The 51,329-nt window shown below is 60.7% G+C and carries 48 protein-coding genes and 2 tRNA genes; 25 read left to right on the top strand and 25 right to left on the bottom strand.

Features of this window, described 5'->3' with window-relative positions; all coding sequences use genetic code 11:
* Positions 1-555: 555 nt before the first annotated feature.
* Positions 556-1,329 carry a glycerophosphodiester phosphodiesterase gene (gene ugpQ / locus ABIE32_RS19620; protein ID WP_429018635.1) on the bottom strand — a complete coding sequence of 258 codons (774 nt, stop codon included), beginning with the start codon at positions 1,327-1,329 and terminating at the stop codon, positions 556-558.
* Here ugpQ and ABIE32_RS19615 point away from each other — a divergent pair.
* Complete coding sequence (locus ABIE32_RS19615) at positions 1,328-1,525, top strand: hypothetical protein (RefSeq protein WP_429018634.1); 198 nt, start codon at positions 1,328-1,330, stop codon at positions 1,523-1,525. The genes ugpQ and ABIE32_RS19615 overlap by 2 nt on opposite strands.
* A 27-nt stretch (positions 1,526-1,552) precedes the next feature.
* On the opposite strand, the gene ugpC is transcribed toward ABIE32_RS19615, so the two are convergent.
* The 5 genes from ugpC to ABIE32_RS19590 form a co-directional block, all read right to left on the bottom strand.
* Positions 1,553-2,560 carry a sn-glycerol-3-phosphate ABC transporter ATP-binding protein UgpC gene (gene ugpC / locus ABIE32_RS19610; RefSeq protein ID WP_429018631.1) on the bottom strand — a complete coding sequence of 336 codons (1,008 nt, stop codon included), beginning with the start codon at positions 2,558-2,560 and terminating at the stop codon, positions 1,553-1,555.
* 52 nt (positions 2,561-2,612) lie between these two features.
* A complete protein-coding gene (ugpE, locus tag ABIE32_RS19605) occupies positions 2,613-3,464 on the bottom strand; it encodes a sn-glycerol-3-phosphate ABC transporter permease UgpE (RefSeq protein WP_224150154.1) in 852 nt (283 codons plus the stop codon).
* 2 nt (positions 3,465-3,466) lie between these two features.
* A complete protein-coding gene (gene ugpA, locus ABIE32_RS19600; protein WP_224150153.1) occupies positions 3,467-4,348 on the bottom strand; it encodes a sn-glycerol-3-phosphate ABC transporter permease UgpA in 882 nt (293 codons plus the stop codon).
* Positions 4,349-4,459: 111 nt separating this feature from the next.
* Positions 4,460-5,776, bottom strand: a complete 1,317-nt coding sequence (gene ugpB / locus ABIE32_RS19595) for a sn-glycerol-3-phosphate ABC transporter substrate-binding protein UgpB (RefSeq protein WP_224150152.1) — start codon at positions 5,774-5,776, stop codon at positions 4,460-4,462.
* Positions 5,777-6,060: 284 nt separating this feature from the next.
* On the bottom strand, positions 6,061-6,249 hold the full coding sequence (locus ABIE32_RS19590) for a hypothetical protein (RefSeq protein WP_429018627.1): 189 nt from the start codon (positions 6,247-6,249) through the stop codon (positions 6,061-6,063).
* On the opposite strand from ABIE32_RS19590, the gene ABIE32_RS19585 reads away from it, so the two are divergent.
* The 18 genes from ABIE32_RS19585 (at position 6,248) to ABIE32_RS19500 (ending at position 26,203) form a co-directional block, all read left to right on the top strand.
* Positions 6,248-10,159, top strand: a complete 3,912-nt coding sequence (locus tag ABIE32_RS19585; protein WP_429018624.1) for a DUF3683 domain-containing protein — start codon at positions 6,248-6,250, stop codon at positions 10,157-10,159. The genes ABIE32_RS19590 and ABIE32_RS19585 overlap by 2 nt on opposite strands.
* On the top strand, positions 10,156-10,629 hold the full coding sequence (locus tag ABIE32_RS19580; protein WP_224150149.1) for an HIT family protein: 474 nt from the start codon (positions 10,156-10,158) through the stop codon (positions 10,627-10,629). Before ABIE32_RS19585 ends, ABIE32_RS19580 begins: the two co-directional genes overlap by 4 nt.
* 92 nt (positions 10,630-10,721) lie before the next feature.
* Positions 10,722-11,147 (top strand): gamma-butyrobetaine hydroxylase-like domain-containing protein, encoded by a 426-nt coding sequence (locus tag ABIE32_RS19575; RefSeq protein WP_429018621.1) that lies wholly within the window; start codon positions 10,722-10,724, stop codon positions 11,145-11,147.
* Positions 11,148-11,360: 213 nt separating this feature from the next.
* Positions 11,361-12,092, top strand: a complete 732-nt coding sequence (gene ubiE / locus ABIE32_RS19570; protein ID WP_224150147.1) for a bifunctional demethylmenaquinone methyltransferase/2-methoxy-6-polyprenyl-1,4-benzoquinol methylase UbiE — start codon at positions 11,361-11,363, stop codon at positions 12,090-12,092.
* Between the two features lie 150 nt (positions 12,093-12,242).
* Entirely contained in the window at positions 12,243-13,235 is a 993-nt protein-coding gene (locus ABIE32_RS19565; protein ID WP_429018618.1) for a Tim44 domain-containing protein, read from the top strand.
* A gap of 347 nt (positions 13,236-13,582) precedes the next feature.
* The gene (locus ABIE32_RS19560) at positions 13,583-14,221 is read left to right on the top strand and encodes a ubiquinone biosynthesis accessory factor UbiJ (RefSeq protein ID WP_429018615.1); all 639 of its coding nucleotides are present in this window, start codon (positions 13,583-13,585) and stop codon (positions 14,219-14,221) included.
* Positions 14,218-15,783 carry a ubiquinone biosynthesis regulatory protein kinase UbiB gene (gene ubiB, locus ABIE32_RS19555; RefSeq protein WP_429018613.1) on the top strand — a complete coding sequence of 522 codons (1,566 nt, stop codon included), beginning with the start codon at positions 14,218-14,220 and terminating at the stop codon, positions 15,781-15,783. Before ABIE32_RS19560 ends, ubiB begins: the two co-directional genes overlap by 4 nt.
* A gap of 27 nt (positions 15,784-15,810) precedes the next feature.
* Complete coding sequence (locus ABIE32_RS19550) at positions 15,811-17,280, top strand: sodium:solute symporter family protein (RefSeq protein ID WP_224150143.1); 1,470 nt, start codon at positions 15,811-15,813, stop codon at positions 17,278-17,280.
* Between the two features lie 211 nt (positions 17,281-17,491).
* Positions 17,492-17,800: an FmdB family zinc ribbon protein gene (locus ABIE32_RS19545; protein ID WP_184709459.1), complete on the top strand. Its 309-nt coding sequence runs from the start codon at positions 17,492-17,494 to the stop codon at positions 17,798-17,800.
* A 15-nt stretch (positions 17,801-17,815) separates the two neighbouring features.
* On the top strand, positions 17,816-18,454 hold the full coding sequence (locus ABIE32_RS19540) for a DUF502 domain-containing protein (protein ID WP_224150141.1): 639 nt from the start codon (positions 17,816-17,818) through the stop codon (positions 18,452-18,454).
* Between the two features lie 37 nt (positions 18,455-18,491).
* Positions 18,492-20,300 (top strand): aspartate--tRNA ligase, encoded by a 1,809-nt coding sequence (gene aspS, locus ABIE32_RS19535; RefSeq protein WP_429018608.1) that lies wholly within the window; start codon positions 18,492-18,494, stop codon positions 20,298-20,300.
* Between the two features lie 132 nt (positions 20,301-20,432).
* Positions 20,433-21,299: a CsgG/HfaB family protein gene (locus ABIE32_RS19530; RefSeq protein WP_429018605.1), complete on the top strand. Its 867-nt coding sequence runs from the start codon at positions 20,433-20,435 to the stop codon at positions 21,297-21,299.
* A gap of 71 nt (positions 21,300-21,370) precedes the next feature.
* Positions 21,371-21,841: a dihydroneopterin triphosphate diphosphatase gene (nudB, locus tag ABIE32_RS19525; protein WP_429018602.1), complete on the top strand. Its 471-nt coding sequence runs from the start codon at positions 21,371-21,373 to the stop codon at positions 21,839-21,841.
* Positions 21,838-22,593, top strand: a complete 756-nt coding sequence (locus ABIE32_RS19520) for an endonuclease/exonuclease/phosphatase family protein (RefSeq protein ID WP_224150137.1) — start codon at positions 21,838-21,840, stop codon at positions 22,591-22,593. Before nudB ends, ABIE32_RS19520 begins: the two co-directional genes overlap by 4 nt.
* 229 nt (positions 22,594-22,822) lie before the next feature.
* The gene (folE, locus tag ABIE32_RS19515) at positions 22,823-23,554 is read left to right on the top strand and encodes a GTP cyclohydrolase I (RefSeq protein ID WP_224150136.1); all 732 of its coding nucleotides are present in this window, start codon (positions 22,823-22,825) and stop codon (positions 23,552-23,554) included.
* Between the two features lie 141 nt (positions 23,555-23,695).
* Positions 23,696-24,586, top strand: coding sequence for an EamA family transporter (locus tag ABIE32_RS19510; RefSeq protein ID WP_429018598.1), 891 nt, complete (start codon positions 23,696-23,698; stop codon positions 24,584-24,586).
* An 18-nt stretch (positions 24,587-24,604) separates the two neighbouring features.
* On the top strand, positions 24,605-25,459 hold the full coding sequence (locus tag ABIE32_RS19505; RefSeq protein WP_429018595.1) for a DUF429 domain-containing protein: 855 nt from the start codon (positions 24,605-24,607) through the stop codon (positions 25,457-25,459).
* Positions 25,460-25,543: 84 nt separating this feature from the next.
* The gene (locus tag ABIE32_RS19500) at positions 25,544-26,203 is read left to right on the top strand and encodes a LysE family translocator (protein ID WP_429018592.1); all 660 of its coding nucleotides are present in this window, start codon (positions 25,544-25,546) and stop codon (positions 26,201-26,203) included.
* 10 nt (positions 26,204-26,213) lie between these two features.
* Here ABIE32_RS19500 and ABIE32_RS19495 read toward each other — a convergent pair whose 3' ends face one another.
* Positions 26,214-26,606, bottom strand: coding sequence for a tautomerase family protein (locus ABIE32_RS19495; RefSeq protein ID WP_224150132.1), 393 nt, complete (start codon positions 26,604-26,606; stop codon positions 26,214-26,216).
* Positions 26,607-26,722: 116 nt separating this feature from the next.
* Between ABIE32_RS19495 and ABIE32_RS19490 the strand changes: the two genes are divergently transcribed.
* A complete protein-coding gene (locus ABIE32_RS19490; protein WP_429018589.1) occupies positions 26,723-27,580 on the top strand; it encodes a LysR family transcriptional regulator in 858 nt (285 codons plus the stop codon).
* Positions 27,581-27,700: 120 nt separating this feature from the next.
* Here ABIE32_RS19490 and ABIE32_RS19485 read toward each other — a convergent pair whose 3' ends face one another.
* From ABIE32_RS19485 to ABIE32_RS19455, 7 genes are all read right to left on the bottom strand, one after another.
* The gene (locus ABIE32_RS19485; protein ID WP_429018587.1) at positions 27,701-29,050 is read right to left on the bottom strand and encodes a tetratricopeptide repeat protein; all 1,350 of its coding nucleotides are present in this window, start codon (positions 29,048-29,050) and stop codon (positions 27,701-27,703) included.
* Positions 29,051-29,064: 14 nt separating this feature from the next.
* The gene (locus ABIE32_RS19480; RefSeq protein ID WP_224150129.1) at positions 29,065-30,471 is read right to left on the bottom strand and encodes an amidase; all 1,407 of its coding nucleotides are present in this window, start codon (positions 30,469-30,471) and stop codon (positions 29,065-29,067) included.
* Positions 30,472-30,590: 119 nt separating this feature from the next.
* Positions 30,591-32,081, bottom strand: a complete 1,491-nt coding sequence (locus tag ABIE32_RS19475) for an ABC transporter substrate-binding protein (RefSeq protein WP_429018584.1) — start codon at positions 32,079-32,081, stop codon at positions 30,591-30,593.
* Between the two features lie 216 nt (positions 32,082-32,297).
* Positions 32,298-33,155 (bottom strand): ATP-binding cassette domain-containing protein, encoded by an 858-nt coding sequence (locus ABIE32_RS19470; RefSeq protein WP_429018581.1) that lies wholly within the window; start codon positions 33,153-33,155, stop codon positions 32,298-32,300.
* Positions 33,152-34,183 (bottom strand): ABC transporter ATP-binding protein, encoded by a 1,032-nt coding sequence (locus ABIE32_RS19465; RefSeq protein ID WP_224150126.1) that lies wholly within the window; start codon positions 34,181-34,183, stop codon positions 33,152-33,154. The genes ABIE32_RS19470 and ABIE32_RS19465 overlap by 4 nt, the downstream gene beginning before the upstream one ends.
* 9 nt (positions 34,184-34,192) lie before the next feature.
* A complete protein-coding gene (locus tag ABIE32_RS19460; RefSeq protein WP_429018578.1) occupies positions 34,193-35,101 on the bottom strand; it encodes an ABC transporter permease in 909 nt (302 codons plus the stop codon).
* 3 nt (positions 35,102-35,104) lie between these two features.
* Complete coding sequence (locus ABIE32_RS19455; RefSeq protein ID WP_395025586.1) at positions 35,105-36,067, bottom strand: ABC transporter permease; 963 nt, start codon at positions 36,065-36,067, stop codon at positions 35,105-35,107.
* A gap of 196 nt (positions 36,068-36,263) precedes the next feature.
* Here ABIE32_RS19455 and ABIE32_RS19450 point away from each other — a divergent pair, with 196 nt between their 5' ends.
* The gene (locus ABIE32_RS19450; protein WP_429018573.1) at positions 36,264-36,521 is read left to right on the top strand and encodes a YfhL family 4Fe-4S dicluster ferredoxin; all 258 of its coding nucleotides are present in this window, start codon (positions 36,264-36,266) and stop codon (positions 36,519-36,521) included.
* A gap of 48 nt (positions 36,522-36,569) precedes the next feature.
* Here ABIE32_RS19450 and ABIE32_RS19445 read toward each other — a convergent pair.
* The 8 genes from ABIE32_RS19445 to ABIE32_RS19410 all read right to left on the bottom strand — a co-directional run bounded on the left by ABIE32_RS19445 (position 36,570) and on the right by ABIE32_RS19410 (position 43,705).
* A protein-coding gene (locus ABIE32_RS19445; protein ID WP_429018570.1) for an IS3 family transposase occupies positions 36,570-37,828 on the bottom strand; the annotation gives its coding sequence in 2 pieces (ribosomal slippage) (positions 36,570-37,480 and positions 37,480-37,828; 1,260 coding nt in all).
* 106 nt (positions 37,829-37,934) lie between these two features.
* Complete coding sequence (gene pth, locus ABIE32_RS19440; protein ID WP_224150122.1) at positions 37,935-38,543, bottom strand: aminoacyl-tRNA hydrolase; 609 nt, start codon at positions 38,541-38,543, stop codon at positions 37,935-37,937.
* A gap of 177 nt (positions 38,544-38,720) precedes the next feature.
* Positions 38,721-39,311: a 50S ribosomal protein L25/general stress protein Ctc gene (locus ABIE32_RS19435; protein ID WP_395025590.1), complete on the bottom strand. Its 591-nt coding sequence runs from the start codon at positions 39,309-39,311 to the stop codon at positions 38,721-38,723.
* A gap of 128 nt (positions 39,312-39,439) precedes the next feature.
* Positions 39,440-40,402: a ribose-phosphate pyrophosphokinase gene (locus ABIE32_RS19430; protein WP_224150120.1), complete on the bottom strand. Its 963-nt coding sequence runs from the start codon at positions 40,400-40,402 to the stop codon at positions 39,440-39,442.
* Positions 40,403-40,457: 55 nt separating this feature from the next.
* A tRNA-Gln gene (locus ABIE32_RS19425) sits at positions 40,458-40,534 on the bottom strand.
* A 40-nt stretch (positions 40,535-40,574) separates the two neighbouring features.
* Positions 40,575-41,429 carry a 4-(cytidine 5'-diphospho)-2-C-methyl-D-erythritol kinase gene (gene ispE, locus ABIE32_RS19420; RefSeq protein WP_429018565.1) on the bottom strand — a complete coding sequence of 285 codons (855 nt, stop codon included), beginning with the start codon at positions 41,427-41,429 and terminating at the stop codon, positions 40,575-40,577.
* Positions 41,430-41,453: 24 nt separating this feature from the next.
* Positions 41,454-41,984: an outer membrane lipoprotein LolB gene (locus ABIE32_RS19415; RefSeq protein ID WP_429018562.1), complete on the bottom strand. Its 531-nt coding sequence runs from the start codon at positions 41,982-41,984 to the stop codon at positions 41,454-41,456.
* A complete protein-coding gene (locus tag ABIE32_RS19410; protein WP_224150117.1) occupies positions 41,981-43,705 on the bottom strand; it encodes a tetratricopeptide repeat protein in 1,725 nt (574 codons plus the stop codon). The genes ABIE32_RS19415 and ABIE32_RS19410 overlap by 4 nt, the downstream gene beginning before the upstream one ends.
* 97 nt (positions 43,706-43,802) lie before the next feature.
* Here ABIE32_RS19410 and mutM point away from each other — a divergent pair, with 97 nt between their 5' ends.
* Complete coding sequence (gene mutM / locus ABIE32_RS19405; protein ID WP_429018559.1) at positions 43,803-44,615, top strand: bifunctional DNA-formamidopyrimidine glycosylase/DNA-(apurinic or apyrimidinic site) lyase; 813 nt, start codon at positions 43,803-43,805, stop codon at positions 44,613-44,615.
* Between the two features lie 93 nt (positions 44,616-44,708).
* A complete protein-coding gene (gene mutY / locus ABIE32_RS19400) occupies positions 44,709-45,776 on the top strand; it encodes an A/G-specific adenine glycosylase (RefSeq protein WP_429018557.1) in 1,068 nt (355 codons plus the stop codon).
* A gap of 189 nt (positions 45,777-45,965) precedes the next feature.
* Here the strand turns inward: mutY and rapZ are convergent, their stop codons facing one another.
* The 3 genes from rapZ to ABIE32_RS19385 are packed head-to-tail and all read right to left on the bottom strand — an operon-like array spanning position 45,966 to position 49,406.
* Complete coding sequence (rapZ, locus tag ABIE32_RS19395) at positions 45,966-46,859, bottom strand: RNase adapter RapZ (protein WP_429018554.1); 894 nt, start codon at positions 46,857-46,859, stop codon at positions 45,966-45,968.
* Positions 46,849-48,507 carry a DNA repair protein RecN gene (gene recN / locus ABIE32_RS19390; RefSeq protein WP_429018551.1) on the bottom strand — a complete coding sequence of 553 codons (1,659 nt, stop codon included), beginning with the start codon at positions 48,505-48,507 and terminating at the stop codon, positions 46,849-46,851. Before recN ends, rapZ begins: the two co-directional genes overlap by 11 nt.
* Positions 48,504-49,406, bottom strand: coding sequence for an NAD kinase (locus ABIE32_RS19385; protein ID WP_224150112.1), 903 nt, complete (start codon positions 49,404-49,406; stop codon positions 48,504-48,506). The genes recN and ABIE32_RS19385 overlap by 4 nt, the downstream gene beginning before the upstream one ends.
* A gap of 28 nt (positions 49,407-49,434) precedes the next feature.
* On the opposite strand from ABIE32_RS19385, the gene hrcA reads away from it, so the two are divergent.
* Together hrcA and ABIE32_RS19375 are read left to right on the top strand one after the other, a co-directional pair.
* Positions 49,435-50,436, top strand: a complete 1,002-nt coding sequence (gene hrcA, locus ABIE32_RS19380; RefSeq protein ID WP_429018547.1) for a heat-inducible transcriptional repressor HrcA — start codon at positions 49,435-49,437, stop codon at positions 50,434-50,436.
* A 41-nt stretch (positions 50,437-50,477) separates the two neighbouring features.
* Positions 50,478-50,554, top strand: a tRNA-Ile gene (locus ABIE32_RS19375).
* Positions 50,555-51,329: the final 775 nt, after the last annotated feature.

Here is a 51,329-nt window from a genome sequence, read left to right as displayed (position 1 = left end):
CCAGTTTGTGGTGCGGTACTTGCGCCGACCCCAGTTCGTCTCACTCATCATCCGAGCCTACTACCGCTGCGGCCCGGATTTGTGCAACAAAGCCCAATCAATATATTGAATTTGAATGGTTTCATTCTGCAGGCGCTGTAGGGGGAAGAGGGATCCGGTGACAAATGCCCTGGGTGCAATGGCTTCTTTGGCCTGAGTGAATGGCGTTTGGTTTCAATTGCTGGGTTCATTGGCCGGTAGCGCGAGGCTGTTCTGATACGGCTTGACGAAGCGCAGGCTATGTCGACCCAACCTGTGGAATGCCGGGACGGATCGGGTGGAGGGAGATGTGGCTGGACGAAAAAAAACCGGCATTGCCGGTTTTTTGAGAGAGTGCTGCCAAAAATAATTGTTGGGGATCTTTTGCAAGACTCCCTGTCGCGGCCTGAATGCGGTTTGGCGCAATCTACTGCGTTGTTTTTTCGTTGATAGCTAGGGCTATTTCTTTCAAAAGACGCCTTGCGGCTCATTCCGATCCGCTTCTATTCCCTTTGGCGAGGGTTCTGCAGACGGATCCTAGAGTCTGGGCCCATCCTGCGCGGGGCTGAACAGGTCGACCCGGTCGGTGATGATGCCGTCCGTGCCCAGATCGATCAGGCGTTGGGCCGCCCATTCGTCGTTGACGGTGTAGCTGCTGCAGTAGAGGCCAGCGGCGTGCACCTTGGCCACCAGCGCGGTGTTCCACAGCGCATGATTGAGTACCAGGGCCTGGCAGCCCAGTTCCACGGCCAGTTGCAGGTCGGCTTCGCCCGAGCCATCGGCAAACTTGTCCACCAGCAGACCGCGCGGGATGTGTGGTGCAACCTCGCGGGCTCCTCGCAGCGAATCGGGCTTGAACGAGGTGAAAAGCGGCGGCACCACGTTTTGGGGCCAGATGCGGTTCATCAGCGCGCCAGTGGCACGGCCGGTTTCCAGTTCCTGGCCGGGCGTGGGCTTGATCTCCACATTGAGGAAATGCTGGTTGGCCAAGCACCAGCGTGCCAGGGCTTCCAGTGTGGGCAGGTTCTCGCCCGCATGGCTGCGCGAATGCCAACTGCCGGCGTCGAGTTGGGCCAACGCGCCCATGCTGAGGTCGCTGCCCGTGCCCTGGGCATTGGTGGTGCGCTTCAAATCAGCATCGTGCATCAGAAACAGCACTCCGTCGCTGCTGAGCTTGGCATCGCACTCGAACATGCGGTAGCCGAAAGATGCGCCCAGGCGGAAGGCGCTCATGGTGTTTTCGGGCGCAAGCTTGCCAGCGCCGCGGTGGGCGATCCAGCGAGGGTAGGGCCAGTGGGTGGAGGGTGTCATGGCGTTCTCGATTACTATCAATTTGGTAGCTATTGGCGCCCAAGGAATGGGCGCAAAAGCCGTGGTTGACTATAGATCTTTGGCAAAAACATCAACCGCAGTACGTAAAAAAAGCGCCGCAAAGTATGAGTTTGGGCGCTTGTTGGTGCGTTGGGTTGCATGGCAGGCCGTGGTGGCTGCCTCAGAACAGGCCTGAGGCGCCGCACGTCGACCTGCCATTGTTTTAGATACGCTTGCCGGTTTCGGCGTTGAACCAGTGCAGGCGGTCTTCGCGTGCCTGGATGTGCGCCGTCTCGCCGGGCTTGGGGTAGGCTTGGCCTTCTTCCACGCGCACGGTCAGGTCTTCGCCGCCCACCTTGCCATACAGCAGGCGCTCTGCGCCCAGCAGCTCGACGGTATCCACCTTGAATTCCCAGCCGCCCGAAGGCACCAGGTCGATGTGCTCAGGGCGGATGCCCAGAATCTGGCCAACCTTGCCGCCAGGGGCGTTCTTGAGCAGGTTCATCGGGGGCGAGCCGATGAAGCCGGCCACGAAGGTGGATGCGGGGGTGTGATACACCTCTTCGGGCGTGCCGAACTGCTCCACATTGCCGCCGTTCATCACGATCATGCGCTGGGCCAAGGTCATCGCCTCGACCTGGTCGTGCGTCACGAACAGGCTGGTGATGCCCAGCTCGGCATGCAGCTTCTGGATTTCGATGCGGGTCTGACCGCGCAGCTTGGCATCCAGATTGGAGAGGGGCTCGTCAAACAGGAAGACCTGGGGCTGGCGCACGATGGCGCGGCCCATGGCCACGCGCTGGCGCTGGCCGCCCGACAGCTGGCGCGGCTTGCGGTCCAGCAGGTGGGAGAGTTCCAGAATCTTGGCGGCCTTGTCGACGCGGAGCTTGATCTCGTCCTCGGGCACCTTGGCGAGCTTCAGGCCATAGGCCATGTTCTCGTAGTTGCTCATGTGCGGATAGAGCGCATAGTTCTGGAACACCATGGCGATGTTGCGCTTGGCAGGCTCCAGGTTGTTGACGACCTGGTCGCCGATCATCAGATCGCCGCCGGTGATCTCTTCCAGGCCTGCGATCATGCGCAGCAGGGTCGATTTGCCACAGCCCGAAGGGCCGACTAGCACGATGAATTCGCCGTCCTTGATTTCGGCGTTGACGCCGTGGATGACGGGCACGGCAGACTTGCCGCTGCCATAGCGTTTGACGATGTTCTTGAGAGAGATGGAAGCCATAACGGGTTTTTTTTTCAATCGGTCAAAGATGGTGGATGGGCAAGACGGGGGATTACTTTTCGGTATCCACCAGGCCTTTGACAAACCACTTTTGCATCAGCATCACCACCAAGGTTGGTGGCAGCATGGCGAGGATGGCCGTGGCCATCACGATGTTCCAGTCGATGGCAGCTTCACCGCCGCCAGCAACCATGCGCTTGATACCGACGACCACAGGGTACATGTCCTCCGAAGTGGTCATCAGAAGCGGCCAGAGGTACTGGTTCCAGCCGTAGATGAACTGGATCACGAACAGGGCCGCGATCGAGGTCTTGGACAGGGGTACCAGGATGTCCTTGAAAAAGCGCATGGCACCGGCGCCGTCAATGCGCGCTGCTTCTACCAGTTCGTCCGGCACCGTCAGGAAGAACTGGCGGAACAGGAAGGTGGCGGTCGCCGAGGCGATCAGCGGCAGGGACAGACCCGCGTAGCTGTTGAGCAGGCCCAGCTCGGCCACGACCTTGTACGTGGGCAGGATACGCACTTCCACAGGCAGCATCAGCGTCAGGAAGATCGCCCAGAAGCAGACCATCTTGAAGGGGAAGCGGAAGTAGACGATGGCGAACGCCGACAGCAGCGAGATCGCGATCTTGCCCACGGTGATGATCATGGCGACCACGAAACTCACCCACATCATGTGCACTACATTGGTGTTGGAGCCGAGCTTACCGGAGCCCAGCAGCGCTTCCTTGTAGTTTTCCCACATGTGGGTGCCGGGCAGCAACGGCATAGGCGCCTGCACGATTTCGGTAGAGGTGTGCGTCGAAGCCACCAGCGCCAGATACAGCGGGAAGGCCACGAGTGCCACGCCGAGGATGAGCACGGCGTGCGAGAAGAAACTAAGCCAGGGGTTGCGGTCCACCATGATCAGTACTGCACTTTCTTTTCAACGTAGCGGAACTGGATCACAGTCAGCACAACAACGATACACATCAGGATCACCGACTGCGCGGCCGATCCACCCAGGTCAAGCGCCTTGAAGCCGTCCAGATACACCTTGTAGACCAGAATCGAGGTCGATTGGCCGGGGCCGCCATGGGTGGCCGCATCGATGATGCCGAAGGTGTCAAAAAAGGCGTAGACGATGTTGATCACCAGCAGGAAGAAGGTGGTGGGTGAGAGCAGTGGCAGCTGGATGTTCCAGAAACGGCGCCATGGACCGGCACCATCAATGGAGGCAGCTTCGATCAACGCCTTGGGGATGGACTGCAGGCCAGCCAGGAAGAACAGGAAGTTGTACGAGATCTGCTTCCACACCGAGGCCAGCACGATCAGCGCCATGGCCTGGTTTTCGTTCATCAGGTGGTTCCAGGTATAGCCCAGCTTGTCGAGGAAATAGGCCACCACGCCGATGGATGGCGAGAACATGAAGATCCACAGCACGCCAGCGATCACGGGTGCCACGGCATAGGGAATGATGAGCAAGGTCTTGTAGACCATGGCGAAGCGCACGATGCGGTCCGCAAAAATGGCAAGTGCCAGCGATGAGGCAATGCCGATGCCCGCAACCAGTACTGAGAAGATGGCGGTGCGGTAGAACGAGTCGAGATAGGTCGGGTCGGCGAAAAGGGTGCGGAAGTTGTCGAGGCCGACCCATTCCGTACTCATGCCGAAAGCGTCTTCCATCTGGAACGACTGCAGCACTGCCTGCGCGGCGGGCCAGAAAAAGAAAATGCCGATGATCAGCAGCTGCGGTGCTATCAGCACCCAGGGTAGCCACTTGGATCGGAAAAGGACGCGTTTTTCCATAATGGAGCTTAAAAACAAAAAAACCGCCGGAGCTTTTTTCAGCGTCCGGAGGGCGGGATCAGGCCTGCATCCACCCCGTGTAGACAGGGCAGATGCGAGTCCGTGAAAGGATTACTTCTTGTACGATTTCTCGAAGCGGGTGAGCAGCTCGTTGCCGCGGGTCACGATGGAGTCCAGCGCTTCCTTGCCGCTCTTCTTGCCAGCCCAGACCTGCTCGAGTTCTTCGTCCTCAATAGTACGGATCTGTACGTAGTTGCCCAGGCGGATACCGCGCGAGTTGTCGGTCACCTTGCGGATCATCTGCGTCACGGCCGTGTCGGTGCCAGGGTTCTTCTGGTAGAAGCCGGACTTCTCGGTCAGGTCATAGGCAGCCATGGTCACAGGCAGGTAGCCGGTGCGCTGGTGCGAGGCGGCCTGTACCTTGGTCTGCGACAGGAATTCGAAGAACTTGGCCACGCCCTTGTAGTGGTCGGCCGACTTGCCTGCCATCACCCACAGCGAGGCGCCGCCGATGACGGTGTTCTGTGGCGCGCCCTTGACATCGGAGTAGTAAGGCAGGGTCGACAGGCCGTAGGCGAACTTGGCGTTCTTGGCCACATCACCGTAGAAGCCCGACGAGGTCTGGATCATTGCGCATTCACCAGCGGTGAACGATGCCTGAGGAATCGAGCCACGGCCCTTGTAGACAAACTCGCCAGCCTTGGCTGCTGCGGCCAGATTGTCGATGTGCTTGACGTGCAGGGGCGAATTGATCTTCATGCGCGCCTTGTAGCCATTGGCGCTCAGGCCGTTTTGCTCGGTGGCGAACTCGACGTTGTGCCAGGTGGAGAAGGATTCCAGCTGGGTCCAGCCCTGCCATGCCAGGGTCATGGGGCAGCTGTGGCCGCTTGCCTTGAGCTTTTTGGCGGCTTCAAACACTTCAGGCCAGGTGGTGGGGGCCTTGTCGGGGTTCAGGCCGGCCTTCTTGAAGGCGTCCTTGTTGTAATAGAAGATGGTGGTCGAGCTGTTGAAGGGGAAGCTCAGCATCTGGCCATTGGGGGCGGTGTAGTAACCGGCCACGGCAGGGATGTAGGCCTTGGGGTCGAAGGTGACGCCAGCGTCGGCCATCACCTTGCCCACGGGTACGGTGGCGCCCTTGGAGGCCATCATGGTGGCGGTGCCCACTTCGAACACCTGCAGGATGTCTGGCGCGTTGCCCGAGCGGAAGGCCGCGATGGCAGCGGTCATCGATTCGTCGTAGGCGCCCTTGTAGGTAGGAACAATCTTGTATTCCTTCTGGCTTTCATTGAACTCCTTGGCCAGATCGTTGACCCACTCATTGTTCACGGCGGTCATGGAATGCCACCATTGGATGTCGGTGACTGCATGGGCGGACAGGCTTGTGGTGGCTGCGATACCGGCAGCGATGGCCAAACGCTTGAAGTGCATGAATGCTCCTGGGTTATGAAAAACGCTCAAAAACGAATCGTATGAGGCGTTTGTGAATGTTCTGTGACGTTGTGGCATATCGCCGTTGGTGAAGCAACTGGGGAAACCCGGTTGTACAGGCATACAGCGTCAACAAATACAAGACGTTACGATTGTAAGACAGGCTGTATTCTAGGTTGAAAGAAAAAATGTAACCACCCGGGAATTTGCCTAGTCCATCGTTGGGGCTGTCACACAAGGGGGTCAAACATCTGTGTTAGGCATGTCCCGCCCCGATTAAATGCTCAAATTCGATCAAATGAGAAAAATAGAGAAAATTCCTGGTGCTGGAAAAAGGCTTTGATCTTGGAGAACTGGAGCGACGTATCTGCTTTTGCGGGCTGGAGCCATGCGTAATTGCCCCATGTCATAAAATCGGTGCCCCCACTGCCAACTCCCAGGGAGCCCCACGCTCCCGTACAGGTTTCATCCATGAATGCACCGATTGCGCTGGCTACCTTGCAAGCACAGGTCGACGGGCCAGCCCGTCTTCGCGAGATTCCCTACAACTACACCTCGTTCTCCGACCGTGAAATCGTGATTCGCCTGTTGGGTTTCGATGCATGGAACCTGCTGGGCCAGCTGCGCCAGGAGCGCAAGACGGGCCGCTCGGCCCGCATGCTCTATGAAGTGCTGGGCGATATCTGGGTGGTGCAGCGCAACCCCTACCTGCAGGATGACCTGCTGCACAACCCCGGCCGCCGCAAGCAACTGGTGGAAGCCTTGCACCACCGCCTGGCCGAGGTGCAGAAACGCCGCGCACCCGCAGAAGACGCTGCGCGCGATGCGCTGGTGGGGCAGTTGATTGAAGCCGCCCAGGTTGCAGTGTCCGAATTCGACACAACCCTGCAGGATGCCACGGAGCTGCGCCGCAAGGTGCAGCGCACCCTGGGGCGCATTACGGCCAAGGACAACATCAAGTTCGATGGCCTCTCGCGCGTGAGCCATGTGACCGATGCCACTGACTGGCGCGTCGAATACCCCTTTGTGGTGCTGACGCCCGATGGCGAGGAAGAGATCGCCGGGCTTGTTCGGGCCTGTATCGAGCTGGGCCTGACCATCGTGCCGCGCGGCGGCGGCACCGGCTATACGGGCGGCGCGATTCCGCTGACCTGGCGCAGCGCGGTCATCAATACCGAAAAGCTGGAAAAGATGACCGAGGTGGAGATGGTGTCTCTGCCCGGTGTGGATCACTTGGTGCCCACGGTCTGGTCGCAGGCCGGGGTGGTGACGCAGCGCGTTGCCGATGCGGCCGAGCGTGGCGGCTTTGTGTTTGCCGTGGACCCGACATCGATCGAGGCATCGTGCATTGGCGGCAACATCGCCATGAACGCGGGCGGCAAGAAGGCCGTTCTCTGGGGGACAGCGCTGGACAACCTGGCCAGCTGGCGCATGGTGACGCCTGATGCGCAGTGGCTGGAGGTGACGCGCCTGGACCACAACCTGGGCAAGATCCACGATGCCGAGATGGCCAGCTTCGAGCTGAAGTACCTCGATGCCGAAGGCAAGAAGCTGCTGCGCACGGAGCGGCTCGACATTCCGGGCTACAAGTTCCGCAAGGAAGGCCTGGGCAAGGATGTGACCGACAAGTTCCTCTCGGGCCTGCCGGGCGTGCAGAAGGAAGGCACGGATGGCCTCATCACCAGCGCGCGCTGGGTGGTGCACCGCATGCCAGAACACACCCGCACGGTGTGCCTGGAGTTTTTTGGCAATGCCAAGGATGCGGTGCCTTCGATCGTCGAGATCAAGGACTATATGTTCGCCGAGCAAAAGCGCTCGGGTGTGCTGCTGGCGGGCCTGGAACACCTGGATGACCGCTACCTGAAGGCGGTTGGCTATGCCACCAAGAGCAAGAAGCACGGCGGCCTGCCCAAGATGGTGCTGTTTGGCGACATCGTGGGCGACAACCCCGATGATGTGGCGCGTGTGACGAGCGAGGTGGTGCGCATCGCCAATTCGCGCAGCGGCGAAGGCTTCATTGCCATCAGCCCCGAGGCGCGCAAGAAATTCTGGCTGGACCGCAAGCGCACGGCGGCTATCAGCCGCCACACCAACGCCTTCAAGATCAACGAAGACGTGGTGATTCCGCTGCCGCGCATGGCCGAGTACACCGACGGCATCGAGCGCATCAACATCGAGCTGTCGCTGCAGAACAAGATCAAGCTGTGCGACGAGTTGCACGCCTTTTTTGCCAATGGCCAATTGCCGTTGGGCAAGCAGGACGACGCGAGCGAGATTCCGTCCGCAGAACTGCTGGAAGACCGCGTGGCGCAGGCCCTGTCGCTGGTGACTGAGGTGCGTGGACGCTGGCAGGGCTGGCTGAACAACGTGGAAGGCCAGTTCCGCCTGCTGCAGGACCATACCCTGCGCGCGAGCTGGAAAGCCGATCTGCGCGCGCCGCTGGCTGCGATCTTCACCGGCTCGGCCTACCAGCCGATCATGGACGAGGTGGTTGCCATCCACCAGCGCGTGCTCAAGGGCCGCGTGTTCGTGGCGCTGCACATGCACGCGGGGGATGGCAATGTGCACACCAACCTGCCCGTCAACAGTGATGACTACGAGATGCTCACCACGGCTCACGCGGCAGTGGCGCGCATCATGACCCTGGCTCGCAGCCTGGGTGGGGTGATCTCGGGCGAGCATGGCATTGGCATCACCAAGCTGGAGTTCCTGAGCGACGATGAGCTGCGACCCTTTGCCGAATACAAGGCCAAGATCGACCCGCACGGCCACTTCAACAAGGGCAAACTGCTGCGGGCCGAGGAGCGCCGCCTGCTGCTGGAGCAGACGCACGAAGGCGACAAATCGCGCAAATCGCTGATGTATGCCGATCTGACCAATGCCTACACGCCGTCGTTTGGCCTGATGGGGCATGAATCGCTCATCATGCAGCAAAGCCATATTGGCGCGATTGCAGATTCGGTCAAGGACTGCCTGCGCTGCGGCAAATGCAAGCCGGTGTGCGCCACCCATGTGCCGCGCGCCAATCTGCTGTATTCGCCACGCAACAAGATTTTGGCGACATCGCTGCTGGTGGAGGCATTCCTCTACGAGGAGCAGACGCGCCGTGGGGTGTCCATCCGCCATTGGCAGGAGTTTGAGGACGTGTCGGACCACTGCACGGTCTGCCACAAGTGCGCCACGCCATGCCCGGTCAAGATCGACTTTGGCGACGTGACCATGAACATGCGCAACCTGCTGCGCCAGATGGGCAAGAAGAGCTTCCGCCCCGGCAACAAGGTGGCGATGGCCATGCTCAATGCCACCAATCCCGACACCATCAAGCTGCTGCGCAAGACCATGGTGGGCGTGGGCTTCAAGGCCCAGCGGCTGGCCGTTGATGTGCTCAAGGGCCTGGGCAGGCGCCAGACCGCGCACCCGCCAGCGAGCGTGGGTACTGCGCCGATCAAGGAGCAGGTGATCCACTTCGTCAACAAGAAACTGCCTGGCGGCTTGCCCAAGCAGACGGCGCGCGCCTTGCTTGATATCGAGAACAAGGATTACGTGCCCATCATCCGCGACCCGAAAACCACCAATTCGGAAACCGAGGCGGTGTTCTACTTCCCTGGTTGCGGCTCGGAGCGCCTGTTCAGCCAGGTGGGCCTTGCCACGCAGGCCATGCTGTGGCATGCCGGTGTGCAGACCGTGCTGCCGCCGGGTTACCTGTGCTGCGGTTATCCACAGCGCGGCAGCGGTCAGTTCGACAAGGCCGAGAAGATGATCACCGACAACCGGGTGCTGTTCCACCGCGTGGCAACCACGCTGAACTACCTGGACATCAAGACCGTGGTGGTGAGTTGCGGTACCTGCTACGACCAGCTGCAGGGCTACCAGTTCGACAAGATCTTCCCGGGCTGCCGCATCATCGACATCCATGAATACCTGCTGGAAAAGGGTGTGACCTTGCAGGGCAAGAGTGCATACCTGTACCACGACCCCTGCCATACACCGATGAAGCAGCAGGACCCGATGAAAACCGTGAAGGCGCTGGTGGGTGACAACGTGCTGAAGAGCGAGCGCTGCTGCGGAGAATCGGGCACGCTGGGCGTGACCCGCCCCGATATTTCGACCCAGATCCGCTTCCGCAAGACCGAGGAAATCCGCAAGGGCGAAGCCCAGTTGCGCGACGCAGGCCAGGTGGACGCCAAGGACAACGTCAAGATTCTGACCAGCTGCCCGAGCTGCTTGCAGGGTTTGAACCGCTACCAGGACGATCTGCAGAACGGCCTGCTGGAGGCTGACTACATCGTCGTCGAGATGGCGCGCGAGATCCTGGGTGAAAACTGGATGCCCGAATACGTGCAGCGCGCCAATAACGGCGGCATCGAGCGGGTGCTGGTATGACGAACCCTGCCATCGAACCGAACCCCGGTTGCCCGCTGTGCCACGGCACAGGCGGCCGCCTAGTATGGCAGGGCGCTCGTGCGGGCGGCGCCTTGCGTGTCATCCATGCGGAAGAAGCGGGTTTTCCTGCTTTTTATCGTGTGGTCTGGGCTGCGCATGTGGCAGAGTTCTCCGATCTGCCTGCCGATCAGCGCCAATGGTGCATGGATGCCGTCGTGGCCGTGGAGCTGGCACTGCGTGCGATGACCCCCGCACCACGCAAGATCAATGTGGCGGCGCTGGGCAATATGGTGCCGCATTTGCATTGGCATGTGATTGCCCGCTACAGCGACGACAGCCACTTTCCGGGCTCGGTGTGGGCTGCGGTGCAGCGCGAGCGCAACACTGCGCTAGAGGCTGAACTGGCCGCGCAGCTGCCCGCCGCCGAGGCTCGCATGGTTGCTGCGCTTGAGCGTCTGGTTGCGGCATAATTGCTATTGTTTTTGATGGCATTGCGCGCGCCAGATGTGCGCAAGAGGCTGTTTTATCTGCAGTGCGAGCTGTGGATCTGCAAAGGAACCCCATGGCTGGCTTGAACCGCGACACCCCGACACCGACCGCGCTGACCGTGCATGGCGCTTCGCGCGTGCTGGAGGTGCAGTACGCCGATGGAGCGGCATTCAAGCTGCCGTTCGAGCTGCTGCGTGTGTATTCGCCCTCTGCCGAGGTGCAGGGTCACGGCCCTGGGCAGGAGGTGCTGCAGACCGGCAAGCGCGATGTAACCATCGTTGCCGTGGAGCCGGTGGGCAACTACGCCATCAAGCCCATCTTCTCGGACGGACACGAAAGCGGCCTCTACAGCTGGCAGTACCTGTACGAACTTGGTGAGCGCCAGAGCGAGCTGTGGCAGGGTTATCTGGACAAGTTGCAGGCGGCCGGCGTGGACCGCGACCAGCCCATGGTGCCCAAGGCAGGTGCTTCGGGCGGGAGCTGCGGCCACCACCATTGATCGGAAAAAGCGCGCCGCTGCCCGAGGCAGGGCGCTGTGCAGGCCATGCGCTGCATGGATCAGACGAAATATTTTGTATATAAAGCTATTGATTTGATAGCTGCATGCGCTTGATGATCTTGAGCTGCGGCATCAAATGCCTTTGATTGCATACCCGCCCATATGGCGGGGTTTGTCAGGAGAGGCGTTGCAGAGCTTGCTAGCATTCGAACTATGAGTACCACCCACTTTGGATTTGAGACGGTTGATGAAAAGGACAAGGCGCGCAAAGTGCGCGGCGTGTTCGATTCGGTTGCGAGCAAGTACGACGTGATGAACGACCTGATGTCCGGTGGGCTGCACCGCATCTGGAAGCAGTACACCGTGATGGTCGCCAACCTCAAGGAAGGCCAGCGCGCGCTGGATATCGCCGGCGGTACGGGCGACCTGTCTCTGGCCTTTGCAAAGAAGGTGGGCAAGAGCGGCCAGGTGGTGCACACCGACATCAACGAAGCCATGCTGCGGGTGGGGCGTGACCGCCTGATCGACAAAGGCATTCATCTGCCCACCATGGTGTGCGATGCCGAGGCGCTGCCTTTTCCCGACAACTACTTTGACGTGGTGAGCGTGGCTTTCGGCCTGCGCAACATGACGCACAAGGATGTGGCCCTCAAGGAAATGAACCGCGTGCTCAAGCCGCGCGGCAAGCTGCTGGTGCTGGAGTTTTCCAAGGTGGCCAAGCCGCTGGAGAAGGCGTACGACTTGTATTCCTTCCAGGTGCTCCCACGTATCGGGCAGATGGTGGCGGGTGACGCGGACAGCTACCGCTATCTGGCTGAATCGATTCGCATGCACCCTGGCCAGAAGGAGTTGAAGGCCATGATGCATCAGGCAGGTTTTGGGCATGTCGACTACCACAACATGACGGCGGGCATCACCGCGTTGCATGTGGGCATCAAGTGCTGATGATTTGAATCGCATGGCAGGTTGAAAAGACGGACGCGGCCCAGCGTCTGGCGCACTACAACACAACAAGCCGACCATGCAGGTAAGGGGCGTAACAGCAAACAGGCCGACACCGAGGGGTGCGTGGGCCGTTAAAAGAATGGAGCAAATATGATGAAACTATGGTCAGTCGCCCTGGTGGTTCTGCTGGCATTTGTGCATGTGGATGCCGATGCCAAACGCATGGGAGGCGGCAAGTCCGTGGGGCAGCAATCGAGCAATGTGACGCAACGCCAGGCAACGCCTTCCCAGGCGCCCAGCCAGGCCGCGCCTGCCCAGCAGGCACAGCGCCCCGCAACCCCGAATGCAGCCCCACAGGCTGCACCCAAGAAACCTTGGGGCGCCATGCTGGGTGGCTTGGCCGCCGGTCTGGGCCTGGCCTGGCTGGCACATAGCCTGGGCTTCGGTGAAGCGTTTGCCAACATGCTGCTGGTAGGCCTGGCCATCATGGCGGTGCTGGCGATTGTCGGCTTCATCATGCGCAAGAAGAGCGGTGCGGCAGCGCCCGCCGGCAACTCGCCTTTCGCCTTCCAGGGCGCAGGCAATGCCACGCCTCAGGCGCCCGAATCGGCTCCCGTGGCGCGCCAGTACAACCCAGAGAAAGTGGGCAATGATGCATCCGCCCGTCCTTGGGAGCAAGGCGCGGCGCCCGTAGCTGCGGCCGCAGGCGGCAGCATGATCGGCTCGGCCCTGGGTGGCTCGCAGAACTGGGGCGTGCCCGAAGGCTTTGATACCCAGGGCTTTCTGGATGCGGCCAAGCGCAATTTCGTGACCTTGCAGGCCGCCTGGGACCGTGGTGATGTTCAGACCCTGCGCTCGATGATGACCGATACCATGTTGACGGAAGTCAAGGGGCAGTTGCAGGACCGCGAGCAGCACCGCGAAGGCGTGCAGCCCAACCAGACCGATGTCGTGATGCTTGAAGCCCAATTGCTGGGTATCGAGGACCTGGGCAATGCCTACATGGCCAGCGTCGAGTTCTCCGGCATGATCCGCGAAGAGGCGAATGCGGGCCCCAGCCCCTTCCGCGAAGTGTGGAACATGACCAAGCCGAAGGACGGATCCAGCGGCTGGCTGGTCGCCGGTCTGCAAGCACTGCAGTAAGAACGTGGTTGCGATCTCCTCGCGCCGCGACAGTGGCTTTGCGGGATGGGATGCTAGGCGCAATACCGGAGCAATAGCCATGCTATTGCGAGGATTTGCAACAACGCAGACCGCCCGCAAGGCCACTGTCCCTCCGGGTTGGAGTGAAATCGGGCGATTTCTGTGCGCTGTCCCTTGCTTGCACCCCGGTGCAAGCTGCGGCCCATCGCTTCGAACTCATCCCGATTGCACTCCAACGCGGATGCGTAGAGATTGCAAACACGTTCTTGGCGCGGTGTCATAAAACTCCATCGCCATGCCTGTTAATCGGAGGCATGGGCGATCGAGTTGGGGAATAATTAGGGACTATGGCAACACAGTCCCCTTTTTCTTTTCCGGGCGGCATTTTTGCACGCATTCTGGATTCGGCACAACCACCGCAGTGGCTGGTGTCCGAGGTGCAACACCGTGTGGTGCTGTTCCTGAACCATGTGCTGATGCAGGAAAGCATCGCCATGGAGCGCCTCACGCGCCAAAGTGGGCGAGTGGTTCAGGTGCAGTGGCGCAGCATTCAATTGGCGCTGCAGATCACGCCTGCCGGTCTGCTGGACTTGGCCGAGCCGGGCGCAACGCCTGATCTGCGCGTGCATGTGGTCGATGAATCACCACTCGCGCTGGCACGTGATGTGCTGCAGGGCGAAAAGCCCGCCATCCGTATTGACGGCGACGTGCAGTTCGCCGCCGAGATTCAGTGGCTGGTCGACCATGTCCGCTGGGACGTCGAGGAAGACCTGGCGCGCATTGTGGGCGATACACCCGCGCACTGGCTGGCTTCCTTTGGTCAGCGCATTGCAGTGGCGTTGCGTCAGTTCGTCAACATGGGGGTGCGCACGGCAGACCGCTTTGGCGGCAGCCGCTCGGGCCAGCAGGCGCAACCACCGGCGCCGCCCACGCCCCCAGGTTACGGCACAGGCACCGATTCTCCCAGCGAGCGCCAGCCCTCATGAAGCGTTTTTTCCGTGGCTTTGCCATCCTGTGGGTGGTGTGGCGCTATGGGCTGGACGACATGGTGCTCTCCAGCTTCAGCCACCCATGGCTCAAGGGCATCACCCGTGTGCTGCGCCTGGGCCGCAAGTGGACGCAGCCGCGCGGCCAGCGCCTGCGCGAAGCGCTGGAGCAGCTCGGACCCATCTTCGTCAAGTTCGGGCAGGTGCTCTCGACCCGGCGCGATCTGCTGCCCCCTGATATTGCCGAAGAGCTGTCGCTGTTGCAGGACCGCGTGCCCTCGTTCGATCCGCGCATCGCGGTCGAGACCATCGAGCGGGCGTTCCGCAAGCCGATTGCCGAGGTGTTCGTCAGCTTTGATGAAAAACCAGTTGCGAGCGCATCCATAGCCCAGGTGCACTTTGCCACCATCCGCACCCGCGCTGGCGAGCTGCGCGATGTGGCCGTGAAGGTGCTGCGGCCGGGCATGCTGCCGGTGATCGACAGCGATCTGGCCCTGATGCGCACCATGGCTGAGCTGGTGGAGAAATTCTCTGCCGACGGCAAGCGCCTCAAGCCGCGTCAGGTGGTGGCAGAGTTTGATACCTACCTGCACGACGAACTCGATCTGATGCGCGAGGCATCGAACGCCGCCCAGTTGCGCCGCAACATGGAAGGGCTCGATCTGGTGTTGATTCCCGAGGTGTTCTGGGATTTCTGCCACCAGGAGGTGATGGTGATGGAGCGCATGAATGGCGTGCCCATCAACCAGGTTGAAACCTTGCGTGCCGCAGGCGTCGATATCCCAAAACTGGCGCGTGACGGCGTGACCATCTTCTTCACCCAGGTGTTTCGCGACGGCTTTTTCCACGCCGACATGCACCCGGGCAATATCCAGGTGAGCCTGGAGCCCGAGAGCTTTGGCCGCTATATCTCGCTGGATTTCGGCATCGTCGGCACCTTGACGGAGTTCGACAAGGAATACCTGGCGCAGAACTTCACGGCCTTCTTCCGCCGTGATTACAAGCGTGTTGCAGAGCTGCACATCGAAAGCGGCTGGGTGCCGCCCGACACGCGGGTCGACGAGCTGGAAGCGGCGATCCGTGCAGTGTGCGAGCCGTACTTCGACCGCCCGCTCAAGGAGATTTCGCTGGGCATGGTGCTGATGCGTTTGTTCCAGACTTCGCGGCGCTTCCATGTCGAGATTCAGCCGCAGCTCGTGCTGCTGCAAAAAACCTTGCTCAACATTGAAGGCCTGGGCCGACAGTTGGATCCGGATCTGGACCTGTGGAGCACGGCCAAGCCTTTCCTTGAAAAGTGGATGCTCGACCAGATGGGGCCGCAGCGCCTGTGGCGTGAGCTGAAAAGCCAGGCGCCGCGCTATGCCAAGCTGCTGCCGGACATGCCGCGCCTGGTGCACCAGTACCTGTCGCAACAGGGGCGCGACAACGACGAGACTCTCAAGGAACTGCTGGCGCAGCAAAAGCTGACCAACAAGCTGCTGCAGATCATTGTCAGTGGCGGTATCGGTTTTGTCCTGGGGCTGGTGGTGCTGCAGCTCCTGATTCGCGTTCGTATCTTTTGACCTTTTACGCTTTGCAGGAGTGACAACGTGCTGCTCTACATGGTGATTGCCTACCTTTTTGTAACCATTGGCGTGGGCCTGTGGGCCGCCAAACGGGTCAAGAACACGGCGGATTTTGCAGTCGCAGGGCGCCATCTGCCCCTGTTCATGATCATCACGACCACGTTTGCCACCTGGTTTGGCTCGGAGATCGTGCTGGGCGTGCCCGCCAAGTTCATCGAAGGCGGCCTGCGCAATGTGGTGGAAGACCCGTTTGGCGCGGGCACCTGCCTGATTCTGGTGGGCCTGTTCTTTGCCGCCAAGCTCTACCGCATGAACCTGCTGACCATCAGCGATTACTACCGCAAGCGCTACGGCCGGTCGGTGGAGATCATCTGCTCGCTCATCATCATGCTCAGCTATCTGGGCTGGGTGTCGGCGCAGGTCACGGCACTGGGGCTGGTGTTCAACCTGCTCTCGCATGGCGCAATCAGCACCTCGATGGGCATGGTGATCGGCGTGGTTTCGATCCTGGCCTACACGCTGTTTGGCGGCATGTGGTCGGTGGCAGTGACTGATTTCGTGCAGATGATCATCCTGGTGGTCGGCCTGATGGTGCTGGCATTCTTTGCTTCCGACATGGCGGGTGGCGCCGGCAAGGTCATCGATCTGGCCACCAGCCGTGACCTGTTCCAGTTCTGGCCCGAGCCGACCTGGCATGACATCGTGTTTTTCTTTGCCGCAGCCATCACGATGATGCTGGGCTCGATTCCGCAGCAGGACGTGTTCCAGCGCGTGATGTCGGCCAACAGCGAGAAATCGGCCGTGCGCGGCACGGTGATCGGTGGCTCTGCCTATATCCTGTTTGCCTTTGTGCCCATGTTCCTGGTGGCCAGTGCGCTCATCATCATGCCCGAGGCAACGGCGAGCCTGCTCAAGGAAGATCCGCAGAAGGTGCTGCCCACCCTGGTGATGGAGAAGATGCCGTTCATCATGCAGATCCTGTTCTTCGGCGCACTGCTGTCGGCCATCAAATCCTGTGCATCGGCCACGCTGCTGGCGCCCAGCGTCACCTTTACCGAGAACATCTGGCGCCAGTTCCGCCCCCATGTGAGTGATCATGACAACCTGCGCACCATGCGCATCAGCGTGCTGGTGTTCAGCGCCTGTGTCCTGGCGTACTCGATCAAGATGGAAGGCACGCCGATCTATGAGTTGGTGTCCGGCGCTTACCAGGTGCCGTTGGTGGGGGCGTTTGTGCCGCTCACCATGGGTTTGTACTGGAAGCGTGCGACCACGCAAGGCGCCCTGCTGGCGGTGTTTCTGGGCATCGGCGTGTGGCTGGCGGGCCTCAACATGGCCTGGGGCAGCGCTTTTCCGGCGCAGCTGGCCGGTGTGCTGTCCGCTTTTGCCGGCATGGTGGCAGGCTCGCTTGCACCACAGTGGGTCCCCAACCAGAAGACGGATGTGATTCCGTTTGAGCCGGACGCCGCGCCCGCAGGGGCCATGGCGCGCTGAAGCAGGGCGGTTTCTATAAAAATGAGAGCTGCCTGCGCCTATATTTATTGGCCTTCATGTCATTTTTGATATGAACTTCAATAGCAACAGGCGCTGTCAGCTATCATTTTTCAATCCATGCCTGCGAATCCCGAAAGGCCCGGCGGCCCGGGCTGGTTTGTGCAAGCCAGCCTATAATCAAGGGTTTCTCTTCGTTTTCTGACTTTGCGCGATGCCTATTTACGCCTACAAGTGCAGTGCCTGCGGATTTGCCAAGGATGTTTTGCAAAAAATATCGGATGCGCCGCTGACCGAATGTCCCGAATGCAAGCAAGCGAGCTTTTCCAAGCAGCTGACTGCGCCGGGCTTCCAGCTCAAGGGCACCGGCTGGTACGCCACCGATTTCAGCGGTAAGAAATCCAGTTCGGACGCGGGCGGAGCAAGCTCGTCCAGCGACAGCAAGGCTGCACCCGCTGCAGCGCCTGCACCCGCCCCCGCGCCTGCTGCGGCACCCGCAACCTCAACCAGCTCTGCTGCATAAGGATTCCCACCACCCATGGCTGCACTGCGCAAATGGCTGCTGACCGGATTGCTGGTCGTTGTGCCCGGCGTGATCACGGTCTGGGTGCTCGGCTGGATCGTCGGCACGCTCGACCAGACCCTGCAGATCCTGCCGGAGAGCTGGCAGCCAGACAAGGTACTGGGCTACCATGTGCCGGGTTTCGGCGTGGTGCTCACCCTGGCGATCCTGCTGCTGGTGGGGGGCACGGCCAGCAATTTCGTTGGCCGCAAGCTGGTGAGCTGGGGGGATGCCCTGGTCAGCCGCATACCGGTGGTGCGCTCGATCTATTCCAGCGTCAAACAGGTGTCCGACACCCTGTTTTCCGAAAGCGGCAATGCATTCCGTACCGCCGTCATGGTGCAATGGCCGCATTCCGGCATGTGGACCATCGGTTTCGTGACGGGCGCGCCCGGCGGCGAGCTGGCTGATCATCTGGTCGCAGTGGGTGCGCAGGAAGAATTTGTCAGCGTGTATGTGCCCACCACCCCCAACCCCACGGGCGGTTATCTGGTGATGGTGCGCAAAAGCGACTGTGTGGAACTGAATATGAGCGTGGACGCCGCGCTCAAATACATCGTGTCGATGGGTGTGGTGGCTCCTCCGGAGCAGCGTCCCTCGATCTCCAAAAACTAAAGGACTAGAGCGCCCACAAGGCGCAGGAAGATTGGCTATGGCAATGCGTTCGCAATACTGCGGTCTGGTGACCGAGGCCCAGATGGGCGAAACCGTAACGCTGTGCGGCTGGGTAAACCGCCGTCGCGACCACGGTGGTGTGATCTTTATTGACCTGCGTGACCGCGAAGGCTATGTGCAGGTGGTCTGCGATCCTGACCGCGCCGACATGTTCAAGACCGCTGAAGGCGTGCGCAACGAATTCTGCGTGCAGGTCAAGGGTGTGGTGCGTGCCCGTCCGGAAGGCACGACCAATGATTCCATCAAGAGCGGTAAGATCGAAGTGCTGTGCCACGAGCTGAATGTGCTCAACGCCTCGGTCACGCCTCCGTTCCAGCTCGATGACGACAACCTGTCGGAAACCGTGCGCCTTACCAACCGCGTGCTGGACCTGCGCCGCCCGGTCATGCAGCGCAACATGATGCTGCGCTACAAGACCGCGATCCAGGTGCGCAACTTCCTTGACAAGGAAGGCTTCATCGACATCGAAACCCCGATGCTGGGCAAGTCCACGCCAGAAGGCGCTCGCGACTATCTGGTGCCTTCGCGCGTGCACGACGGCGAGTTCTACGCACTGCCGCAATCGCCCCAGCTGTACAAGCAGATGCTGATGGTGGCCGGCTACGACCGCTATTACCAGATCACCAAGTGCTTCCGTGACGAAGACCTGCGCGCCGACCGCCAGCCCGAGTTCACGCAGATCGACTGCGAAACCTCGTTCCTGAACGAGGAAGAGATCCGCGCGATCTTCGAGCGCATGATCAAGGAAGTGTTCCAGACCCAGCTGGGCGTGGATCTGGGCGAATTCCCGATGATGACCTACCAGGACGCGGCGTACCGCTTTGGTTCGGACAAACCGGATCTGCGCGTCAAGCTGGAGTTCACCGAATTGACTGATGTCATGAAGGATGTGGACTTCAAGGTGTTCTCCGGCGCGGCCAACATGAAGGGCGGCCGTGTGGTGGGCCTGCGCGTTCCTGGAGGCGCCCGCGAGCAGGGCGGCCTCTCGCGCGGTGAAATCGACGGTTATACCGAGTTCGTCAAGATCTACGGCGCCAAGGGCTTGGCCTACATCAAGGTCAACGAACTGGCCAAAGGCCGTGATGGCCTGCAGTCGCCCATCGTCAAGAACATCCACGATGCAGCTATTGCTGAGATTCTCAAGCGCACTGGCGCTCAGGATGGCGACCTGATCTTCTTCGGTGCAGACAAGGAAAAGATCGTCAACGACGCCATCGGCGCGTTGCGCATCAAGATCGGCCACAGCGATTTCGGCAAGGCCGGCGGCCTGTTCGAGAACAAGTGGGCACCACTGTGGGTGGTGGATTTCCCGATGTTCGAATACGACGAGGAAAACGACCGCTGGGCCGCTGTGCACCACCCCTTCACCAGCCCCAAGGACGGTCACGCAGAACTCATGGCCACCGAACCCGGCAAGTGCATCGCCAAGGCCTACGACATGGTTCTGAATGGCTGGGAGCTGGGCGGCGGCTCGGTGCGTATCCACCGTGCCGACGTGCAGGCCAAGGTGTTTGATGCCCTGAACATCACCCCTGAGCAGCAACGTGCCAAGTTCGGCTACCTGCTGGATGCGCTGCAGTACGGCGCGCCTCCGCACGGTGGCCTGGCGTTCGGCCTGGACCGTCTCATCACGCTGATGACGGGCTCCGAGTCCATCCGCGACGTGATTGCTTTCCCCAAGACCCAGCGCGCCCAGGATTTGCTGACGCAGGCGCCTTCGGCCGTGGACGAAAAGCAGTTGCGCGAGCTGCACATCAAGCTGCGCAATGCGGTCGCTGCCCAGTAAGCACTGGCCCGGCATCGGCTTTTGGGGCTGATGCATCTGGCAACGATAAAACGCCAAAGCCGCAAGGTTTTGGCGTTTTGCATTGAAAGCAAGGCTTTATGCTTGCGGGCTCATGATCTGGAGAGGCGAGGCATGCACTACACCAAGGCAGGCACGGTACGGGCGGTAATTGCCATTGCTGCGGCACTGGCGCTGGCCGCCTGCGGCGAAAAGAAGACCGAGTTGGGCAAGGGCGGGTCGGAGATATCGGGCTCCGCCGGGCCTGCTGGCGGGCAGAATGCCCATGCCAGCCTGGAGCGCTGCGATGCGCCGATTGCCACTGTGGCCTTGCTGGAGAATCCGCGCGGCTATGTGATGCCCAGCGCTGCCAACCTGCCACCCACGCCGGTGCCACTGGTGCGCCTGTTGATGCAGCAAAGCGGCTGTTTTCGCGTGGTGGACCGCGCGGGCGGCCTGCAGGGCACGATCCGCGAGGGCGAACTGCAGGATGCAGGTGTTCTGCGCCCCAATGGCACGGTGGAAAAGCGCAAAGGCTACGAAGCGCAGTACACCATGGTGCCCAACCTCACTTTCAGCGAGCAGGATGCGGGGCGCGGTCTCGCTGGCATCATTGCGATGATTCCCATGTTGCGCGACATTGCGGGGCTGGCTGGTGTGGCAGAGCAGGTCAAGCTCAAGGAAGCGCAGACGGCGCTCTTTCTTACCGACAACGAAACCACGGAGCAGGTCGCTGCGGCGACGGGTTCGGCCCGCGCCACCGATCTGGGTGTGGGGGGCGTGGTATTGGGCAAGCTGGGAGGTGGCGCTGGCGCTGGCTGGAGCAATACGAACGAAGGCAAGGTCATTGCGGCGGCATTCCTCCATGCCCACAACCAGTTGGTGCAGCAGGTGCGCCTGTTGCAGGCCAAGGATCTGCCGCCTCCGGTGGCGACGGTGGGTGCCAATGGCCATGCAAGTTCTGGAAAAAAAGGCGATTCGCGCTCAGTGGATAAGCGCTGAATGCTATTCTTTTTTATAGGATGCAGGCCGCTGCAACTGCCTTGTTGTGATTTTTCCCGCGCCCCACCATTGTGAATTCCAAGCCTTTCAAAATTCCGCAATCTGTACTGGTCATCATCCATACGGCTGACTTGCAGGTATTGCTGCTGCGCCGTGTGGGCAGCATGGCCGGAGTCGATTACTGGCAACCTGTGACGGGCAGCAAGGATGCGGAAGATGAAACCTGGGTGCAGACCGCGATCCGGGAGGTGGGCGAAGAAACGGGGATTGATGCCCATCACCCCGATTGCACCCTGCGCGACTGGAACCTGGAGAACATCTACCCCATCTATCCACAGTGGCTGCACCGCTATGCGCCCGGGATCCGCATGAACACCGAGCACGTACTCAGCCTGCAGGTGCCGTCCTACACCAACATCACCCTCAGCCCGCGAGAGCACAGCGCCTATGCGTGGCATGATTGGCGAGAGGCGGCAGAGCGTTGCTATTCCATATCGAACAGCGAAGCCATTTTGTGGCTGCCAAGGTTCCTGCATCCATGACCGAACTTGACGACGAACATCCGATTCTGCGCGTGGCCACCTACAACATCCACAAGGGTGTGCAAGGGCTGGGGCCGATACGCAGGCTGGAGATCCACAACCTGGGGCTCGCCGTGGAGCAAATGGATGCCGACATCGTCTGCCTGCAGGAGGTGCGCAAGGACAATCGCAAGGAAGCCGGTTTTTTTGACAACTGGCCTGAGCAGACGCAGGCTGACTTTCTGACGCCGCTGGGCTACACCGCTGCCTACTACACCAATGCGCAGACCAAGTGGGGTGAGCACGGCAATGCATTGCTCACGCGCTGGCCGATCCTGGAGACGCACCACCGCGATATCTCGGACCACCGCTTCGAGCAGCGCGGCCTGCTGCATGCCGCCATGCAGATTGCCGGGCGCCGTGTCCATGCAGTGGTGGTACACCTGGGTCTGGTGCATGGCAGCCGCTTGCGCCAGACGGCGCAGATTCAGCAGTTCATCAACGAATACGTACCGGACGACGAGCCGGTGGTGGTGGCGGGCGATTTCAACGACTGGGGGTTCCAGGTCAAGTCCATGCTCGCCGGGTTCGGGCTGTTCGAGTACGACGAGCAACCGCTGATGACTTATCCCTCGCGCCTGCCGGTGGTGCAGCTCGACCATGTTTACGCGCGGGGCCTGACGCCCTGCGGCCTGTTTGTTCCGCGCGGGCGCATCTGGTGGCGCATGTCCGATCACCTGCCGCTGATTGCAGAGTTCCGCCTGCGGGATTGACGGAGGGCCGGATGCGCGGGCATTCGCTGCCAGCGCCGCTTTGCTGCAAGCGGTGGGCCATGGGAGAGAGGGATCGCTCCGGGAGGGGCACATGCTGCCAGACGAAGACCGGCAGCGCTCCAGAATGGTTTGCTATAAAAAATATAGCTTCTTGCGCGCATCACATAAGCGCAGCGGGCGATAAACACCAATACCCATGAGGACAGATTTCGCTGGTACCATGCCTGCTATGTTTACCGAACTATCCGATCCGAAAAAAGCACCTGCCAGCGCAGAAGGCACACCGGTGTCCGTCAAGATCCGCGAGCGGATAGTGGCGGCCCAGCAGCGCTTCCATGCCAACGACAACATCGCGGATTTCATCGAACCCGGCGAGCTGGAAAAGCTGCTGGACGAGGTGGAGCACAAGATGCAGGGCGTGCTCGACAGCCTGGTCATCAATACCGAAGACGACCACAACACCCGCAACACAGCGCGCCGCGTGGCCAAGATGTACATCAACGAGGTGTTCAAGGGCCGCTATGTGCCGCAACCCGAGGTGACGGCATTCCCCAATGCCGAGCACCTGAACGAGTTGATGATCGTGGGCCCCATCACTGTGCGCAGCGCCTGCAGCCACCACCTGTGCCCGGTCATCGGCAAGGTATGGATTGGCGTGCTGCCCAACAAGAACACCAATGTGATCGGCTTGTCGAAGTATGCGCGCCTGGTGGACTGGGTGCTGGGTCGTCCGCAGATCCAGGAAGAAGCCATCGTGCAACTGGCGGACCTGATCATGAACAAGACCCAACCCGATGGCCTGGCCGTGGTGCTGGAGGCCTCGCATTTCTGCATGTCCTGGCGCGGCGTGCGCGAAATGGACTCGAAGATGCTCAACTCCGTGATGCGTGGCGAGTTTCTGACCAACCCCAACCTGCGGCGTGAATTTCTCTCGTTGATTCCGCAGCGTGCAGGTAACTGAAGTCCTCCATCCACCATCACCAACTGCCCGGCCTTTGCCGGGCGGTTTTTTTGCCCGTGCCGCAGTGCGGTGCTTGCTTCGAAGCGCCGCGGTTTCTGACCCTGTGCGGCACAGAAGCCATTTTTTGAGCAAAGAGGGGACATGACGCTCTACGCGTTTGCGCTGATCATTGTTGCGGGCGTCATCCATGCGTTCTGGAACATCGTTGCCAAGAAGGCCGGCGGCGATGCCCGCTTTTCGCTGTTCACCTCGGTGCTCAATGCCATCGTCTGGCTGCCGCTGGGCTGGTGGCTGGGCCGCGAGGTGGTGCCGCAGTGGGGTTGGGCGGAGTGGGGCTTTGTAGCGGCCAGTGCGCTGCTGCATGTGTTTTATTTCATCATTTTGCTGCGCGGTTATCGTGTGGCCGATCTTACGGTGGTGTACCCGCTGGCGCGCGGCAGCGGGCCCCTGCTGTCGTCATTGGTGGCGGTGCTGTTTCTGGGCGAGCACCTGTCAGCAATGGGGGCCTTGGGTATTGCCGGCGTGGTGGCGGGCGTGTTTCTGATTGCAGGCGGCCCGGCCATGTTGCGCACGGCCACCCAGGGCGGCAGTGGCGAAAAGCGTGAGCGCACCATCAAAGGCCTGTACTACGGCTTGCTGACGGGTGTCTTCATTGCCGCCTACACGGTGGTGGACAGCTATGCCGTCAAGGTGCTGCTGATGTCGCCGATTCTGCTCGATTACATGGGCAACCTGCTGCGCTGCGTGGTGCTGGCGCCGCTGGGCCTGCGCAACCGGGCGGAAACCTGGCGCCTGTGGCAACTGCAGTGGAAATACGCGCTGGTGGTTGCCATCTTCAGCCCGATCGCCTATGTGCTGGTGCTGTACGCTGTGCAAAGCGCGCCCATCTCGCACGTGGCACCGGCGCGTGAGGTGTCGATGCTGTTTGCCGCCTTGATCGGCGGCAAGCTGCTGGGTGAAGGGGACCGCGCCTTGCGTATTGCCGGGGCCGTACTGATTGCAGTGGGCGTGACGGCGCTGGGGCTGGGCTGAGCGATGGCGCGGCCTGCCATGCCATCTGCGCATCCCCTGGTGCTGGGCTGCGATTTCAGCAGCAGCCCCGGCAGGCGAAAACCCATTGTGCAGGCGTATGGTGCTTGGGATGCGGCCAGCCGCAGCGTACAGCTGCAAGGCTTTGCGTGTTTTGCCACGTTGGATGCGTGGAGCGATTTTCTCGCGCAGGACATCGCCTGGGTGGGCGGCTTTGATTTGCCGTTTGCGCTGCCGCGCGAACTGGTGGAGCAACTGGGCTGGCCTACCGATTGGCAAGCCTGCATGCAACACTATGCAGGCCTGGATCGCGCCCTGATTCGTGAGCAGTTCAAGGTCTTTTGCGCCGGGCGGCCCGTTGGCGGCAAGTTTGCGCACCGCGCTACCGATGGCCCGGCGGGCTCCAGCCCGTCGATGAAATGGGTCAACCCGCCTGTGGCTTACATGCTGCATGCCGGTGTGCCGCGCCTTCTTGCCGCGGGAGCCGATTTTCCAGGCCTGCTTCGGCGCAAGAGCCGCAAGGCCGCGCTGGAAGCCTATCCCGGCTTGCTGGCCCGTGAGCTGATCGGCCGTCGCAGCTACAAAAGTGATGACAGGCAACGCCAGACGCCTGAACGCGCTGCTGCGCGGCAGGATTGCCTGGCGGCCCTGCTGCAAGGCGATCATTCGTTGCAGCTGCGCCTGAGTGCCAGTGCGTCGCAGCAGGAATGCATGTTGCAGGACGCAAGCGGCGATCACCTGGATGCCGCCATCTGCATGCTGCAGGCCGCCTGGGGCCTGAGCCGTCATCTGCAGGGCGATGCGCTCTACGGTCTGCCTACGGGCGCGGACCCGCTGGAAGGCTGGATCGTGACCGCCCCGCTGTCGCGCGCGTAAGTGGGGCCAGATGGCAACTGGCAGGCGGCAAGCCATAATGTGCCGGTTTCTGCCTTTGTCTGTGAGTCGCCTGGATACCTTTCTATGCCTACCCTTCAGTCCCTGGTTGCTTTTTTTGGTGTTGCGGTGCTGCTGGCCTTGTCGCCGGGGCCCGACAACCTGTTTGTGCTGATGCAATCGGTGCAGCGTGGCTGGCGTGTAGGCATCGCCGTGGTGGTGGGCCTGTGCCTGGGGGTGGTTGTGCACACCACGGCGGTGGCGCTGGGGCTGGCGGCGGTGTTTGCCGCCTCCAGCATTGCGTTCACCGTGCTCAAGTGGTGCGGCGCAGCCTATCTGGCCTACCTGGCCTGGGGGGCGTGGCGGGCGCCTGTTTCTGCAGAGAAATCAGGCAATGGCGCAAGCGCAGAGAGTGCCAATAGCTATGAAATCAGTAGTAAAGAGTTGCTGGCCATGGTGCGCCGTGGTGTGGTGATGAACCTCACCAATCCCAAGGTGCTGATCTTCTTTCTGGCCTTTTTGCCGCAGTTTGCCGACCCCGCCATCGGCCCGGTCGGTCCGCAGATCTTTGTCTTTGGCGCGGTGTTCATACTGGCGGCGTTTCTGGTGTTCGGCGCCATTGCGCTGTTCTCCGGCGTCTTTGGCAATCTGCTGCTGCGCTCACCCCGGGCGCAGTTCTGGCTCAACAAGATCACAGCCGTGGTGTTTGTGGGGCTGGCGGTGAAGCTGGCCACGTCGCAGCGCTGATATGCGCTTGTCACCCTTGGTGGTAGCGGTATTCCTGCGTTTTGCCACCATAGCCGTAGGCGGCAGCGCGGGCATCGATGACATGCACGTATGACACCGGGTGCAACTGCGGGTGCAGCGCGGCCATCGTGTCATAGACGGCTTGCAGGTAGCGCGCCTTCTCTGCCTTGGTATTGGTTTCGTCGGTGATGCTGATATCCAGCTGAAACGCGGACTGGCCCAATTCCTCCAGGGTCTTGCCTGCAATCCACCAGTCTTGCGCCGCAACCTGTGTGAACGTGATGGCGATGACTTCGGGCCGCTTGCCCAGAATGTCCTGCGTCAACTGGGCAATGGCTTCGCTGATCTGCTGCTGGCGTTGGGCATTGCGTGGGCCGGAAAGCTGGATGGCGATGTGGGGCATGGTGTTCTCCTGAAAAACCTTGAAAGATGAACGATGGCTCTATTCTGAAAGCCCTCTATGCATCTGTAAAACGGGAAGATATGATTGAAGCCATCTGTTAATCCGTTGGATAAATCATGGCCCATCTCGACCTTGCGCAGCTCAGAACCCTGATGGCCGTTGTGGATGCAGGCAGCCTGACGGCTGCAGCGCCCCAGCTTTTTCTTTCGCAGTCGGCCGTCAGTGAGCAGATCAGAAAACTGGAAGACTGCGTGGGCAAACCCCTGCTGCTGCGCAGCAAGACAGGCGTGGTGCCCACGGCAGCGGGCATCCAACTGCTGGGCCATGCTCGGGCACTGGTGGGAATGGCAGACCATGCCTTGCGCGACATGCGTGGCATGGCGCTGCAGGGCACGCTCAAGCTCGCTGTCACCGATTACTACAAGCCCGACGCGCTGGCGCACATGCTCAAGGCTCTGGCGCAGCAGCATCCTGCTGTGCGGCTGGAGGTGAGCGTTCTCAAAAGCTCCGATGTGGAAGCGGCGCATGCCCAGGGGCAATGCGATCTGGGAGTGGTGATGGCAACGCCTCCCTTCAGGCAGCGTTTGCAGACGCTCGGCCCGGAGGAAGCCTTGGTCTGGGCCCGCGCACGCCACTGGGTGCCAGAGGCCGGACAGCCCTTGCCGCTACTCGTGCTGCCCGAGACCTGTGCGCTGCGCCAATATGCCGAAGCCCGCCTGCGGCAGCAGGGCGTGGACTATGTGGTGGCGCACCAGGCCTCCGGGGTAGCGGGTTTGCAATCGGCCATTGCTGCAGGCCTGGGGGTGGCGTGCATCAATGCGGCAACTCTGACGCAGCACATGGCGCCCGTCTTGCCCGAAGCGGGTTTGCCGAGCCTCACGCGGGTGCAGTTCGGCCTGCTGCCAGCGCGCGCGGCAGAATCCGCGCTGGTGCAGCAGGTGCGGGCATTGCTGCAGTCGGATTGGGTGTCTTAGAGCTGCTAACACAATCCTTGATACGTCGTTGCTTTGCCTTGTCGTACTTTTGTACTGCCTGCGGCTTCACTCCTCGTCTCAACCGCAAATCTACGATTTGCTGGGTTGTGTTAGCGGCTCTTAGTTCTCTGAATCTGCCAGGGCAGGGGGAAGGCCCAGCCCTTGGTAGATGCGCTGCATGTGCCGTGCCAGCCGTTTGGACTGCGGCTGCTGGTTGCGCCAGGGCTGCACCAGGTTCTGCAAGGCCGTCCACTGGCCGGTATGGCGCAATGCGCTCCAGTACAGCTGGGTGAACAGGTCGCGCTGAGCGTGGCTGCCGCCGATTTCCACCAGGCGTGCAATCAGCGGCCCCAATTGTCGGGCCGCTTGCTGGTACTGGCCCTGTGCATGGGCCAGCACGCCTCGCGCTGCGGGCAGGCAGACCTCTTGCCAGATGGCGCGCAGTTGGGGGTGTTCCTGCGCATCGGCGTGGCGCTGCATGCTGGCGAGCAGTTGTTGCGCGGCCTCCCACTGCTGGGCGCGCGCCAGGCCGTACAGGTATTGCAGATCCAGAAAAGGCAGCACATGGTCATGCTGGCGCTGCAGCAGGTATGGCGTGAGCTGCTGCCAGCGGTGGCCCACATCGACCCCTTCAAGCTCCAGCCGCGCGAGCAGCGAGATGGAGCCGATCTGGTCCTGCGAGTAGGCGGGCACCACGCCCCAGACCTGGCTGTCGTGCAACTGCAGGGCTTCGTCGTGGCGTTCGTCCTCCACCAGGAACAGCGCCAGATGCCACCAGTTGTGCGTCTGCATGAAGGAGTTGAGGCCGCTCCAGCTGCCGCTGGCGTTCTGCATGAAATCCAGGCCCTCGTCCACACGGCCTTCGGTCAGCAATACATGGGCGAGCGCATGGTGGGCCCAGGGTTCCTTGAAACGCATGTGCACCGCGTGGCGTGCCGCGCCTTCTGCCTGGCGCAGCAGGTGGCATTGCTCGTAGGCAAAGGCCAGCATGCCGTGAAAGTAGGGCACATCGGCGCAGTGCGGCTGGGCCGTGAACGCCATGCGCAGCATGGCAGGAGAATCGCCCAGGTTGAAGGCGTGGTAGTGCGCCAGTTTCAAGGCTGCCAGATCGCGGGGATGGCGCTGTACCAGCGCTTCCAGCTGCGCTGCCGCCAGGGGGGTATCGCCATCTGCCCAGGCTTCGATGGCTGTCAGCCAAAGCATTTCGCGGGCATTGGCCTGCGGTTGCATGGCGCGTGCGCGCTGCAAAAAGGGGCGAGCATTGGAGGCAGCCTGGGCATCTTCTGCAAACAGATGGAGCGCGGCGCTCCAGATCTGTACCAGCGGGCTGTCATCCTGCCCGGCAATCTCCAGCAGGCGCAGCACGCGCATCTCGCACGCGGCAAAGCCTTCGGCAAAGTCGTTCAGATAGGGCAAGGCGGCCGCATCGCAGCTGACCGGGTTACCGTACAGGTCGTGCTGGGCGCCCATGCTGCATTCCTCTCTTATGCCGCTGGCGGCTGCGGCCAGGGGTGTTGTGGATCGCGGATCTGCTCGAAAGCACGCGAGAGCTGCAGAACGCCCAGGTCGTCAAACCGGGCGCCTGCCATCTGCAGGCCGATGGGCAGGCCGGCTGCGGTGTAGCCGCAGTTGACGGAGGCCGCAGGCTGCTCAGACATGTTGTAGGGCACGGTAAAGCCGATATGCTCCAGCGGGCGCATTGGGTCGTTGGTGGGCCCGGCCCATTCGGCCTGGAATGCCACATGGGGTGCAACCGGAGAGATGACATAGTCGAACGCGCTGGTGGCGCGAACGGTGGCAACGCGCACCAGGTGGAATTGCTGGCTGGCGTGGAAGACCTCCGTGCCGCTCATGCCCTGGGCGCTGTCGGCCCATGCGCGAATATAGGGCAGCACCTTGTCGCGCTGTTCGCTGCTGAGCGCCTGCATGTCGGTGAACGAGCGCATGCGCCAGAAATGGTCCATGCCGTCGAGCATGCCCTGTGTCATGAAAGGCTGCATACGCGTGACCTGTGCACCTGCCTCCTGCAGCAGATGGGCGGCACGTTCAACGGCAGCCCTGACTTCGGGCTCCAGCGGCAATCCGCAGCCTGCATCGAGCAGCAGGCCGATGCGCTTGCCCCGGATGAAATCGGGTGTGGTGGTTGCCACCGAGCTCCAGGCAATGTCTTGCGCGGGCAGGCTCATGGTGTCGCGCACGTCGGGAGCCGAGAGCACCTGCATCATCAGTGCCGAATCGGCTACGGTGCGGGTCATCGGCCCTGCGGCGCGACCGGTGTAGGGCGGATCGATTGGAATGCGTCCCAGGCTGGGCTTGAGGCTGTAGATGCCGCACCAGCTGGCAGGCAGCCGCAGCGAGCCGCCGATGTCGGTGCCAATGTGCAATGGGCCATAGCCAGCTGCGGCAGCCGCGCCACCGCCAGCGCTGGAGCCGCCCGGGCCCTTGCTCAGATCCCAGGGGTTGCGCGCGAGATGGTGAAAACTGGAGAGGCCTGACGACAGCATGCCGTAATCGGGCATGGTGGTCTTGGAGAACATGATGGCGCCCGCTTCCCGCATGCGGGCTGCGGGCGGTGCATCGGCAGCCGCAGGCACCAGCTTGACGGCGGCCGTCCCTGCGGGCAGCGGGTCGCCTTGCGTGGCAATGTTTTCCTTGATGGTGACGGGTACGCCGTCCAGCAGACCGGCTGGTGCGTTCCTGCTCCAGCGCGCTTCGCTTTCGCGCGCCTGCGCCAGGGCTTGTTCGGGGCGGTACAGGTAGGTGGCGCACAGCCGTGGCTCCCACTGCGATACATGGTCGATGACGGATTGCATGACATCGACAGGGGATAGCTCGTGCCTTTGGTAGGCAGCCAGGAGCTCGGTGGCGGGCAGATCGTGCAGCGCGGTCATGGAGACGGTGAGTGGAATCGGTTGGGTTTCAATGAAAAAAGCCCATCACGGCACGTTGCCTGTGATGGGCTTGGCGTGAGGCGAACAGGCCCTGCAGCAAGCGTAGCAAGCCGCGTTGTTTATGCCCAGTACATGGATGACAGGTCGTTGACGAAGATCGGCATGTCCTTCCACAGGCCGCGCAGGTTCTTGGCGGCAACCGTGATCCACTGCGGCTGGTACAGGTAGACGTTGGCGGCGTCCTCGGCCAGCAGGCGTTGCGCGTCGCCCAGCAGGCGGGCGCGGTCGGCGGGGCGCGCTTCCAGCTTGATCTGCTCGAACAGCTTGTTGAATTTTTCCGACTTGTAGCCCCAGTAGTAATCCGTGCGGGTGTAGTTTTCCAGATCAAACGGCTCGACGTGCGAGATGATCGACAGGTCGTAATTCTTGTTGGTATAGGTGCCCGAGAGCCACTGCGCCCATTCCACGTTCTGCAGCTTGACGTCGATGCCGATCTTGGAGAGTTGGGCCGCGACGATCTCACCGCCCTGGCGCGCATACGGCGTGGGAGGGAGGGTCATGGTCAGCTGCAGAGGTGTCTTGACACTGGCTTCGGCCAGCAGCTTCTTGGCTTTCTCGACGTCATAGGGGTTGATGCCGGTGGTATCGACATAGCCGAACGCGCCGGGCACGTAGTGGCTGCCGATCGGCACACCCAGGCCTTCTGCAGCACCTGCGATCACGGCCTTGCGGTCAATGGCGGCCGACAGCGCGCGGCGAACGCGTACATCATCGAGCGGTTTGCGGCGTTCGTTGATGGCGACGATGGTCTTGGCGCGCGATCCGCTGGTCACCACCTGGTAGCGCGGGTTGGATCTGAACTGGTCAACGCCTCGAGGCGTTGCGCGGGGGAATACATCGACGTCGCCTGCCAGCAGCGCAGCCACCTGGGCCGCAGCATCCGAGATGAAGCGGAAGGTGGCGCGGCGGATGCGAATGGTGCCTGCATTGCGGTACTGGGGCCATGCCTCCAGGGTGATCGACGCGCCCTTGCTCCAGTTGCCCAGTTTGTAGGGGCCAGTGCCCACGGGCTTGGTGGCGTTGGTGTCGGCGCTCTTGGGGTCGACGATGATGGAGGTAGCCTGGCCCAGCACAAAGAGCAGGTCAGGGTCGATTTCCTTGTTGAGGATCACGACGGTGTGCTCATCCACCACCTGGGCTGTCAGGTTGGCAAAGGTGCGCTTGTCCTTGTTGGTGCTTTTTTCGCCAGCGGCGCGGTCGAACGAGAATTTGACCGACTGGGCGTTGAAGGCCTCGCCGTTGTGGAAGGTGACGCCCTTGCGCAGCTTGAAGGTATAGGTCTTCAGATCGGGCGAGACTTCCCAGCTTTCGGCCAGCAGGGGCGATACGCTTCCATCGGAATTGACTTTGGTCAGCGTTTCATAGATGTTGTACTGGGTGATCTCCGCAATGGAGGAGGCCGCGCCGGCCGTGGGATCGAGCCCTGGCGGCTCCAGCGTCATGCCGAGCACAACAGTGTCTTTCTTGTTCTGCGCTTGGGCGGTGGCGGGCAGCCACAGTGGCAGCGGGGCCAGTGCGCCTGCGGCAAGCAGATTTCTACGATTCAGCATCCAGGAACTCCTTGGAACAATTTTCTAGCGGATGACGGATTCATGGTCCTCGGTTCTGCTCTGAAAAGAAGAGCGGGTGGCGCGCGTCACTGCTGCATTATCGATGGTCTTAGGGTTTAAGACCAAGAGCATCAAGCGCTGGCAGCTATGGTTTTTGTGTGCTGCACCGCAGATGACGTGCCACGTTCCTCCAAAGACAGAACCTTGAGACTCAGGTTATACAGGACTTGGCATGGCCTGCGCCTGCATGGTCTGTGTAGCCTGCAGATGGCGGCGCCGGGGCCGTACCTGCGGCACTGCACCCACCAGCTTTTGCGTGTAGGGGTGCTGCGCATGCTGGAACAGCTGCGCGGGCGTGCCGCGCTCCACGATTTCGCCCTTGTAGAGAACGACCACTTCATCGCACAGATGGTTGATGACGGCCAGATCGTGGCTGATCAGCATGTAGGTGATCCCAAACTCAGTCTGCAGGTCCTGCATCAGGTTGAGCACCTGGGCCTGTACGGACACATCGAGTGCGCTGACCGGTTCATCGGCCACGATCAGCTGGGGCTTGGTGATGAGGGCGCGCGCAATGGCAATGCGCTGGCGCTGGCCGCCAGAGAATTCATGCGGGTACTTGTCCACGTCCTGCGGGCGCAGGCCCACCTGCTGCAACACCTCGATGGTGCGGGCGCGCTGCTCGGCACGGCTGCTGTCTCCCTGAGCCTGCAGTGGCTCGCTGACGATGCGCTCCACCGTCTGGCGCGGGTCCAGCGAGCCATATGGGTCCTGAAACACCATCTGGAAATCCTTGCGCGCGCTGCGCAGGGCATCCGCCGGCATGCGGTGCAAATCCTGGCCTTGCAGCAGCACCTGGCCGGAGGTCGGTGCGTCAAGCGCCATCACCAGGCGTGCCAGGGTCGATTTGCCTGAGCCCGACTCGCCTACTACGCCCAGGCTCTTGCCTGCATGCAGGCTAAAGCCCACGCCCTTGAGCGCCTCTACCGTGGGCGGCGCGGTAAAGAGTTTTTCGCGGGGCAGGGTGTAGGTGCGCACCAGATCGCGAACCTCCAGCAAAGGGATACTGCTCATACGGTGGCTCCTGCGTCGGTGGTGGCTGTTGCGTAGGCTTCGGGGCGCAGGCAATGCACCTGGTGGGCTTGGTCAGGTTCTCCTGCCGCTTCAGCCACCAGATCAATACAAGGCGGCACCTGTGCAGCACAGGCCGGTTGGGTGAAGCTGCAGCGTCCGGCAAAGGTGCAACCGACAGGCAGGTCCACCAGCTCCGGCACGGTGCCGGCAATGGTCTGCAGGCGCTGGGGCTTGCCATCAACACGCGGCTGCATGCTCGGGCGCGCCGCCAGCAGACCGCGGGTATAGGGGTGGGCCATGTGCTCGAATACCGCCTCGGTGCTGCCCGATTCGACCACGGTGCCGCCGTACATCACCACCATCTTGTCGACGTTCTGCGAGATCACCCCCAGGTCGTGCGATATCAGCAGCAGCGCCATGTTGCGCTCGGCCACCAGGCCATTGATGAGATCGAGGATCTGCTGCTGGATGGTCACATCCAGCGCCGTGGTGGGCTCGTCGGCAATCAACAGATCGGGCCCGCAGGCCAGCGCCATCGCGATGGTGATGCGCTGGCGCTGGCCGCCGGAGAACTGGTGGGGATAGGCATCGTAACGCTGCGCTGGCTGGGCGATCCCGACACGATCGAGCATGGCAATGGCATCGTTGCGGGCCTGGCGTGCGCTCATGCCTTTGTGCAGGCGAAGGGGCTCGCTGATCTGGTGGCCAATGGTCTGCACGGGGTTCAATGCCGTCATCGGCTCCTGAAAGATCATTCCGATGCGGTTTCCGCGCACCGTGCGCCACCAGCGATCGGGCTGGCCAACCAGGCTGTGGCCGTCAAACAATGCACTACCGCTCACCTGCGCAGATTCGGGCAGCAAACCCATCAACGCCATGGCGGTGATGGATTTTCCGCAGCCCGATTCGCCAATCAACCCCAGTGCCTGCCCGCGCTCGATCTGGAAACTGATGTCGCGCACGGCCCGTGCCGGGCCACGGTGTGTCTGGAGCTGGATGCTGAGGTTGGATACATCTATCAAAGCCATGGCCAATCCTTAGCGTTTGCGGGCCAGACGGGGATCGAGCAGATCGCGCAGACCGTCGCCGAGCAAATTGAGGCCCAGCACCGACAGCGCAATCGCCACGCCCGGAAACACTGCGAGCAGGGGGGCCTGGAACATCAGGGTCTGCGCTTCGCTCAGCATGCGGCCCCAGGACGGCTGTGGCGGCTGTGTGCCCAGGCCCAGGTAGGACAGCGCGGCCTCGGCCAGAATCGCCAGTGCAAACTGGATGGTGGCCTGCACGATCAAAACCGACAGGATATTGGGCAGCACGTGCTGCCAGGTGATGCTCCAGCTGTTCTTGCCGCAGGAGCGGGCCGCCAGAATGTACTCTCGCGACCAGATGGCATTGGCCGATGCACGGGTGATGCGTGCAAAGGTCGGAATATTGAAAATGCCGATGGCAATGATGGAATTGACAATGCCCGCACCAAACACGGCCGTCAACATGATGGCCGAGAGAATGGCGGGAAAGGCAAAGGTGAAGTCGGACAACCGCATGATGGTTTCTTCCACCCAGCCGCGCTTGGCAGCCGCCAGCAGCCCCAGGGCGGTGCCGATGGTCAGGCCAATGCCCACCGCCACAAGGCCTACGAGAATCGAATTGCGGGCGCCCACCAGCAATTGCGACGCCACATCCCGGCCATAGGCATCGGTGCCCAGCCAGTGCGCCAGTGTCGGGGCCTGGAGCTTGGCTTCCATGTTGATATCGTAGGGAGACCACGGCGTCCACAGATACGAAATCGCTGCGGCCAGCAGGAGCGCGAGCGTGAGGACAGCACCGATGACGAAGCTGGGGTTGTGCCGCGCACGGCGCCAGAAGCTGGGGGCTGCGGGAGCCGCGCGCGCCGGAAGCGCTGTAGTCGGCAGCGGCGCTGCCAGAGGGGAGGAGGGCTGGCTCATAGCTTAGATGTCACTGGCCTTGATACGGGGGTCGATCATGGCGTAGAGCAGATCGACCAGGAAATTGACCACCACCACCATGGCTGCCAGCAGCATGACGCAGTTACGTACCACCATCAGGTCGCGGTTGGCGATGGACTGAAAAATCAGCCGTCCCATGCCTGGCAGGTAGAACACGTTCTCCACCACGATGGTGCCTGCCAGCAGATTGGCAAATTGCAGCCCCATGACGGTGACTACGGGAATCAGCGCATTTCGCAGCACATGCTTGTAGAGCGCAGCACGCTGGGACAGGCCTTTGGCGCGGGCGGTGCGCACAAAATCCTCGCGCAGCACTTCCAGCACGGCAGACCGCGTGATGCGGGCCAGAATGGCCGCCTGCACCACGGCCAGGGACACGGCGGGCAGCATCAGCGCCTTGATGGCGCCCCAGAACGAGCCGCCCGATGCCTCCGTCCAGCCCGGAAAGCCGCCGGCCGAAAACCATTTGAGCTGCACCGAAAACAACAGAATCAGCAAAATGGCAAACCAGAAGTTGGGAATGGCGATGCCCAGCTGCGCCAGGCCCATGACGCTGACGTCGCCAATCTTGTTATGGTGGCTGGCAGCATAGATCCCGGCAACCAGGGCCACGGCGGTGGTGATGACCATGGCCATCACTGCCAGCGGAACGGTGAGGGCAAGGCGCTCGGAGATCAGCTCCAGCACCGGTGTGCCATAGCTGTAGCTGTTGCCCAGATCGAGTTGCACCAGGCCACTGATCCAGTGCCAGTAGCGCTCCCAGGCTGGCTGGTTGAGCCCCAGCTGTTCGGCCAGTTCTGCCACGGCTTCGGGTGCGGCATCAGGCCCCATCAGCATCTGGGCTGCGTTGCCGGGCAGTATTTCAAGCACCAGAAACACGACGATGGACGTACCCAGCAGTGTGAGCAGCAGCGTGAGGGTGCGCTTGAGGAAAAAAAGGCCCATGGTCGGCTGTCGTGGTTAAGTGTTCTCAAAAACAATAGCGAAGACTCTTGTCTTGGTAAGCGTTACCAGCATAACGCGAAAAATTCCGGCACACCATGCATGCTTACTCGCAAAGACGCGAGTATGGCGAAGGCGAAGGCGGGATAATGTCGCTCATGTCACACTTTTTGCTCCATTCCCACATGGAGGTGCAACCATGGCTTTGATGATTACCGATGAGTGCATCAACTGCGATGTGTGCGAGCCTGAATGCCCGAACGATGCCATCTATCTGGGAGAGGCGTACTACGAGATCGAGCCGAACAAATGCACCGAGTGCGTAGGGCACTTTGACGAGCCCCAATGCGTGCAGATCTGTCCGGTAGCGTGTATTCCGGTCAACCCCGAGTTTGTGGAGAGCCAGGAGACGCTGATGCAGAAGTACCTGCGTCTGCAGGCAGAGAAGGGCTTGTAGCCTGCTGGGTTGTCCATCACCCTGACTCGTCCTGTCATAGGTTGACACCTATTCGCGACTAATCTCCAGCCCAAGCTGGTTGGCGAGAGACGCCCGATGTACTGCATCGGGCGTTTTGTATTTTAGGGACAGGTGCGGCCGGCGCTCGTTGTACAGCCGTACCGATTCGCCCACCATGGTGCGGGCCTGCGAGAGATCGGCAGGTCGTTGCAACAAGTATTCCATCTTGAGGATTCCATTGACCCGCTCAGCCAGAGCGTTTTGGTAGCAATCGTAGCCATCGGTCATGGAGCAGGTGATGCGGTGGCGTGCATGGATGCGCTGGTATTGAGCCGAGCAGTACTGAACACCTCTATCAGAGTGGTGTACGAGCGGCTGATCTGTTCGCCGCTGACGCAGTGCCATCTTCAACGCTTGGCTGACCTGCTTGGTCTCCAGACTATCGTGCACGTGCCAGCCCACGATCTTGCGCGAGTAGGCATCGGTCACCAGGCTCAGACAGGCAGTCTTCTCCTTGGTGGGTAGATACGTGATGTCAGCGACCCATAGCTGCTCACAACCACTTGCCACTGTTTTGGTCGGGCCCTCCTTGAGTAGATTGGGGTGCCTGCGGTAGTGATGATGGCTATTGGTGGTCTTGTGGTACGCATGCCGTGGCAGCACCAGCATGCGTGCTTGGCGCAGGACAACGAACAGTGCATCGCGCCCGATCTGGATTCCCGCCTGTTCAAGCGGCGGCTTGAGCAAGTGCAGCAGTTTGCGTGTGCCAATGCGTGGCTGATGGCGCCTCTCTTCACTGGCCAACTCCACCACCGCCTTGTCCCGCTCGCTGCGTGCACGCTGGCAGACCAGGCGCTTGTAGTGCGCTTGGCGGCTGATTCCCATGTAGCGGCAAGCCCTCGTGACGCTTAACCCTTTGACGAGCTTTTGCGTGAGGACTTGCCCGCAGGCTTTTTTGTGACTTGGACTCCGTAGTCGCGCTTGAGCACGTTCACTACCGCTTCAAAGAAGGCCGCTTTCTCGCGGGCTTCTTTCAGCTGCACTTCCAGCTCCTTGATGCGCTGCTCTGGAGTCAGCAGCTTGGGCGATTCAGGCATCTTCTGTAATCCTTTGCCCCTTGATGATGCAGCTTTCCAGTCCTGCCGTCCGTGCTTGCGAAGCCACACCAGTACAGTTGAGGCGCCCTGGATTCCGTACCGCTCATGGGCCTGCCGGTAGGTCAGCTCGCCTCTTTCGACTTGATCGACTACCGCGAGTTTAAAAGCCAGCGTGTAGTCCCGTTGCGTTCTCTTAACCCACTGTTCCATTTGACTTTCCTTTCTGTTCTTCAGAAAGGTGTCAACCCAATTCAGGACGGGTCACCCAAAACAAAAAAAGCGCCATCAGGGCGCTTTTTGGTATTTGGGGGCAAGATCAGGTACCCGCAGGCCGTGGAGGCTTGGGGCGTGCCGGTTTGGTGGTGTGGATCTTGAGGGTGGCCTTTTCCATGTCGCCGGACAGAAGCTCTGGCGCGGCCTGCATGGCATGGATGATGCTGTCTTCAATCAAAGTCCGCTGGTCGGGGGCTGGCTTGCGCAGCACCCAGTGGGGCACTTCTTCCTTGTTGCCGGGGTGGCCTATGCCGATGCGCAGACGCCAGTAGTCAGGCGAGCCCAGTTGCGCATGGATGTCGCGCAGGCCATTGTGGCCACCATGACCGCCACCTTTCTTGAGCTTGACCTGGCCGGGAGGAAGATCGAGTTCGTCGTGCGCGACCAGAACCTCTTCTGGCTTGATCTTGAAAAAGCGCGCCAGAGCGCCTACCGACTTGCCGGAGAGGTTCATGAAAGTTTGCGGCTCCAGCAACCAGATGGATTCGCCTTGCACCGTTGTGCGGGCGACGAGGCCGTAGTAGTTGCGGTCGGGGGTGAGCTGTACGCGCAGATGGCTGGCGAGCGCATCGATCCACCAGAAGCCCGCGTTGTGGCGGGTGCCTTCATATTCCGGTCCGGGGTTTCCGAGGCCAACAAACAACTTGATCATGGGCGAGAATTATCGGTGCTGCGAAGGTGCATTCCGCATACTCTGCAGGGTGCGGGTGATGTCCTTCTGAAGAAGAGCTATTGTCTCGATGGAGCATGGAGATGAAAAAAGGCTGCATTGTGACCAATGCAGCCTTTTGGGGTATTTCAGCGCCAATGCGCTGTCATACCTATGTGCTTACTCGGCAGCAGGAGCGGCTTCGTCAGCAGCGCCACCAGCAGGAGCAGCCACGGAGATCACAGCAGCATTGCTGTGGGAAACCAGGGTTACGCCCTTAGGCAGAGCCACATCGTTCAGGTGCAGGGTTGCACCCTTTTCCAGCTTGCTCAGGTCCACACTGATGAACTCAGGCAGATCCTTGGGCATGCAGCGGACTTCGATTTCGGTCACGACTGGCGTAACCATGCACTTGTCGATCTTCACTGCAGGCGATTCTTCGGCGCCGGAGTAGTGCACAGGCACCTTCATGGTCAGCACGGTGTTGGCGTCCACGCGTTGGAAGTCAACGTGCAGAACCAGTTGCTTGAAGGGGTGGTACTGCACATTGCGCAGCAGCACTTGGCTCTTGGCGCCGTCCAGATCCATTTCCAGCACGGATGCGTGGAAAGCTTCCTTCTTCAGGGCGTACCACAGCGTGTTGTGGTCCACTTCAACCAATTGAGGCTCGGCTGCACCACCGTAGATGATGCCGGGCGTACGGCCAGAATTACGCAGGCGGCGGCTCGCACCCGTACCTTGCTTAGCGCGCGCAAAAGCGACAACGTTCATTTTTATACTCCAATGGGGATAGGCCGCGACCAGCCTACCCGGTTAAAAAGGCCGCTGCATTTGCAGCGGCCAGCGAAAACAGTCGATTTTAGCAGATGATGAATTTTTGGGCAATGCCCGAAAATTCATCAGGCGTCCTGGAACAGGCTCATCACCGATTCACCCGTGGCGATGCGGTGAATGGTTTCTGCAAACAGCGGAGCCACGGTCAGCTGGCGAATCTTGCCGCAAGCGCGGGCGCTCGCTGACAGGGGAATGGTGTTGGTAACCACGACTTCGTCCAAAGCTGCGCCATTGCCGATGCGTTCGATGGCAGGGCCCGAGAAGATGGGGTGTGTGCAGTAGGCGTAGACCTTCTTGGCGCCACGTTCCTTCAGCACTTCGGCAGCCTTCACCAAGGTGCCCGCGGTGTCGATCATGTCGTCCATGATGACGCAGTTGCGGCCATCGATATCGCCGATGACATGCATCACTTCAGACACATTGGCCTTGGGACGGCGCTTGTCGATGATGGCCAGATCGCATTGCAGTTGCTTGGCAAGGGCGCGTGCGCGCACCACACCACCAACGTCCGGCGATACGACGATCAGGTCTTCGTAGTTCTTCTGGCGCAGATCGCCCAGCAGCACTGGCGACGCATAGATGTTGTCCACCGGAATGTCGAAGAAGCCCTGAATCTGGTCTGCGTGCAGGTCCATGGTCAGCACGCGGCTCACGCCAGCGGCCTGCAGCATGTTGGCAACCACCTTGGCGGTGATGGGCACGCGGGTGGAGCGCACGCGGCGATCCTGGCGGGCATAGCCAAAGTATGGAATCACGGCACAGATGCGTTCGGCCGATGCGCGCTTCAATGCATCCACCATCACCAGCAATTCCATCAGGTGGTCATTGGTTGGAGCACAGGTGGGCTGAATGATGAAAACGTCGCGCGCACGGACGTTTTGCTTGATCTCCACCGTGACCTCTCCATCGGAGAAGCGGCCTACATCGGCTGCGCCCAAAGAGGTGTGAAGGTGTTGTGCAATTTCAGTAGCAAGGCCTGTGTTGGCGTTGCCACTGAAAACCATGAAGTCTGGATGATGGTTTTGCATAGCGTCCCAGTGGGTATGGGTTAGCTGTGAGCGCTGCTTTTGCGCGGTAAGAAATTGGCAGGGGAAGAAGGATTCGAACCTTCGCATGCCGGAATCAAAATCCGGTGCCTTAACCAGCTTGGCGACTCCCCTACAAGAATCAATGCTAAGCAACACTGATTCCTAAAAACCTTTAGTCTCTTGCCCATCCAAACAAGGGATGCTCAATAAGACTTTTGCAATCTTTCACTGTCCAGTCTTGTGAAAAACTGCTTTGGCAGCTAATAGCTTGCTTTTTTACTGCAAACACCGCACTACCTGAGCCCGTCATTCTAGCATGTAATCCTTGCGATTCAAGAAAGTCACTGACTTTTTTTATCGATGGACACAGGCTTTCTGCGACCGGCTGCAAGTCGTTTTGACCGAAATCAAAGTGCTTTGCAGCGAAGTCCGAAATTGTAGCAGCTTTTGAATCGCGTTTCAGGTTGGGGTTTGAAAAAATTAATTTCGTATCCAGGCCTTCTTGCGGCTTCACAACTATCAGCGCGGTGTCTGCTAGCTGCTGCTCGTTTTCGAGTGGGCGTATTATGTCACCGATTCCTTCCACCCAAGCCGACTTTCCGAAAATAAAAAACGGAACATCGGCCCCAAGCTGCAGCCCGATGCGTTGCAGCTCATCGCGGCTCAGTTGTAGATTCCACAGTTGATTGAGCGCCAGCAGGGTGCTGGCAGCATCGGACGAGCCGCCTCCCATTCCGGCCTGCGCGGGCAGGTGCTTGTGAACACCGATATGGACCCCCTGCGTGCAGCCTGTGGCTTGCTGCAGCGCCCGCGCTGCGCGGGTGATCAGGTCGTCTGCGGGCAATGGCGTGCCCAGGTCTTCTCGGGTGATGGTGCCGGAGGGGGTGGTTTCAAAATGCAGTTCATCGGCCCAGTCGATCAGCATAAAGACCGACTGCAGCAGGTGATAGCCGTCTGCACGGCGGCCGGTGATGTGCAGAAAGAGATTGAGTTTGGCCGGGGCGGGGACGTCGTACAGCGTACGCATGGTGCGGATCAATTCAACAAAGGGCTAAGGGCGCTCAAGCACGATGCGCAGGCTGGCTTCCGGGAGGGGCGAGGTGCGTTGGGCAGTGATTTTTCCGTCGCTGAAGGCATCCAGGTCGGCTTGCCAGCCCGCTGCGGGCGTATTGCGGCCCTGCAGCCAGTCAAAAAGTGCTGCGATGGGCAGGTTGGCACCCAGGAGTTCCTCGGTCAATTCATCGAGCGAAGCCTTTTCGCGGACGGTATTGCCTTGAGTGACGCTGGCTTGCTCTGCAGTCCAATGGACGCGAGCCACAATGTTGCCCAGCGGGTTGAGCAATACCAGTTCGCCCTGGCGTGGACTGCCGGACAGCTCAAAACTGCCGCTGGTCGTCTGCGGTGGTGCAGTCTGCACCTGCACCGACATGCGCCCGCTCCAGTAACCTGCGCCGGCCGCTGGGGTCAATTGCCGCTGGGGCGTTGCGCAACCTGCGAGCAGGGCCAGTGCCGTCCCGGTCGCCAGTGTGGCGCAAAAGCGCCTTCTGGCGATCGGCTTGCTCAAACCTGTCACAGGTGTCATGGCTCAATGCCCAGGAGTTTGAAGGTCTTGAGCACGGTTTCGTTGTCCGGCGCATCCTTTCTGGCGGCCCGAAGCAGTTCTTCTGCAGGCTTGGACTTGCCTTGCTTCCACCAGACTTCGGCCAGGTGCGCACCGATTTCCGGGTCGGGCTGCTTGGTGTAGGCTTTTTCCAGCAATTGCGCGGCCTGCTCCAGATGTCCCTGCTTGTACTCCACCCAGCCCAGGCTGTCGGTGATGAAAGGGTCGCCAGGCACCATGCTGAGCGCCTTTTCGATCAGGGACTTGGCCTCGTCGAGCTTGAGGCCACGGTCTGCCAGCAGGTAACCCAGCGCGTTGTAGGCATGGTGGTGATCAGGCTTGAGTGCGATGAGCTTGCGCAGCAGTGCTTCTGTCTCTTCGATCTTGTCGGCGCGTTCGGCAAGCATGGCCTGTTCGTAAAGCAGATCCGGGTCGTTGGGCTGCATAGCCACGAGTTTGGATTGCACTTCGAGCGCCTGGGTGTAGTTCTTGGCAGTTTTGTACAACTGAACCTGCGCAGACAGCTTGGTGCGAATTTCCCCGGGATTGGTTTCTGGCAAGTCGTTCAGCAAGGCAGCTGCCGCCTCAAACTGGCCTTGCTGCATGCGGATGGACGCCTTGCGCAGTGTCGCCAGGGGCTGATTGCCGGTTTTGGCGATTTCGTCGGCCCAGTGCTCGGCTTCTTCCCATTTCTTCTGGGCTTCTGCCATCTGTTCGCGCAGCATCAGGCTCTGAATGCGCACTTCCCGCTGCAGAACCTGGGATGGGAACTTGTCGATCAAGGTGTCGAGTTTGAGCAAGGATACATCGGCATCCGAATACTGCTTGAGTTGGGCCTGCAGCGCCGCCTTGAGAATCCAGGCATCGGCAGAGCTGGGATCGATCCGTGTAGCCTCGTTCAACTGCTTCTGGGCTTCCTCCAGGCGGTCGGCATTCATCAGGCTGCGGGCATAGGCCAGATGCGCGTCGGCGCTTTTGGAGTTGCTGAGAAAGTCGGTGACCAGTGATTCGGCCTCGGGCACATTGGCTGCAACCAGGGCTGCAGCCAGCCGGCCCGCAGCCTGGTTGCTGGCATCGAGCGACAGCGCCTTGCGCGCGGCTTCCAGCGCCGCTGTGGGCTGCTCTGCGGCAAGTTCCATGGTGCCGATGGCTGCCCAGGCGTCAGGCCCTGTGGCTGGATTTTCCAGTTCTGGCGTCAGTGCTTCGCGCACAATGCGTGCGGCCTGCTTCTGGTCGCTGACACGTCGGTAGATACTGGGAATGGCGCGAATCCATTCGAGTTTTTCGTCGGGCTTGGCCAGGGCAATTTCCTGCTTCAGCAGCGCGCCTGTCTCTTCGCCGTGGTTGGTCGAGAGCATGACCTGCAGCAAATAGCGGCTGGCCTGGCGCGATTGCGGATGCGCCTGCCTCCAGGCCTGGGCAACCATGCTGGCTTTCTGGGCAGAGCGGGAGAGCAGTGCAATTTGCGCGGCCCGCTGGTAGACCTTTTCGTCGCCGGTGCGGCGTGCAGCATCCAGGAGCAGTTCCACACTGGTGGTGGCGTCGCCCTGGCTGGCGTACATTTCGCCCAGCAAAAGCTCATAGAAAAGCTCGGCGTCCAGCTGAGACTGGGCATCTTCCGCACGTTCTGCAGAGGCGATGCTCTGCCCTTTTGCGGAAGGATGGGATTGCGCGGTGGGGCTTGCATTTGCCAGCGCGGGCACGGTCAAACCGGTTGCCAGAAAATATGCCAAATATCGGAGAGCGTGCTTCATCAGCCCATAATAAACGATAGCCCACGAGCCATGCAGAAGGAAAACAGTGCCTGAGTTACCAGAAGTGGAAGTGACAAGACGCGGACTGGTTCAGCCCTTGCAGGGCGCCACCATTGAACGCATCTCGCTTGGAAAGCCCTTGCGCTGGCCGCTGGGGATTGAGCCCGCAACCCTTTCCGGCCGCATGGTGCAGCATGTTCTGCGACGGGGTAAATACATTGTTTTGCAGTTGGACCAGGGCGTCTTGCTGCTGCACCTGGGAATGTCGGGCAGCCTGCAGATTGGGCCCGACTTGCCGCCCGCCGGGCCGCACGACCATTTCGATCTGGTGACGGACCGGGGTGTCCTGCGGCTGCATGACCCCAGGCGCTTTGGTGCGGTGGTATGGGCGCCGGATATCGCGTCGGACATGGCGGCCAAGCTGCTCAACCATCTGGGCATGGAGCCGTTTGACGAAGGGTTCAGCCTGAACTATTTCGCAGACGGGCTCAAGCGCTCCAGCACGCCAATCAAGCAGTTGCTGTTGGGTGGGCAACTGGTGGTCGGGGTGGGCAATATCTATGCGAGCGAAGTGCTGTTCCTTGCGGGCATTCTGCCTTCCAGGCCTGCAAACAAGGTGACCAAGGCCCAGGCGCAGCGCCTGCACACGGCCATTCCCCAGGTGCTGGGAAAAGCCATTGATCTGGGCGGCAGCACCTTGAAGGATTTTGTGCAGGTCAACGGCTATGCGGGCGCTTTTCAGGCGCAGGCCAATGTGTACGGAAGGGCAGGGGAGCCCTGCAAGCAGTGTGGGGCGCCTGTGATTGCGATCAAGCAAGGCCAGCGCAGCACGTACTATTGCCGCAAGTGCCAGAAATAGGAAGTGGCGCCGGCGACCCGAGGCCAGGCCAGCTCCGTCATTGATCATCTTTGACCGGGCGCTTGCATCGAAGGTGCACCATGGCTGATTCCGATGCCTACCATCCGCAGTTCTTTCTTTTCGAGTTTAGATTTGAGTCAATTTTCACAACAGATCGTCGCCTGGCAGCAAAGTCACGGACGCCACCACTTGCCTTGGCAGAACACCCGCGACCCGTACCGCGTCTGGCTGTCAGAAATCATGCTGCAGCAAACGCAGGTCACTACGGTTCTGGGCTACTACGAGCGGTTCCTGCAACGTTTTCCAACGGTTGCAGACCTGGCAGCAGGGAGTGATGAAGAAGTGATGGCGCTGTGGAGCGGCCTGGGCTACTACAGCAGGGCGCGCAACCTGCACCGCTGTGCGCAGGAAGTCATGTCGCGTTTTGGTGGCGCCTTTCCCCCCACGGTTGAAGAACTTGCTTCACTGCCCGGCATCGGCCGATCGACCGCCAGCGCCATTGCATCTTTCTGCTTTGCAGTACGCGCAGCCATTCTGGATGCGAATGTCAAACGGGTGCTGACACGGGCGCTGGGTTTCTCGGACGATCTGGCCAGCAGCGCTGCCGAGAAAAGGCTCTGGGCACTGGCGGAAGACCTGCTGCCGACTACCGACCTCCCCACCGCGATGCCACGATACACCCAAGGGATGATGGACCTGGGTGCAGCTATTTGTACACCCAAAAAGCCAAGTTGCCTGCTGTGCCCTGTGCATGGCAGTTGTGCAGCGCGGCGCGAAGGTGCGCCCGAACGCTACCCGGTCAAGACCAAGAAGCTTAAGCGCACTTCAGCCAGCTGGTGGCTGCTGTGGGTGGAGCGTGCCGACGGCGCCATCTGGCTGGAAAAGCGCCCGGCCAAAGGCATATGGGCCAGTTTGTACTGCCTGCCGGTGTACGAAACCGCAGCGCAGTTGCAGCAGGCCGCCCGGGATTGGGGCGGTGCTGCGCCAGAGCCGCTCGCGCCGTTTCTGCATGTGCTCACCCACAAGGATCTGCATCTGCACCCGGAGCGGATTCATGCCGAAAACCCACCGCTACCAGCGACAGCCGGGGGCTGGTACCGGCGCGATCAATTGTCCGCACTGGGTTTGCCTGCGCCTGTGCGCAGTTTGCTGCAGGGCTGAACGGCGACTTCAGCCTTATTGGTGGCTTGGTTATCCAGGTATCTATCAAAAAAGAGAGCTGTTTGCGCGCTCCATGACTGGGTTTTGATTGATTCTTTATTTGAAACCCAATAGGAGTAAGCGCAAGATGCTATGGTTTTTGCAAAACGCAGGCATGCGTTGCAGTGCAGGGGCGTACTGCCGCTGCCATCAATGCGTTCTCTGGTCTAGTTCGCGGTGGCGCTGCAGTGTGGTCCAGCGGCTTTGGAAGTGTTGCGCCAGTGCGTTGACGAGGTAGACCGAGCGGTGCTGGCCGCCGGTGCAGCCGATGGAGACGGTGGCATAGCTGCGGTGATTGAGCACCATCTCGGGCAGCCAGTTGTCCAGGAAGCGGATGATGTCTTCCTGCATTTTGAGCACGGCTGGCTGCTGTGCCAGAAACTGCGCAACCGGCGCCTCCAGCCCGGTGTGGCTGCGCAGATCCGGCTCGTAGTAAGGGTTGGGCAGCATGCGTACATCGAACATGTAGTCGCTGTCCATGGGAATGCCATTCTTGAAGCCGAATGACTGGAAGACCAGGGTCAGGCTGGACGTAGGCGCCTGCATGAACTGCTTGATGTAGGCCTGCAATTGCGACACGCGCAGATTGCTGGTGTCAATCACATGCGCCTGCTCGCGCAGATCGGCCAGCAGGGCGCGTTCTTCGTCAATCATCTGCACCAGGGCGCGCGGGCCGGCCTGCAGCGTTTCATTGGTCAGTGGGTGGCGCCTGCGTGTTTCGGAAAAGCGCCGGATCAGGATGTCACGCAGCGCATCCATGTAGATGAGTTGCACCTGGGCGCCGGTAGCGCGCAGCTTTTCGAGCTGCTCGGGCACCAGGTACAAGGCCTTGGCGCTGCGCGCGTCAATGGCAATGGCAACGCGGTTGCCATGCTGCCAATGCTCCAGCGATACCAGCGAGGGCAGCAGCTCTGGCGGCAGGTTATCCACACAGTAGTAGCCAATGTCTTCCAGCGCATGCAGCGCGACCGACTTTCCCGAGCCGGCCATGCCCGTCAGCACCACTACCTGCAGCGGCGTTCGCCGGTCTGCGCTATTGGTCATGTACACCTCCTGCAATCATTTCCCGTGCGTGGGCCCTGCTGGTGGATGAAATATGTTCCCCGCCGAGCATCCGCGCGATCTCATCGATCCGGCCATTCTCCGTCACTGCACTGATATGGCTGCTGGTGCCGGATTTGCTGCGCTGTTTGGTCACCACCAGATGGGTATCGCCGCGTGCAGCTACCTGCGCCAGATGGGTGACTGCCAGCACCTGGCGATCCTGGCCCAGTGCGTGCATGACGCGGCCCACGGCATCGGCAACGGCACCGCCAATACCCGAGTCGATTTCGTCAAAAATCAAGGTAGGAGCCTGGCCGAGCTGGCTGGTGGAGATGGCAATGGCCAGCGAGATGCGAGACAGCTCGCCGCCCGAGGCGACCTTGGCAATGGGTTTGGGTTCGGTGCCAGGGTGTCCGGCTACCAGCAACTCCACATCGTCCATGCCATCGGCGCGGGGCTCCTTGGCCGGATGAATGGTGGCGACAAAGCGGCCGCCAGCCATGCCCAGCTCCTGCATCGCGTTGGTAATGGTTTGCGACAGGCGCTCCGCAGCGCGCGAGCGTATCTTGCTGAGCGCCTGTGCAGCCTTTTCGTAGACTTTCCAACCCTGTGCGGAAGCACTCTCCAGCGCATCAATGTCTGCAGACGCATCCAGGGCCTTCAGTTCGTTCTTCCAGCCTTGCAGTAGCGCGGGCAGTTCTTCGGGCGGGCGCTTGTAGCGTCTGGCGAGGCTGATCCAGCTGCCCAGGCGCTCGTCCAGTTGTTTGAGCTTGTCAGGGTCCAGCTCTGCATGCCGCAAATAGCCGCCCAGCGAGCGCGCCAGGTCTTCCAGCTGTGCGATGCAGCCTTCCAGCGTTTCAGCCATGGCGGCAAATTGTGGCTCGACATGGGCCTGCGCCTGCAAGGTGTGCAACGCGCGATTGGCTTGCACGCTGGCGCCGCTGTCCTCATCTTCCAGGGCGGCCATTGCATGGGTGGCGGCATCCATCAGGGCCTGGGCGTGGGACAGCCGCGTGTGCTGGGTGTTGAGTTCTTCCCATTCCTGCTCGGCGGGGGCAAGCTTGTCCACTTCGGATATCTGCCACAGCAGCCGCTCGCGCTCACGCTGGTGGGTCGCTTCCATGCTCCGGGCCTGCTGTAGCGCCTTGTCTGCGGCGCGCCAGGCGAGGTAAGCCTCTTGAACGCCGCTGCAATCGGCATTGGCGTAGGCATCCAGCAGGCGCCGCACAGGCTCTGCCTGCATCAAACTTTGCCAGGCGTGCTGGCCGTGGATGTCGACCAGGGCCGGGGCAATGTTGCGCAGTTGGGTTGCGGTCGCCGCCACGCCATTGATCCAGAATTTGCTCTTGCCCTGGGCATCAATCACGCGGCGCAGCAGCAATGATGCATCGGGCTGCAGCTCATTCTCAGTCAAATACGGCATCAGCGCAGATGGCGTATCAAACTCTGCTATCAATTCTGATTTAACAGCGCCTTGGCGCACAAAGCCGGTATCGGCGCGGCTGCCCAGCACCAGTTGCAGTGCGTCGATCAGAATCGATTTGCCAGCGCCGGTTTCTCCGGTCAAGGCAGTGAAGCCGGGCGAAAAATCAACCTCCAACTGCTCGACGATCACAAAATCGCGCAGCGCAATGCGCTTGAGGCTCATGGTGTGATGCCCCCTTCGTTCCAGCCCAGTTTCTTGCGCAAGGTGGCGTAGTAGTTCCAGCCGCGAGGGTGGAGGAATCGTGTCTTATGGGGAGCACTCCGCACCAGAATCTTGTCGCCACGCAGAATGGAGGCCAGCGACTGCATATCGAAATTGGCCGCTACGTCGCGTCCGCCAATTACTTCGATCGAAATCTCCTGTGTATCGGGCACCACGATCGGGCGGTTGGAGAGCATGTGCGGCGCAATCGGCGCCATGACCCAGCAGGCCAGCGCCGGGTGCACGATCGGGCCACCTACCGACAGCGCATAGGCTGTGGAGCCGGTGGGGGTGGCGATGATCAAGCCGTCGGCGCGCTGATTGGCCACCAGTTGGCCGTCCACCTCCACCCGCAGCTCCACCATGCCCGATGTGCCGCCACGGTTGACGACCACATCATTGAACGCCAAGGCCTGGAATACGCACTCGCCATCGCGGATCACCAGCGCATGGATCATCGAGCGAATCTCTTCTTCGTACTCGCCCGCCAGAATGGCCGACAAGGGGGCGAGGAAAGTCTGCAGCGGAATATCCGTCACAAAGCCCAGCCGCCCCTGGTTGATACCTACCAGCGGCGTGTTGTACTTGGCCAGCTCTCGCCCCACGCCCAGCATGGTGCCGTCGCCGCCCAACACAATGGCAAGATCGCAGCGCCTGCCCACCTCGTCGAGACTGAGCGTGGGGTAGTGGTCCATGCCGGTGAAGTTGGCCGTTTCCTGCTCCAGGTAAGCAGTGCCGCCCCGGGCCTCGACATAGCTGGCAATCTGGCTGAAGGCGACAATGGACTGCTGGCGCACCTCCGCAGAAGGCGGCGCATGGTATTTGCCAATCAGGGCAATGTGTTGAAAGCGAGACTGCATACGCAAATTACATCATTAAAATGCCACCATGCTCGATGATCGCGCCCGATTGCTGCTGAAAACCCTGGTGGAACGCTACATAGCGGATGGTCACCCGGTGGGGTCGCGTGCGCTCACGCAGGCGTCTGGCCTTGATCTGTCTCCTGCCACCATCCGCAATGTGATGGCTGATCTGGAGGGATTGGGCCTGATCGCCAGTCCGCACACTTCCGCAGGCAGGGTGCCTACTGCGAAAGGATACCGCTTGTTTGTCGACACGATGTTGACGGTCGAGCAGGACCAAATGGTATCTGCGGAAATTGCGCCTGAGCAGCCGCAAAAGGTGATTGCGAGCGCTGCGGGAGTGCTTTCCGACCTGTCGCAGTTTGTGGGTGTGGTGCAGGCTCCGCGTAAAAGCTCATCCTTTCGGCATATCGAATTCCTGCGACTGTCGGAAAAGCGCATTCTGGTGATCCTGGTGTCGCCCGATGGCGATGTGCAGAACCGCGTGATCTTCACCGAATCCGATTACTCGCAAAGCCAGTTGATCGAGACGGCCAACTACCTGAATACACACTATGCGGGCCTGGCCATTGACCAGGTGCGCCAGCTGTTGCGCAAAGAGGTGGAAAAGCTGCGCGACGAGATTGGCGCCCTGATGCTGGCGGCCGTTCATGTCGGGGAGGATGAGGGCCAGGCGCAGGACGAGCTGGTCATCGCGGGCGAGCGCAATCTACTGGCTGTCAGCGATTTCAGCAATGACATGACCAATCTGCGTCGCGCGTTTGACCTGTTTGAGCAGAAAACGCAGATTCTGCATCTGCTCGAAAGCTCCAACCGGGCCGAAGGCGTGCAGATCTATATCGGTGGTGAAAGCCAGATATTGCCGGTGCAGGAGCTGTCGGTGGTGAGTACGCCTTACCAGATCAATGGCAAGATCGTGGGTACCCTGGGGGTGATCGGGCCCAAGCGCATGTCTTATGAAAAGATGATCCAGATTGTTGGAATCACCTCAAAGCTGGTTTCCAACGCGCTGAGCCATTCCAAATAGACGCTAGAATGCCTAGCTTCACCTGCAAAGGTGGTGGTGCTGGGGCGTTAGCTCAGTTGGTTAGAGCAGAGGACTCATAATCCTTTGGTCGTTGGTTCAAGTCCAACACGCCCTACCAGTATTCATATAGGAAGTCTGCTATTTAATAGGTAGCAAAATTTCGTTTCTATGATGCGTGTAGCCACTGTGTAGCCATCGGTGCATGGTTTTGCAGCTCAGGCTTACTTCCTGGTGTTGCTCATCCGTCAGTGTCTCGCGCGCGTACGCGTACATCTCAAAAGTTCTCAACTTCTGTGAAAGTCCCTTGTGGCTTGGGTCGTCATACGCGCGCCTGGCATGAAGTTGTGCCACACCAACCCAAAAAACGAATTTTCTAACCTGACAGCGCAAAAGTTTGGTTCCAGTGTCGGTCCTGGCCAGGATTAGGTGGACTTTTGGTACACCCTCGGCCTTGTCGGCGTTCACCTTCGCCTGTATAGCCCTGGTTAAGCACTTCGGCTAAATGATGACCATGGCAGACTTTGTGCGCGTACTTGCTGCGTACCACAGGTTGCGTACCTTACGGGCCGCCAAACAGAGAAACAATGGCGCTCACGCGCGCGTACATCTCCGAAATGAGTATTTGGCAAGACCCCAGGGAGACACGCCATGATGGATATCGTAACCATCGGAGCGGTGACCACCGCGGTCATCAGCGGCCAGAGATAGAGAGGTGACTCCCTTCCTTGCACATGGCATACGGATAGATGTCCTTCGTGATCAAATACAAACGCTGTGTTGCGGTTTGTCAGCGCTCCGCTGCCTTGACTCCTAAAGCATCCAGTGTGGCTTCTTCGTCAGGCCCGGCAGGATGGATGTTAAAGCTTTAACAGAAATCAAACCGGAATCAACAA

The organism is Comamonas sp. 4034 (assembly GCF_050434545.1).
Taxonomy (GTDB): Bacteria; Pseudomonadota; Gammaproteobacteria; order Burkholderiales; family Burkholderiaceae_C; genus Comamonas; species Comamonas odontotermitis.
Note: the sequence above shows the minus strand (reverse complement) of the source record. Positions and strands in the feature narration are given on the sequence as shown.

Excerpts from the sequence above, each read along its gene's own strand:
- ABIE32_RS19580 (WP_224150149.1), top strand. The coding sequence starts at position 10,156 with ATGACGAACCCTGCCATCGAACCGAACCCCGGTTGCCCGCTGTGCCAC.
- ABIE32_RS19475 (WP_429018584.1), bottom strand. The coding sequence starts at position 32,081 with ATGCTGAATCGTAGAAATCTGCTTGCCGCAGGCGCACTGGCCCCGCTG.
- ABIE32_RS19575 (WP_429018621.1), top strand. The coding sequence starts at position 10,722 with ATGGCTGGCTTGAACCGCGACACCCCGACACCGACCGCGCTGACCGTG.
- ABIE32_RS19510 (WP_429018598.1), top strand. The coding sequence starts at position 23,696 with ATGACGCTCTACGCGTTTGCGCTGATCATTGTTGCGGGCGTCATCCAT.
- ugpE (WP_224150154.1), bottom strand. The coding sequence starts at position 3,464 with ATGGTGGACCGCAACCCCTGGCTTAGTTTCTTCTCGCACGCCGTGCTC.
- ABIE32_RS19500 (WP_429018592.1), top strand. The coding sequence starts at position 25,544 with ATGCCTACCCTTCAGTCCCTGGTTGCTTTTTTTGGTGTTGCGGTGCTG.
- ABIE32_RS19560 (WP_429018615.1), top strand. The coding sequence starts at position 13,583 with ATGGCAACACAGTCCCCTTTTTCTTTTCCGGGCGGCATTTTTGCACGC.
- ABIE32_RS19520 (WP_224150137.1), top strand. The coding sequence starts at position 21,838 with ATGACCGAACTTGACGACGAACATCCGATTCTGCGCGTGGCCACCTAC.
- hrcA (WP_429018547.1), top strand. The coding sequence starts at position 49,435 with ATGCTCGATGATCGCGCCCGATTGCTGCTGAAAACCCTGGTGGAACGC.
- ugpB (WP_224150152.1), bottom strand. The coding sequence starts at position 5,776 with ATGCACTTCAAGCGTTTGGCCATCGCTGCCGGTATCGCAGCCACCACA.
- ABIE32_RS19590 (WP_429018627.1), bottom strand. The coding sequence starts at position 6,249 with ATGGATGAAACCTGTACGGGAGCGTGGGGCTCCCTGGGAGTTGGCAGT.
- ABIE32_RS19565 (WP_429018618.1), top strand. The coding sequence starts at position 12,243 with ATGATGAAACTATGGTCAGTCGCCCTGGTGGTTCTGCTGGCATTTGTG.
- pth (WP_224150122.1), bottom strand. The coding sequence starts at position 38,543 with ATGATCAAGTTGTTTGTTGGCCTCGGAAACCCCGGACCGGAATATGAA.
- mutY (WP_429018557.1), top strand. The coding sequence starts at position 44,709 with ATGCCTACCATCCGCAGTTCTTTCTTTTCGAGTTTAGATTTGAGTCAA.
- ABIE32_RS19470 (WP_429018581.1), bottom strand. The coding sequence starts at position 33,155 with ATGAGCAGTATCCCTTTGCTGGAGGTTCGCGATCTGGTGCGCACCTAC.
- ubiE (WP_224150147.1), top strand. The coding sequence starts at position 11,361 with ATGAGTACCACCCACTTTGGATTTGAGACGGTTGATGAAAAGGACAAG.
- ABIE32_RS19495 (WP_224150132.1), bottom strand. The coding sequence starts at position 26,606 with ATGCCCCACATCGCCATCCAGCTTTCCGGCCCACGCAATGCCCAACGC.
- ubiB (WP_429018613.1), top strand. The coding sequence starts at position 14,218 with ATGAAGCGTTTTTTCCGTGGCTTTGCCATCCTGTGGGTGGTGTGGCGC.
- ABIE32_RS19460 (WP_429018578.1), bottom strand. The coding sequence starts at position 35,101 with ATGAGCCAGCCCTCCTCCCCTCTGGCAGCGCCGCTGCCGACTACAGCG.
- folE (WP_224150136.1), top strand. The coding sequence starts at position 22,823 with ATGTTTACCGAACTATCCGATCCGAAAAAAGCACCTGCCAGCGCAGAA.
- ispE (WP_429018565.1), bottom strand. The coding sequence starts at position 41,429 with ATGCGTACGCTGTACGACGTCCCCGCCCCGGCCAAACTCAATCTCTTT.
- ABIE32_RS19490 (WP_429018589.1), top strand. The coding sequence starts at position 26,723 with ATGGCCCATCTCGACCTTGCGCAGCTCAGAACCCTGATGGCCGTTGTG.
- ABIE32_RS19385 (WP_224150112.1), bottom strand. The coding sequence starts at position 49,406 with ATGCAGTCTCGCTTTCAACACATTGCCCTGATTGGCAAATACCATGCG.
- rapZ (WP_429018554.1), bottom strand. The coding sequence starts at position 46,859 with ATGACCAATAGCGCAGACCGGCGAACGCCGCTGCAGGTAGTGGTGCTG.
- ABIE32_RS19540 (WP_224150141.1), top strand. The coding sequence starts at position 17,816 with ATGGCTGCACTGCGCAAATGGCTGCTGACCGGATTGCTGGTCGTTGTG.
- ABIE32_RS19485 (WP_429018587.1), bottom strand. The coding sequence starts at position 29,050 with ATGGGCGCCCAGCACGACCTGTACGGTAACCCGGTCAGCTGCGATGCG.
- ABIE32_RS19465 (WP_224150126.1), bottom strand. The coding sequence starts at position 34,183 with ATGGCTTTGATAGATGTATCCAACCTCAGCATCCAGCTCCAGACACAC.
- ABIE32_RS19430 (WP_224150120.1), bottom strand. The coding sequence starts at position 40,402 with ATGCAAAACCATCATCCAGACTTCATGGTTTTCAGTGGCAACGCCAAC.
- ABIE32_RS19585 (WP_429018624.1), top strand. The coding sequence starts at position 6,248 with ATGAATGCACCGATTGCGCTGGCTACCTTGCAAGCACAGGTCGACGGG.
- ugpA (WP_224150153.1), bottom strand. The coding sequence starts at position 4,348 with ATGGAAAAACGCGTCCTTTTCCGATCCAAGTGGCTACCCTGGGTGCTG.
- ABIE32_RS19415 (WP_429018562.1), bottom strand. The coding sequence starts at position 41,984 with ATGACACCTGTGACAGGTTTGAGCAAGCCGATCGCCAGAAGGCGCTTT.
- ABIE32_RS19450 (WP_429018573.1), top strand. The coding sequence starts at position 36,264 with ATGGCTTTGATGATTACCGATGAGTGCATCAACTGCGATGTGTGCGAG.
- ABIE32_RS19545 (WP_184709459.1), top strand. The coding sequence starts at position 17,492 with ATGCCTATTTACGCCTACAAGTGCAGTGCCTGCGGATTTGCCAAGGAT.
- ABIE32_RS19455 (WP_395025586.1), bottom strand. The coding sequence starts at position 36,067 with ATGGGCCTTTTTTTCCTCAAGCGCACCCTCACGCTGCTGCTCACACTG.
- ugpQ (WP_429018635.1), bottom strand. The coding sequence starts at position 1,329 with ATGACACCCTCCACCCACTGGCCCTACCCTCGCTGGATCGCCCACCGC.
- ABIE32_RS19615 (WP_429018634.1), top strand. The coding sequence starts at position 1,328 with ATGGCGTTCTCGATTACTATCAATTTGGTAGCTATTGGCGCCCAAGGA.
- ABIE32_RS19505 (WP_429018595.1), top strand. The coding sequence starts at position 24,605 with ATGCCATCTGCGCATCCCCTGGTGCTGGGCTGCGATTTCAGCAGCAGC.
- aspS (WP_429018608.1), top strand. The coding sequence starts at position 18,492 with ATGGCAATGCGTTCGCAATACTGCGGTCTGGTGACCGAGGCCCAGATG.
- ABIE32_RS19480 (WP_224150129.1), bottom strand. The coding sequence starts at position 30,471 with ATGACCGCGCTGCACGATCTGCCCGCCACCGAGCTCCTGGCTGCCTAC.
- ABIE32_RS19435 (WP_395025590.1), bottom strand. The coding sequence starts at position 39,311 with ATGAACGTTGTCGCTTTTGCGCGCGCTAAGCAAGGTACGGGTGCGAGC.
- ABIE32_RS19530 (WP_429018605.1), top strand. The coding sequence starts at position 20,433 with ATGCACTACACCAAGGCAGGCACGGTACGGGCGGTAATTGCCATTGCT.
- recN (WP_429018551.1), bottom strand. The coding sequence starts at position 48,507 with ATGAGCCTCAAGCGCATTGCGCTGCGCGATTTTGTGATCGTCGAGCAG.
- ugpC (WP_429018631.1), bottom strand. The coding sequence starts at position 2,560 with ATGGCTTCCATCTCTCTCAAGAACATCGTCAAACGCTATGGCAGCGGC.